The organism is Thalassospira sp. Z349TD_5 (genome assembly GCF_056173045.1).
Genome location: NZ_CM149654.1, coordinates 423187 through 480857, shown reverse-complemented (window position 1 = coordinate 480857; position 57671 = coordinate 423187). Strand labels below are relative to the sequence as shown.

Sequence of the window (57671 nt, the reverse complement as noted above, 5' to 3'; positions counted from 1 at the left end):
ACCCATTGATCAATATTGGTGCGGAATCGAAGGATCTGATCATGGCCAGTGCCCTTGTTTTCCATCTCAACGGCTATGAATGCAACGTCTTCAACGTCAATACGCGCCATTTCCGCAGGGGTCACAAGCCAATGACCGCCTTCTTCATCACGTTGCAGAACAGAAGAAAAAAGTTTCACTAACTCAATTCGGCCAATGGGCCCACCTTGATAGAACCATGTGCCATCCCGACCTATAGACATAGGGATATCGCCGCAAATCTGCGGATGCCGTCCGGTGTCGGGCTTTTGCCCGCGCAGGCGCGACCAAAGTTTTTCGGCGAGATCGGTGGTTTTTTCGTTATTGCTCATGCTGTACAGTTAACTCCGGAACCAAATGTTTTCCCGTAGTGATTATGTGAATTCTTTTGCGTTCCCTAATCTGGCCCGCGATTGCACTGCAACAGAGGAAGCAAAGTCTCCCGCCATGACAAACGCGCCACGTTTCCCCGAAGAGATGGGGTTTTCCCAAGATAGCAGTCTTGAACGCGACGCCGCGCGTTTGGACGAATGTGTCGGTCGACTGGCCGAAGCCCGCAAAATGGTTTCATCCATTATATTTGGGCAGAATGAGGCAGTAGAGCAAACACTTATCGGTATTTTATCTGGCGGCCACGTCTTGATGGTTGGTGCGCCGGGGCTTGGGAAATCGTTACTCGCCCATACATTGGGCAAAGTACTGGGCCTTTTGGACAAGCGCATTCAGTTCACCCCTGACCTGATGCCTGCAGATATCCTTGGCTCCGAAGTCCTTGAAGAAGGCACGGATGGCAAACGCGCCTTTCGCTTTATCAAGGGGCCGGTGTTTTGCCAGCTTCTTCTGGCTGATGAAATAAACCGTGCCAGCCCACGAACCCAGTCGGCCCTGCTTCAAGCCATGCAGGAACACGAAGTATCGGTGGCGGGGTATAGTCACAAACTTCCTGAACCGTTCCATGTTCTGGCAACCCAGAACCCACTGGAACAGGAAGGCACTTATCCGTTACCAGAAGCACAGCTTGACCGGTTTTTGCTTGAAGTGCGTCTGGCCTATCCCAATGCAGATGAAGAACGCAAAATCGTCACCGAAACCACCGGGCGCTATCCCACCCGGCCAAGACAGGTTCTTCAAGCCGATGACCTGGCCGAGGCACAGGATTTTGTCCGCCGCCTGCCGATGCCCGACCGCGTGCTTGATATCATCATTGCATTGTGCCGAGAATGCCGTCCGGAAAGCACATCAATGGTCGATATCCGCGATAATGTTGCATGGGGTCCGGGCACACGTGCCGCCCAATCGCTGTCACTAGCCTGCCGGGCACGGGCGATGCTGCATGGCCGGTTTGCGCCATCGCTTGAAGATGTCTCTGAACTGGCGGTTCCCATTCTGCGCCACCGGTTTGGCCTGACCTATGGTGCGCGTGCCGAAGGATATACTGCAAAAAGCCTGATCACAGATGCCCTCGCCCACCTTCAGGAGAGCTAAGAATTGGCGCTCAATGCCGTGCATGATCATGTTGCTGCTGCCCGTGCGCTGGCGGCACGACTGCCCCAACTGATTGATGAGTCCCGCCGGACAGCCATCAGTCTGCGCGGGGGATTGCATGGCAACCGCAAGGTCGGGCCGGGCAGTGATTTTTGGCAGTTCCGGCCATATGTTCCGGGCGATCCAACCAATCAGATCGACTGGCGCCGCTCCGCACGCAGTGATCATACATTTATCCGCCAAACTGAATGGCAGGCCAGTCATAATTACTGGATCTGGCCGGTGTTATCGCCATCCATGTATTGGTCATCTGCGCGCGACATTCCAAGCAAGGCCGAACGCACGCTTATCATATCGATTGCGCTGGCCGACCTTTTGATCCGAAATGGTGAAACTGTTGGCACGTTTGATGTCGAACGTACCCGGGTTACATCCGCCGAACATCTGGAAAAACTGGCACATGCCATGTTGGCCACTCCGCCAAGCATCGCCGAACAGGGCCTGAATATGCATCCCGGGCGCAAACATTCTGTTTTGGTGTTGGGCGATTTTCTGGAATTTGCCGATCACGGCACCCAGACACGAAATGCCGTCCGTCATTTGGGCCAATATCAGAATGACGGCGCACTGGTTCATATTCTGGACCCTGCCGAAATCTCGCCGCCGTTTCAGGGGCGGGTCAATTTCCTTGATTCCAATGACACCCTGATTTTCAAAAGCGAGAAATTCGAAGACATCGCCGAGGGTTTCAAAAGCCGGGCACAAAAGTGGCGGGCAGATGTCCGTGATGCTGCGCGCCAGAACGACTGGCTGTGCGACCGTCACGTCACATCGGAAAGTGCAAGCCCAACCCTGCTAGCACTGTATCAACATCTTAGCGAACGACAGAACCAAAGCGGGTCAAACGGGCGTGGGCGCCCCAACCTGAACCGCCCCATCCCGGACGGTCATAAAACGCAGGAGACGTCATGAGCCTTTCGGCCATCACATTCCTGTATCCGGCGATGCTGGCAGGCCTTATGGTCCTGCCGATTGTCTGGCTGTTGATACGCTCCGCCCCGCGTGCGCCAAAGCAAATCACGTTTCCCGCAGCCCGATTGTTGCGCGGCTTAAAAAGCCAGCGCCGGGATGTTCAGCGTGCGCCAATCTGGCAAACCATTCTGCGCTGTCTTATTCTGACCTTGCTGATTGTCGCAGCAGCCCGCCCGGTGATGAACAGAAACGAATTTGTTCAAAACAACGGCGCGATTTTGATCATTGTCGATAATGGCTGGTCGAGTGCATCCGAGTGGTCACAATACCGCTCAGCCTTGGATCAGATCATCAATAAGGCACGGTTTGATCTGCAATCGGTTTATATCGCCCGTACCGCCCCCGAGGCCGCCGGTGCAACCACGTGGAAACTGCCCGATATTGTCGGCCCACTTTCGCCGCGCGGGGCGCAAGACCTTATTGGCCGGTTACAACCGCGTCCGTGGGCAGCTGATTATTTCGCCCTGTCTGATCTGATTTCCAATCAACAGGAAATGAACACGACGATTGGCAGTGTGCTTTGGCTCAGCGACCAGATGGCAAACCCCGGCAAATCCGAACTTGCCGAGGAGCTTCTTCAAATTGCCCCGATCACGGTGATCGAACCGACGATTAATGATCGAATGGCGGTACGGTCCCTGATCCGGTCACGCACTGGCTTGATCACCACACTTTCCCATAATCGCAGCGACACGGCCCGCACGATCAATCTTCTTGCACGCGGCGAACGTGGATCGGTCCTGTTGCGCCACAATGCCGAAATTGCTGCCGATACTGAACAAACCGAACTGACCGTTCTTTTGCCAAGTGATATCGCCAATGCCATTCAAACCGTCGGCATTGAGGGACGCGAAAGTGCCGCGACGGTGTTTCAAACAGGTGCGCGTTGGCAACAACGTCGCGTGGGTGTGATCGTCAGCTCCGGGGACAGTCCGGCGGTTTTATCGGACCGGTATTTCTTCCTTGATCGGGCGCTGTCCCCCTATGCCGAAGTCATCTATCAGCCGCTTGGCAAATTGCTGGAACAGAAAGTCGATGTTCTGGTGGCAACCGGCCCGATTTCTGGATTGGGCAGCCAACATAAAAACCTTGAAAGATGGGTCAACGACGGCGGCATGCTGGTGCGGTTTGCTGGCGACAGTTCGACAGAAATCGGCAATGAGTTTTTACCCGTCACCTTGCGTTTGGGCAATCGCGACTTTGGCGGTTCCATGTCGTGGGAAAAGCCAAAACGATTGCTTGATTTCCCCGAAACCAGCCCGTTTTTTGGCATTACCATTCCACCGGAAATTACCATTACCCGGCAATTGCTGGCCGAACCAGACCCCGATATTTTGAGTAAAACCTGGGCGCGCCTGACGGATGGCACCCCCTTGATTACCAGCTCCGCGCAAAATGCCGGACGCCTTGTGCTGTTTCACGTCACCCCATGGGCCGATTGGTCGAACTTGCCGATGTCGGGACTGTTTGTTGAGCTGTGGCAAAGAATCCTGCCACTTGCCAGTCCGAGCAATCCCAACAGTGGCGAACTGCAAACCAGTTTACCGCCGCAATCGGTCCTTGACGGGTTTGGACAGGCCCATCAACCCGATGCGATGATCCTGCCCCTTCGCGCACCACTCGCCACACCGACACCACGTCATCCGCCCGGCATTTACGGCGAAAACGGTCAGGCAGTTGCCCTGAACCTTGGTCCGTTTCTGGGATCACTTGCCAATGATGTGACGTGGCCATCCGGGATTGATAAACGCAAAATCACGGATCATAACCAGATTGATCTTGCCGCCTTGTGCCTGATTGGGGCGTTGCTTTTATTGCTGGTCGATGGGCTTACCTTATTGGCCGTGCATCACGTCAGTCTGCGCCGCAACCGGCAAAGCAATGCGGTGACATCCACCGTCATCGCACTTGCAATGCTTGGCACGTCGACCATCACCGTGATGCTGACATCGACGACCGATGGTAATGCCGCAACCCTTCAGGAAGCAGCCCTGTCGCCTAGATTGGCCTATTTTGAAACCGGCGTTGCACCGGTGGACCGGCTTAGTCAGGCGGGCATGGCAGGATTAACCGAAATCCTGCGTCAACGCAGTGCGGCCGATCTTAGCAGTGTCAACGGGGTCAATCCGGAAACGGACGAACTGAGTTTTTATCCCTTGATCTACTGGCCGCTTGTCGATGGTCAGAAACCGTTTTCTGAACGGGCACGTGACCGGTTGAACAAGTACCTTGAAAACGGGGGCATGATCCTGATCGACAGCCGCGACCGCGAAGTTGAACCCGCCCGGTTGCGTCGCCTTCTGGCCGGGCTTGAAATCCCGATCCTTGACCGTGCACCGGGCGATCACATCGTATTTCGCAGTTTTTATCTGCTTGATCATGCCTATGGCCGGTTTTCGGCCCCCATTTGGCTTGATGCCCGCCCGGATCAACGTCTGGATGGTGTGGCGTCGGTGCTATTTGGGGGCAACGACTGGGCATCGGCATGGATGTTACCCGAAGGCCGCGAAGAAATGCGCGCCGAGGATATTTCACCAAGACAGCGCGAAATGGCGTTTCGATTTGGCGTTAATCTTGTGATGTATGCGCTTACCGGCAGCTACAAGGGTGATCAGGTACATTTACCCGCCATCCTTGAAAGGCTTGGCCGATGACCCAAGACTGGCAGAACCTTCAGATATCGCCTTTGCTTGATATCGGTATTTTGCAAATTCTGGCTGTGCTGTGCCTGATTGCGGTGGTGGTTTTTGCCCTATTTCGACTGCGCGGCACCATCTGGCGCGGGGTGGTGATGGTACTTGTGCTGCTTGCACTGTTGGCACCACAGTTTGCCGATCAGGACCGTGAAAAATTGAGCGACATTGTGCTGGTCCTTGTGGATCGCAGTGCAAGCCAGGAAATTGGCGACCGGTCCGAGCAAACCGACGAAACGATCAAGCAACTTCGCGACCGTTTTGCCGACAATGATACGATTGAACTGCGGTTTGAGGATGTCACAGGCCAATCTGATACCCGCATGTTTGCGGTTGTTGATCGCTTGCTTGGTGGCATTCCCCGTGAACGGCTTGGCGGGATAATGATGATCACCGATGGTCAGGTGCACGATGTGCCCGCCCGCCTTGATCTGGGCGCGCCACTGCATGTGTTGATCACTGGACATGAAGACGAACACGACAGACGATTGCAAATTCGTCAAAGTGCCGATTACGGCATTGTTGGCAAGGATGCGGAATTCATGGTCGAGGCCATTGATCATGACCTAGCCAAAGGCACACCGATTGCCGTGCGCATGTTGCTTGAAGATGGCACCGAGAAAGAAATCTACCTACCTGCCAATGAACAACACCGCATCAACATCCCGGTTCCTCATGCAGGACCGGTTTTGGCCGAACTTCGCATGGACGAGATCGAAGATGAAACCGATCAAACCAACAACCGCCTGATCCTTGAAACCACCGGGGTTCGCGACCGGTTGCGGGTACTCTTGTTATCGGGGGAACCTCATCCGGGTGAACGTGCATGGCGTAATCTTTTACGGGCTGATCCGGGGGTTGATCTTGTGCATTTCACCATCCTGCGCCCGCCCGAAAAGGGCGATGACACCCCGATCAATGAATTGGCTCTTATTCCTTTTCCCATTCGTGACCTGTTTGAAGTGCGCCTTCGCCAGTTTGATTTGATCATTTTTGATCGTTATCAAATGCGCGGTGTGCTGCCGGCTCATTATCTGGAAAAGGTTGTCGACTACGTAAAGTGGGGTGGTGCGGCGCTGGTGGTCGCCGGGCCGGAATATATCGGGGCAGACGGGCTTTCGAGTACGGTGCTAAATGACCTGATGCCCGCGGTTGCGACCGGCCGGATTATGGAACAACCGTTTGTACCGCGCGTGAACGATGCCGGCCGGTTACATCCCGTCACAGCCGCAATTGCCGGCTCGCCAAGCACCCCGCCCAAATGGGGACGTTGGTACCGGCAAATCGAAACCAGAACATCTGATCCCGATGTCATGACACTGATGACAGGTGCGGATGATATGCCGCTATTGACCTTGCAAAGGGTCGAAGAAGGCCGGGTTGCGATGCTCAGCTCCGATCAGATGTGGCTTTGGCAGCGCGGTCATGATGGTGGTGGCCCGGTGGCCGAACTGCTGCGCCGGTTATCGCATTGGTTGATGAAAGAACCGGCACTCGATGAAAACACCATATCGACCGTACGCAGTGCAGATGGCGAAAGCCTGATCCTGAATTGGCGAAAAATTGGGGCAAATCCTGAAATTGGAAGTGTGATCAACCCCGAAACCGGTGAACAGGTAAATGCCGCCTTTGAAAAACAACCCGACCAGACATGGCAGGCGGTTGTTCCCATGGCTGAACGCGGATTGATCCGGGTGAGAGGGCGAGACCTTAGTGACCGAACCCAAACGGCTTTGCATGTTGATCGCGACGTCTTGACCGCCGAATCACGCAATACAAATTCCACCCCCGAAATCCTTGCCGGATTGGTTGCGCAAAATGATGGATATATCGGGCGTATTGAAAACGGGCTTCCCGATTTCCGTCATATCCCAAGCGACCGGGTTCGGCATGGATTGAACTGGGCAGGTTTTCTTGAAACAGACAGCTATCGCACCATTGTTGGTGGCATCACCAATCTATTGCCGATCCCGTTGATTGCGCTGTTGATCGGCGCGATTTGTCTGGTTGGCTGGCGGGTAGAAAGCAAATAGGTCGAACCGCCATTTTGCCTTTGGGCCACTATGACGAACGAATGGGGCCTTTGCCTTGGGCCACTTCAGCGCAGGTTTGTTGATGGAACGAACATAATCCGCCCCGGAACTTATCCACCAGAAAATCGATAAAGACCCGAACCTTTGTCGGCAAATGGCGACGTTCGGGGTAAACCGCGTAAATGCCCCCGCCGCTATCGGCATTAAAGTCCTTTAGGATCGACACCAAACGTCCATCCAAAAGGGCTTGGGCGACAATGAATTCCGGCTCGCGCGCGATACCCAGCCCGCGAATTGCAGCGGTCGAGGTAAATTCACCGTTATTGCACGATAAAACCGGGTCAACACGCACGCTGACCTGTCCGTCCGGTCCGTTGAAATCCCAGATGTTCGGGCTGGGAAGGTTGGTGTAGGACAGTGTTTTATGCTGGGTCAGGTCTTGTGGCGTTTTCGGTTCGCCATGTTCTTGCAAATACGATGGTGCCGCGACGATGTGACTGGAAAAATCAGCCAGCTTGCGCGCGATCAGACTTGAGTCTTTCAGTCTGGTAATACGGATCGCCATATCAACACCTTCGGCGACGAGATCAACCATATGATCGGCCAGATGAATGTCAACATGCAGACCGGGATACTGTTCCATGAACTCTGTGACAAGGGCAGGCAAATACATCTGCCCGAACGTCAGGGGTGCCGATATTCTCAATGTCCCGCGCGGAGTACCGCGTAAATCGGTCAGGGCATGCTCGGCGGTTTCGATTTCTTCGACCACACGCGCGCAATGCTGATAAAATGTTGATCCGGCATCGGTCAGGCTCAACCGTCTTGTGGTTCGATTCAAAAGCCGAATGCCAAGATTGTCTTCAAGCTTGGTCACATGTTTGCTGACAGCAGATTTTGACATACCGAGCTTTCGCGCCGCTCCTGAAAAACTGCGTTCTTCAACCACACGGGCGAAAACAGTCATCGCATCAAGATTTCCGATCAACATTACTTTGCTCCTGCCTGCCGCCAAACTGTTGCCTGTTTGGAAACAAATTAATGTCACATCACCTAATTGTCTTCAACGCGGAAATGACGACAATACGGACAGGATCGCGTAAAGCAGATCCCCTAAATCCAAAACGACGACGCCGGAGGAAACAAGATGGGACTGTTGGTCGAAGGACGCTGGCAAGATCAGTGGTACGATACCAAAAGCACGGGCGGAAAATTCAAACGTCAGGATTCTGCGTTTCGCGATTGGCTATCCAAAGATACCGATGCCCGTTTCCCCGCCGAAGCAGGCCGTTACCATCTTTATGTTTCCTATGCCTGCCCGTGGGCGCATCGCGCATTGATCATGCGCGCGCTTAAGGGCCTTGAGGACATGATTTCTGTGTCTGTGGTTCACTGGCATATGGCAGAAAACGGCTGGGAGTTTTCGCGCAAAGAAGGTTTGGCTGACGATCTGGCCGACCGCGATTTCATGCATCAGGTCTATACCGATGCGAAACCGGATTATTCTGGCCGTGTTACCGTTCCGGTCCTTTGGGACAAGAAAACCAACAGCATTGTGAGCAATGAATCGTCCGAAATCATCCGCATGCTAAATAGCGCGTTTGACGATGTTGGCGCAAAGCCCGGCGACTATTACCCGGAAGATTTGCGCGGCGAAATCGACCAAGTAAATGAACGCGTGTATCACGAGATCAACAACGGCGTTTACAAATCCGGCTTCGCCACAACACAGTCTGCCTATGAAGACGCTGCCAAGACGCTTTTTAACGCACTGGACTGGATTGAAGACATTTTATCTACCCAGCCTTACCTTGCGGGCGATCGCATCACAGAGGCCGATTGGCGGCTGTTTACGACACTGGTGCGGTTTGATCCGGTCTATCACGGGCATTTCAAATGCAATCTGCGGATGCTGCGCGATTATCCAAACCTTTGGAACTATACCCGCGCGCTCTATCAACATCCCGGGATCAAAGAAACGGTCCATTTTGACCATATCAAAAACCACTATTATCAAAGCCATCCGACCATCAACCCGCACGGCGTGGTGCCAATTGGGCCGGCTCTTGATTTCGATGCGCCCCATGACCGCGACAGGTTCAAACCTTCATAACAGCCCCAAGCAGTCATGTGATGATTGTCATCAGACAAACAAAAAACCCCGCAGCAGTGCTGCGGGGTTTTTAAATCCGTAAAACGGAAAATCTTAGTTCAGGCGACCCTTGATTTCCGCGATCGCGTTATCAACCAGTTCGTCAGCCTTGGCACCAGAAACCTTGTCAGAAACAAGGGCCATGGTCGCCTTGGTTGCGATTTCGGCGACATGCGCACGAACTTCGGCAACCGCCTGGCTTTCGAGATTGGAGATACGTTCCAGAGCCTGCTGTTCACGGCGTTTAAGTGCCGCTTTGAGCTCAGCCTGGGCGCTTTCCAGCATACGGTCGGCTTCTGCCTTGGCATGCGCGCGGATCTCGTCAGCTTCCTTCAGGGCTTCGCGTTGTTTGGCCTGATAATTGGCCAGAAGCTCCTGAGCTTCTTCGCGAAGACGCTGAGCTTCGTCAATGTCGTCGGAAATCTTCTTTGCACGTTTATCAAGTGCAGCAGAGATCCCTTTGACGGCTTTGAACCCGCCAAACCCAACGACCAAAACGAACGAAAGCGTGGTCCATGTGTATGGATCGGTAAGGAAAGTAACCTCATGGGTTGCCATTATCTTACTCTCCTACAATAGCCGAAACAGCCTTGTCGGCAGTTTTGGCCTGAACCTTGACGCCGATAAGTTTGTCGGTTGCTTCGCGGGCGATTTCAGAGGCTGCTTCCGCAACACCTTTCATCGCATCCGTTTTGGCATCCACAATTGCCTTTTCGGCATCAGATGTCTTTTTAGACAGCTTCTTGACCAGTGCTTCGGTTTTTTTAGCCTGCTCTGCAGCAGCCTTTTCCGAAGCTTCACGAATATCTGCTTGCGCAGCATCACGAGCTTCTGCCAAAGCAGCCTCGTACTTCGCGATGGCGGCATCGGTTTCGTCTTTCAACGCCCGAGCCTTGCCAAGATTGTCTTCGATGTTCTTTTGACGGCGTTCAAGAACTTCACCGACTTTTGGCAGCGCAATTTTCGACATCAAGAAATACAAGATGGTGAAAATAACAAACAGCCAGAAAATCTGTTCTGAGAACGTCGCAATATCAAACTGCGGCATAGCCTACTCCCGAATTCAACGACACCGGCGAGGGCGTTCCTCGCCGGGCCGAGTATTCGCTCAAAAGGCGCCGATTATACGAAGAGAACGATCAGCGCAACGACAAGTGCGAAAAGCGCAATAGCTTCGGTAACGGCAAAACCGATCCAGCCATAAAGTTCTACATCAGCTTTGGCAGCCGGGTTACGGCCAACAGTGGCAATCAGGCTTGACCAGATGTTACCGACACCGATACCGGCACCAATCATACCAATAGCAGCCAGGCCAGCACCGATCATCTTTGCAGCATCGAGTTCCATAACTTCACCCTTTCGAATTTCTTAAAGGCAATCAGAAGAGATCACACCAAACCACACACATCAGTGCATGTGGATTGCATCATGGAGATAGATGCAGGTGAGAATTGTGAACACATAAGCCTGAAGCGCAGCAATGCCGAACTCCAGAACAGTAATCCCCGTCAGAAGAGCAAACGGAAGCACGCCAAGAATGCCAATCAGGCCGACGAACCCACCGATAACCTTCAGCATGATGTGGCCAACTGTCATATTTGCAAACAGTCGGATCGCCAAGCTGAACGGACGAGAGAAATAGGAGATGATTTCAATCGGGATCAAAATGATCGCAGTCGCAATCGGCGCGCCTTCCGGGAAGAACATCCGGAAGTAATGCGTACCATGACGCATAAAGCCGATGACCGTCACACCAATGAAAATCACCAGAGCCAGCGCGAAGTTAACCGCGATGTGGCTCGTAAAAGTAAAGCTGTGCGGGATCATGCCAAGCAGGTTCCCGAACATCACAAACATGAAAAGCGTGAAAATGAACGGGAAATACTTACGTCCCGCACTTCCAACGTTATCTTTGAGCATATTGGCGACGAATTCATACATCACCTCGGCAGCACCCTGCCAGCGTCCGGGAACCAATGCACCACGACGCATAGACATCGTCATGAAGCACGTTACCAGAACGGCTGCGATCACCATCCAAAGTGCGGAGTTGGTGAAGGAAACGTCAATACCGCCAACCGAAAGATCGGCCAATGGTTTGATTTCAAACTGCTCTAGCGGTCCAGCCACCGTAATCCTCGCTCAATATTATAAGGTTTCGAGGTTAATCCTCGTCGCCCTGCTTGCTGCGCTCCCTCATCGCACGCCCAAGTCCGACAGCACTGTCGTATCCTTTGGCAACGCGATAAGCGTTTAAACCTCCAGCCCCTGCTCCGAGAAAGACAAACAGAACAATAAGCCAAGGGGTCGTATCAAGCACCCGATCCAGCGCCCAGCCAATCAGCAAACCAACAAGAACCGCAGCGATCATTTCCGCCGAAATCCTCATGCCGATTGCCATCCCTTGGGATGGTTTACCAGTCGCCCGGTTCGGGCTGTGCTTTTCTTCGCGTTTGTGCGCGACTGCCGAAAGCTTCGTCTCAAGCTCTTCTAATGAAGCGCGATCTTTGTCATCGCTCATCGTCGTGAACCCCGCTTTAGCAGCCTTGCAAACGTCGCAAGGAAATGCGCGGGCAACATACTTAGCACCCCATGGGCTGTCAAGCTGTAAAACCCCACCCGACAGGGCACTCAATAAGTCACCTAAGCATCTGAAAAATAAAGACTTAATCGCTATAATGTGAAGGAAAACACATTTGACGTTAGGCGATAGTTGCAGACGACTATACGGCCCTATCACGGGCAACATCCGCTGCAACCGGCGGTTTTCCTTGTTTCTTACACATTTAAGCACATCGAGTGCCCAAGATCACAGTTAATCTTAATTTCAATCTATTCGGGCGTTTTCAACCAAAGTGACCGATATTTCACCCGCCAAAGGCAATTTGAAACCAGACAGTGCGATTTTACCAAGGCCGATTCACCGTCATCGCACACCGCGCCGGGGCGTCCGAAATATCCGAAAATTACAGCTTACGCACCGAAAGTGTTCTTTGCTGATCAGCCTGTTGCCATCCATTAGGAAGTGCGGCGAGCATCCAGTCGAACTTGTTAAACAAGGCCCAAACAGCGCCTAGGGTGTTTGCGGCGATCTGGTTCATGTCGATGGGTTGGCGATCCAGAATTTCATCACGCAGAACGGCAATAAGCTGTTCAATCGTTCTGGTCCCGTCAAACACAGAAAGCAGTTTTGCCAAATCAGGCCCGCCGGTCAGGTCAATTGCATTCCCGCTGCCATCTTCGATCAAAACCGGCTGCCCCGAAAGCGCGATCAGATCGTCAAAAAACGTCTCGTTCGGCCGGACAAAGAAATAAGGCGCCAAATCTGCGTCGGGTAACACGCCACCGGCACCTTGTGCATCGTCTGCCGCCCCAGATTTGGCTTTGGTCAGATAAAACGCATGCAGCGGCATCGCCCCGCTAAACCGTTCACAGAAGGCCTGCTGATCGCGTAGTGGCTTGGTCGCCAATTCGCGTAAGGTACGTTGATCGCGCACAAGGTTTTCGATGGCGTAATGCGCCTTGCCCGTGCCGCCAAAACCAAAGAACCCGGTAAAGGCCGCAACCTTCAATCCGGCCGAGGCGGCAAAGTCATACACCCCGTGAACGTCATAGGCACATTCCACGGGGTGGAGCAGCAAATCGACAATTTCCGGATCGTTTTCAAGCAACCCTTTGATAAAGCCCGGACCGCCGCCCATTTTAAGCAACATGTTGTCTTCGGGAAGGTCGGCCAAGAGTGCTCTGGTCATCGCTAATTGCGCACCCAGATCCTTTTCGGGCAAAAGTGGTGCGACCATTTTGCGCCATTCTGTAACCGCCAGACGCCCGTGTTCGCCGTAGACCATAACCCCCATCGCCCCATCTGGCTTCAGGACCATCGTCAAATCGCGCAGGCCTTCTTCGGGGTCTTCAAGGTGATGGAGCACACCCGCACAATTGATGTAATCAAATCCATCGGGTTTTGACGCGGCAAAGTCGGATATCGTCATATTGACATAGGTAACGTTTTCAAGCCCGCGTGCCTCGGCGCGCGCACGGGCAACCTTGGTACTGGCAAGCGACGGCTCAAGATAGGTCACCGTGCCCCCGGCGTCGCGCAGTTGCTCGGCAAGCCAGATCATGGCATCGCCGGTGCCGCCCCCGGCGACAAGCGCACGGAAGTTGTTATCGATCACTTTGCGCCCGGCAAAGCCATAATGATTAATCCGTGACAAGCTATCCATCGGTGGCATGAGCAAACGGTCCTTTTCCTCCTGCGGGTCACGCAGTGGATAGGGATACTGTTCATAGAGTTCACGCACTTTTTGGGACATTGCCGCCTTCACCTTCATTGAATTTCAAAGAGGTGTAACATTCCAAGCCGCCATAGGAAAGTGACCTAATCGGTGAAATCAAGTTCGGTCTGTTCTTTCTTGGAATAGACTTCTGCCTGATGCAGATCGACCGACACAAGTGATGAAACGCCGCGTTCTGCCATCGTCACCCCAAACAGCCGGTTCATCCGGGCCATGGTCATGCGATGGTGGGTGATGACCAGGAAGCGGGTATTGGCGTGTCGGCCAATCGCTTCCAACAGCTTGCAGAAACGGTTGACATTGGCGTCATCGAGCGGGGCGTTGACCTCGTCAAGCACGCAAATCGGTGCCGGGTTGGTCAGGAAGACCGCAAACAAAAGTGCGACCGCTGTCAAGGCCTGCTCACCGCCCGACAACAATGACAGATGCTGCAATTTCTTGCCCGGCGGGGATGCCATGATCTCAAGCCCGGCTTCAAGCGGATCATCGGCATCGGTCAGCATCAGATGCGCGCCACCGCCGCCAAACAGGCGAACAAACAACTGCTGGAAATGTTTGTTGACTTCGTCAAAGGCAACTTTAAGCCGCGCACGTGCTTCGCGGTTCAGCTGATTGATGCCGTTGCGTAATTTGTCAATCGCGGCGGTCAGGTCATCACGCTCAGACACCATGGTATCTTTTTGTTCTTGCATCTCGGCAAGTTCAACTTCGGCCCTGAGGTTGACCGCACCAAGATTTTCACGCTCACGCGATTGGCGTTGCAGACGGGCGTCGATATCACCCTCGCCGGGAAGTTCCTTGGTCAGGTCAATTTCACCCAGCTCAACCAATTGGTCTGGCGTCGCATTGATCCGTTCGCGAATGCGTTCGATCAAGTCGCGACGATGCTGTTCGGCCTGCTCCAAAAGGGCTTCACAGCGCACGCGCCCCTCGCGGGCTTCGGCCAGTTTCTGTTCGGCTTCTTTCAGGTTAACGTCGGCTTCGCGCTGAGCATTTTCGGCACGCTGTAATGCGTCGGCCGCGTCCTTGCGGGTCTGATCGGAAAGATCAATTCGGTCAGACAGGATCGCGCGGCGTTCTTCGATCTCTTCGGGCTTGAGTTCAAGCTCCTCGATCTCCATCCGGGCTTCTTCCTGACGTTCGCGCAGTTCTGAAACCCGTTCCCCCGCACCGGACGCCCGTTCATTCCAGGATGAAATTTCGTTTTCAACAAATTCAAGACGCTTCCGTCTGCCCGACATATCACGCAACATGCGATCAAGCTGACTTCTGGCTTCCATCTGATCGGCACGCGCATCGGCCAGATTGGCGCGTTTTTCAATCAGTTCGGCCTTGATTTCCATCAGCCCTTCGCTGCTTTCTTCGGGCAGAGCTGACAGCTCGTTGTATTCGGCGATGACTTCATCAAGGTCCAGTTTGGCGCGCTTTTCGGCTTCTTCTGCGTTTTGCAGACGGCCTTCGATTGCACTGGCATCGCGTTTGATGTTGGCGATTTCTTCGCGGGCACGCGACAGAGTGCCTTCGGCTTCACGCACCGCACGATGAGTTTCCTGTTCGGCAGCACGGGCCCTTTCGATTTCTTCTTCGAGGCGTTCGACATTTTCGTTGGCGATTTCTGAACGCTCGCTTGCCGTTTCGACGATGGCCTCGGCTTCTTCAAGTTCGCCACGCAATTCTTCAAGGCGGTTACGCTGACGCAAGCGAACAGCAGCCGGCAATTCTGCCCCCGCCAAAATACGATAGCCATCCCAGCGCCAAAGCGCGCCTTCGCGTGAGACAAGCCGCTGCCCTGCCTTCAGGTTCTTGGCCAGCCAATTGCCGGTTGCCTCGTCATCAACAATCCCGATCTGCCAAAGACGGCGGTTCAAAAGGGCCGGTGCTTCGACAAACTTGGCAAGAGCAGCGACCCCGTCGGGCAAGGCAGGATCATCCGTGGCCGGATCAATCACCGTCCAATGCATCGGTGCGTCATCGGCATCGGGCGCATCAAGGTCTTCGCCAAGCGCAGCCGCCATCGCCAGTTCAAGACCGCTTTGCACAGAAATATCTTCGATCACGGCGCGGTGTTGTTGATCGGCGTTGCCTTTAAGCAGGCTTTCAAGGGCTTCTATTTCCGCCTGAAGGCGCGACTTTTTGCTTTCAGCATCACGCAGAGCATCCCGGGCGTCGTTTTCAGCCGTTTTCAGATTGTCTTCGCGGTCGCGCAATTCGGCCAAGCGCATTTCGGCTTCTTCGGTTGCCATTTTGCGCTGCTCACACAGCTCTTCGCACTCTTCAAGATGCATGCTTGCTTCTTCAAGAGCCTCGTCAAAGTCTGCTTCGATGCGAATATCGTCAAGTTTGGCAACGGCTTCGTCGTGGCGCTCGGTCAGGCGATTGCGCCGTCCATTGAGTTCACCAAGACGTTGCTGAACCGATTTCAGGCGTGCTTCTTCGTCGGCAACCTTACTGGTCAGGGCTTCGGCCTCGGCTTCAAGCTCTTCGACAAACAGCGCCTTTTCAGCAGCCGTTTCCTTGGCCATATCAAGCTCGTCATCCTCACCACCCTGCGCATCACGCAGTTCTTCGCCCTCGGCTTTCAACTTCTCAAGCGCGCCATGTGCGTCGCTTGCCAGTTCGGCTTCGCGCGATAGATCGGCATCAATTTGCTGAATGCGCCCACGCAGCTGGCTCATCTGGGTTTCGATCTGGGCTTTATCCTTATCCAGACCTTCGCGCTCGATCAAAAGACGTTGCAGGGCGGCGGCGGCATCGGCTTCTTTTTTTCGAAGGTCGGGCAGACTTGCGGCAATATGGGCCTGAACGGTGGTGGCTTCGGTGACTGACGATGTCAGGTCACGCACGGCACTTTCACCGGCCACCAGCACTTCACGGGCGTCTTCCTGGCGTTTCTGTGCGTCCGTCCACCGGATATGAAACAACAGTGCTTCGGTCTGGCGGATACCGATGCTGAGTTTCCGATACCGTTCGGCCTGTCGTGCCTGTTTTTGCAAGGATGCAATTTGCCCATCGAGAGTCACAAGGACGTCTTCAAGACGTTCAAGGTTCTGTTCGGCATTTTTCAGTCGAAGTTCGGCTTCGTGGCGGCGCGAATGCAGGCCGGTAATCCCGGCAGCTTCTTCCAAAATCAGGCGGCGCTGGCTTGGTTTTGCACCAATCAACGCACCGATTTTACCCTGGGAGACCATGGCTGTGGAACGCGCACCGGTCGCGGCATCGGCAAACAGCAATTGGACATCGCGCGCACGCACATCCTTGCCATTTACCCGGTAATTTGATCCGCCGCCGCGTTCAATACGCCGTGTGACTTCAAGCATTTCGAAATCGTTGAACATGGCGGGGGCTTTGCGTTCGCTGTTATCAAGCGTCACGCTAACTTCGGCCACGTTGCGCGCAGGTCGCGACGATGTCCCGCCAAAAATAACGTCGGACATGTCCGAACCACGCATTTGCTTGGCCGAGGTTTCCCCCATGACCCAACGCAGCGCTTCGACAAGATTGGATTTGCCACAGCCGTTCGGGCCGACAACACCTGTCAGCCCGTCTTCAACCAGAAGATCTGTTGAATCGACGAAGGATTTGAACCCCGTCAGCCGTAACGATTTAAACTGGACCAATCATGTCCCCCGGTCCGCACCTTTTGCCCCTGTCGCCGGACACCGTCCCAGACGGTACCCGGCAGATCTTATTTTATCAGTCGATAAGGTCTTCGACTCTGTCGATAAAGAATTCAGCTTCACGTGCACCAGCAATGGTTTCACCATCAATGATAAAGCTTGGCGTAGATGAAACGCTGTATTCCTGCTCACCCCTCATGCGCGATGCAACAATCGCATCAATCATGGCTTCGTCGGCCAGACACGCATCAACCGCATCGCCGTTCATGCCGCCAAACCGCACAACCTGTTTGATGCCCTCAATCGGGTCTTCCGAACGGGCCCAGGTCATCTGCGATTTAAACAGCATGCTCAAAACACCGAAATAACGGTCATCACCGGCACACTGCGCAACGGCTGCCGCGCGAAGGGCGATACCATCAAGCGGATAATCACGGAAAATCATTTTCGCCTTGCCGGTATCAATCAGCTTTTCCTTGATTTCAGGCAGGACTTCATTGTGGAACGCAGCACAGTGCGGACAGGTCAAAGAAGCATATTCAATAATCGTCACTGGCGCATCGGCATCGCCCAGAACATGTTCTTTCCATTCTGCTGCCTGTGACGGTTGTGCGCTAACAACGCCGAGCGCCAACAAAAACGCGCCAGCAAAAAACTTAACTGCCTTTAGCAAGGAAACCTCCGTTAAAACAAAGTTTTGTGATTACAAGCCTGTTGCAGCGCGGGAGTCAACACGCGCGCCAAAACAGCTATCGCACCAACGAGTCGCCAAGCTGCCGGGAAAATGCGGCAACTCCGTGATCGTACATTCCAATAAAATGATTCGATATCTTCCGACGGGCCCAATGCCCATCGCGGGTCAAAACAGATCGCCTGTTTGGGACGGATTGTCCTGTTTGTGCAAGGTTATTTTTTGCCATCCTTGGGCCGAAGACCACCAGTTGCCCCGGCGATGTGACGCCCAAGCCGGGTCAGGACTTCGCGCAAATGCGGATCTTCGATTTTGGCGATGTTGATTTCACTGGCCTTGGCAATATTGCCTTCGGGAACCGATGTCGGCGTATGAACCGTGCGCTCAGGGCGCGATATATCGCCCTGCATCATTTTGATCCGTTCAACAGCACGATACCCGAAATAGGTATTCACCCGGTCAATGATCTGGGGCATGCGGTGCTGAAGTTCGATCGCGACCGGACCACTGACCCGAATGACCAATGTCCCGCCACCGGCATTTTCACCGCGTGGCTGGATATATTTGACCGGCATCGTGAATTTTTCCAGATCACGTCCGACGATTTCAGCCCAATGCAGGATAATTTCAGTTTGGAAAAAACCGCGCTTACGCACCAACGGACGTGTTAGGTTGCCGACAAGTGGCGCAACATTACGAAGACCATTGCGCCGTTCGGAACTGCCCATCGGGGTGATATTCTGTCTCTTTTTGACGGCGTTTTTTGCCGCCACGTCGCCCGACACCTGATCCGCTGCGGACCCTGCATTCGTATCGGTGATATCTTTTTTCTTGCTCACGCCCGCTTCTTTCGTAGGGTCAGATCAAAATTACCCGTCATTCAACCCGCAACATAACACGGGAACGCCGTGCATTTCACCAATCAGGAAATACATCGCCTCAATCGCAGCATGCTTGAATGGTATGATCGCCATCATCGCACCCTGCCGTGGCGATCAGAGCCGGGCGATTTGCCCAATCCATATCATGTATGGCTCAGCGAAATTATGCTGCAACAAACTACCGTGCAAACGGTGGGTCCGTATTTTTATGCGTTTTTGCAGCGCTGGCCGACTGTCACCGACCTAGCCCGTGCTGAACTTGATGATGTTCTGCATGGTTGGCAAGGGCTTGGCTACTATGCCCGGGCGCGCAATCTGCATAAGTGTGCCAAAGTTGTCGCAGACGAACATGATGGCATCTTCCCTGATACCGAGGAAGGCCTGTTAAAATTACCCGGTATTGGCCCCTATACCGCCTGCGCGGTTGCCGCCATTGCCTTTAACCGTCATGCGAGCCCGGTGGATGGCAATATCGAACGGGTGATTTCGCGGTTGTTTGCGCTTGAAACGCCGCTTCCCGATGTAAAGCCGGAAATTAAGGAAAAGTCATCAGCCCTGACCCCGTCAGACCGACCGGGCGATTATGCTCAGGCGCTGATGGATTTGGGCGCGACCATCTGCACCCCGCGCAATCCGGCCTGTGGCATCTGCCCATGGCAGGCCGATTGCGAAGGCCGCAAATCAGGCATCGCACCCGATCTTCCCAAAAAACGTAAAAAGGCTGCCAAACCAACGCGGGTTGGCTATGCATTCTGGATACGACGCGAAGATGACGGTCGCATTCTGGTCCGGCGTCGCCCGGAAAAAGGATTGCTCGGTGGGCTTTATGAGGTTCCGGGCAGTGACTGGCGCGCCATTGAGACACCCGACGACGTCATGCTGTCCGAAGCGCCGATAACGGCAAAATGGTCAGAACTTGAAGGTACTGTCGGGCATACCTTTACCCATTTTCACCTGAACGTCAGCGTTCTGGCCACGACCCTGCCCGCTGATCAGGCTGACCAGATGGACGGCAGTTGGACAACCATTGACGGGTTGGCCGATTTTGCCCTGCCGACCGTGATGAAAAAAATTGTCCGACATGCGCTGACGTATCGTTAGAGCCCCAGTCAAAAACGACATGTCTTTGAGGTAACCAAAACAAAGGCCCGTGATTAAAACCACGGGCCTTTGTCATTTTGTAAACTCGCACGGCGCGATCAGGCGTAGATATCGATAACCTGTCCTCGGCCCTCGGTGGGCGTTGGAGCAGCCTGTTGCGAAGTTTCTGCTTCTGCTGTTTGCTCGACACGTTGTGACGATGGGGACTGCAAGTCATTGCTGCCGGTTTCAGCAATCGGTGCTGTCGCCTGCTGAATTTGGATCGGGTTTGGTGCGTATCCTGCACCACCTACTGGTCCTGCCTGCATTTTCGCCTCCATCTATCCTTACGGATAAGTTCAAGACCTAAGACATAACAACTTTCGCCTGAAAATGCAAAAGCCGACGTGTTTTTAAACCACGTCGGCTTTTAGGCATCATAGATTTAACCGGGAATTCCCGATCAGGATCAGGCGGGGACCTGACCCATTTCCTTGCGAAGCTGGCTGCGCAGATTGTCGATCGAAACCAATCGGCCATCACATTTGTAATGCCAATAAGTCCAACCATTACAAGCTTCTGCGCCTTGTACACGGGCACCAATCTGATGGATAGAACCCGCATTATCCTTATGGCTGATGGAGCCATCAGCACGGACCATCGCGGCAACATTGCCACGGTTGTCATAAATTTTCTCGCCCGGCGACAGCAGGCCACGTTCGATCACGGCGCCGAACGGAATCCGCGGCAAAGAGCGTTTCGACTCGGTAACTTCAAGACTGTCACCATCAAGCATCTGCACCTTGGCAATCCGTTCACGGGCGGCCTCGGCATAGGTTTCTTCGCGCTCTAGCCCGATGAAGTGGCGTCCAAGACGGCGCGCCGCAGCACCCGTCGTCCCGGTGCCAAAGAACGGATCAAGCACAACATCCCCCTGACGGGTGGTTGCCAACAGAACCCGCTGCAATAAGGCTTCGGGTTTCTGTGTCGGATGGACTTTTTTACCGTTGTCGTCTTTGAGACGTTCCGAGCCCGAGCAAATCGGCATCAACCAGTCCGAGCGCATCTGCAAGCCTTCATTAAGCTGCTTCATCGCTTCGTAATTGAACGTGATTGCTTTTTGCTCTTCGCTTTTCGAACACCACAGAAGCGTCTCATGCGCGTTGCAGAACCGCTTGCCACGGAAATTCGGCATCGGGTTGGTTTTACGCCAGACAATGTCATTGAGGATCCAGTACCCAATGTCCTGAAGCGTATTACCAACGCGGTAAATGTTGTGGTACGAACCGATCACCCAAATCGCACCGGTGTCTTTAAGCACACGGCGCGCTGCTGTCAGCCAGTCGCGGGTAAACTCGTCATAGTGACGGAAACTGTCAAACTGGTCCCAGTGATCATCGACCGCATCAACCTTGGAGTTGTTCGGACGCAGAAGATCACCGCCAAGCTGAAGATTGTAGGGCGGGTCGGCGAAAATTAGATCAACGGATTTCTCTGGCAGGCTGTTCATCATTTCGATGCAGTCGCCAACCAAAACCTGATCAAGTGGTAAAGATGTCTTTTTTGTCATGATGCCTTCTAGGTTCCCCCTTGAAACTTGACCAAAGCATCAACCGAAATAGTTAATGAAAGAGTTAACCGACTCCGAAATTTTTCAAGGATTCGCATTGTGTTAGAAAGTGCGCTGACTGTTTAGACAATCTTAACCGGTCTGCTTCAAAAACCGGAAGATTTTGGATCGTGTCCCGCCGAGGCGTCTTTCACCGGTCAGACCGGTCAGACTCCGCAGAATAGCCCCCTCATTGCCGTGCAAAACACTCATTCAGAACAATGCGCATCATCTTAAAGACGCAAGGCCATAGCCTTCTGCACGCCAGACACATCCTCAAAACTGAATGTCATCCCAAATACTTAGCGTAACAGGCGAAAACTGACCATTTGGACAGAACTTGCCTTGCCTCTTTTCTGATCGCGTATACAATCTGCTCACAAACTGACCATAAAAGTTGAACTTCGCACAACGGCAATAACCTTCAGGGGGACATAATGAAGTCTGGTACATTCGGCCTTTCCCGCCGTACACTGCTTTCGGCCATGGCGGCCGCAGCAGCGGTGGTGTCATTTGGCTTTGGCGCGCCGGCACAGGCCGCTGATCCGATCAAAGTTTCGGCAATTTATACCGTTCCGGTCGAACAGCAGTGGGTCTCGCGTATCCACAAGGCGCTGAACGCAGCCCAAGAACGCGGTGACATTTCCTATGAATTTTCCGAAAACGTTGCCAATACCGATTATGAGCGCGTCATGCGCGAATATGCCGAAAATGGCTCCAACCTGATTTTGGGGGAAGTTTTTGGTGTCGAGCGTGCTGCACGTAAAGTCGCTGCACAGTATCCGGAAACTGCGTTTCTGATGGGATCAAGTTTTGGCCCGGAAGGCGAAAACTTCTCGGTCTTTGATAACTACATCCATGAGCCAAGCTATCTGGTTGGCATGGCGGCCGGTGCGGCCACCAAAACCAACAAGATCGGCATGGTCGGTGGTTTTGCCATTCCGGAAGTAAACCGCCTGATGAATGCCTTCATGGAAGGTGCCAAATCGGTCAATCCGGATGTTGAATTCATGGTGACCTTCATCAACAGCTGGTACGATCCGCCCAAGGCCAAAGAAGCATCCTTTGCCATGATCGATAAAGGTGCCGACATCATGTACGCCGAACGCTTTGGCGTTTCCGATGCCGCCAAGGAACGCAATATCCTTGCCGTTGGCAACGTGATCGACACCGCGGCGGATTACCCGTCGACCATTCTGGGCTCGGCCCTTTGGCACATGGAAGCCACCGTTGACCACGCGATTGAGGCGGTCAAAGCCGGTGAGTTCAAAGCCGAAAATTACGGCAAATTCAGCTACATGGAATACGACGGCGGCAGCGTCGTGCTTGACCCGGCACTTTTGCCCGATGGCACGGTTGCAGACGTCGAGGCCAAGAAAGCTGAAATTCTTGACGGCAAGTTCACCGTCACGGTGAATGACGAAGAACCGAAATCTTCTATGTAAGATTTCCTTAAAATGCAGGGCAGTTCGGTATAAAAGCCGATCTGCCCTTTCTTTTTTGGGCCAACAGGCCACGCACCACCTTAATCGCCCCTCAGCGTGACGCATAAAAACCAAACGGATCACCCGGATGTCATCTGCTGCGCACTCATCACATGAAACGTCCCAGAACTTGCTGCTTCAGCTTGCAGGGATTACCAAGAAATTTGGCCCGCTGATTGCCAATGATGCCATCGACCTTACGGTCCATAAGGGCGAAATCGTTGCCCTTCTTGGCGAAAATGGTGCTGGCAAAACCACCCTGATGAACATCCTGTTTGGCCATTACGTTGCCGATGAAGGCACCGTCACGGTCACCAATCGCGATGGCAATCTTGAACAGCTTGAACCCGGCGCACCGCAAGCTGCCCTTGATGCCGGGATCGGCATGGTTCATCAGCATTTCACCTTGGCGGAAAACCTGTCGGGGCTAGATAACATCGTTCTTGGAACCGAACCGATCTTCAGACTGCGGCGCGACCGGACGGCGGCACGCGCCAAGCTGGCGGATCTGATGTCGGGATCAGGCCTGAATGTCGATCTTGATCAGCCGGTGCACAAACTGACCGTCGGCGAAAAGCAGCGCGTTGAAATCCTAAAGGCGCTCTATCGCGACGCGCGCTTGCTGGTTCTCGATGAACCCACCGCAGTACTGACGCCGCAAGAAGCCGACAGCCTGTTTGTCATCTTGCGCCAACTGGCCGCAACCGGCCTTTCGGTCATCATCATTGCCCATAAACTCGCCGAAGTCCTTGCCGTGTCGCACCGTATTGCGGTTTTACGCGGCGGTAAAAAAGTCGGTGAAATGCAAACAAGCGATGCCGATCATCGCTCAATTGCCGAACTGATGGTCGGTCGCGAGGTCCCGGTCAGCCGCCGCACCGAACGCGTACCAGGTGCACCTGTGTTGCGATTGTCAGATGTGACGATTGATCGTGGCGATGCTCGACGATCCCTTCATGGTGTAAGCCTGACCGCCTGCGAAGGTGAAATTCTTGGCATTGCTGGCGTATCGGGCAATGGGCAGGCCGCACTGGCACAATTGCTTGCTGGTCTTGATAAACCCGATAGCGGCACTGTCGAGATTTTTGAAGCAATCGTTACAAAATTCGATGCCCATCAATTTGCCCAGAACGGCATTGCCCGTATCCCCGAAGACCGCCATCACGATGGCATGGTCGGATCTATGAGTGTTGCCGAGAACATCGCCATCGAAGACGTCCGGTCAAAGGATTACCAAAAATTCGGCTTCCTTGATTTCGCCGCCATTCGCAAACGCGCCGAACAGGCAATCAAGGATTACGATGTACGTTGCCCCGGCCCGGACGCACCGGCAAGATTGCTGTCGGGCGGTAATATTCAAAAACTTATTCTGGCCCGCGTTTTGGAAAAATCACCAAAACTGATTTTGGCCAATCAGCCATCACGCGGTCTTGATGTTGGTGCGCAGTCCGAAGTCCACCGTCGCCTGCTTGAAGCGCGGCAAAACGGGGCAGCGGTTATTCTGATTTCCGAAGACTTGGACGAACTTTTGACGATCTCAGACCAGATTGCCGTTATTCACGCCGGTCATGTTTCATCAGCCATTCCAACCGATGCGATTGACCGATCCGAGCTTGGGCTGATGATGGCTGGGCAAACCAAAGCCGACGCCCAACAAGCACCAACCCGCAACACCATCCATCAGGGAGAAAAGGCATGATCCGGTTCGAACCCAGATCCAATCCCGGCCCGATCCTTGTCTATGGTGTTCCGGTTTTCGCCGCCGTCTTTGCCATCCTGCTTGCCGCTATTCCACTGGCCTTGGCCGGCGCGCCGATTATTGACGCCTATGGCCTTATGATCACTGGTGCATTTGGTTCGGTCTTCTCGACTTCCGAAATGCTGACCCGCGCCACGCCCTTGATCCTGACCGGCCTTGCGGCTGCCATCGCGTTTCGCGCCAAGCTTTGGAACATCGGTGCCGAAGGTCAACTATACATGGGGGCCATGGCGGCCGTTGTGGTTGGAACCGGTGTGATTGACGGGCCAAGCTGGATCATGATCCCAGCGATCATGATTGCGGGCGCATTGGCCGGGGCCTTGATGCTGATCGGGCCAACGCTTTTGAAAACCCGCATGGGTGTTGATGAAGTCGTCACGACGCTTCTTTTGAATTTCATCGTCTTACTGTTTGTTCAAATGATGCTGGAAGGGGCTTTGAAAGACCCAATGTCGATGGGCTGGCCACAGTCCGAGCCAATCATTGATAGTGCCATTTTGCCCCCACTTCTGGAACGCATGCGCGTACATTTGGGGCTGATAATTGCGCTGGTTGCCGCAAGTGGCTTGGCAGTTTTTGTCAAACGTACCGTCTGGGGGTTTGAAATCCGTGCCGTTGGTGAAAACGCTGCGGCGGCGAAATTTTCCGGTATTTCAGTAACCAAAACCATGATCCTCGTCGCCGCCCTTTCTGGCGGCTTGGCCGGACTGGCTGGCGTTTCCGAAGTTGCCGGGACGCGTGGATATCTCGCAACCGATTTGTCACCGGGATATGGTTATGCCGGGATTGTTGTTGCCATGTTGGCGCGCCTGTCGCCCGTGGGGGTGATTATATCGGCACTTTTCGTTGCATCGGTATTTGTCGGGGCCGATTCCATGAGCCGGGCGATTGGTGTTTCAAGCTATCTGGCCGATCTGATTGTTGCGATGTCATTGCTGTGTGTTTTGATCGGCGGATTTTTGACCCGGTTTAAAGTCCGGTTCGACCGCAAAAAGACAGCCGGTTAAGGGGAAAAGACATGGAAATCATTGATATCCTTTTGGCCGCAAGTTTTTGGGAAGCCGCCATTCGCATTGCCACTCCGCTAATTTTCGGGGTGCTGGGCGCACTTGTTTGCGAACGGGCCGGTGTACTGAACCTTGGGATCGAGGGCATTTTTACCGCTGGTGCCATGGCGGGCTGGATGGCTGTTTGGCTGGGGGCTGGCCTTTGGGGCGGGGTTTTGGTTGCCGCCCTTGCCGGGGGCTTTTTCGGACTGATCCATGCGATCCTGACCGTGCCACTTGGCCTGAGCCAGCATGTGTCGGGCATTGGCGTCACCTTGCTTGCGACCAGCCTGTCGTATTTCACCTATCGCACCGCATTGCCCGATGTGTCCTCGCCACCGCGGATCATCCCGTTTCAGCCGCTTGATATCCCGATACTGTCTGACTTGCCGTTTATCGGGCAGGCTTTATTTTCACAAACCGCGATGACGATGCTGGCCCTTGTGCTGGTGTTTGTGACCAGCTGGGTTTTATATCGCACCCCACTTGGCCTCGCGATCCGGGCCGTTGGCGATAACCCCTCATCGGTTGAAGCACAGGGACTTTCGGTTTACGGATTGCGCATTGGTGCTGTTGTGGTCGGCTCGGCCTTGATGGCGCTGGGCGGGGCATTCTTGACCATGTCGGCCTTTGACGCGTTTTTCTTTGGGATGATCAACGGGCGCGGCTGGGTCTGTATTGCGCTGACCGTCTTTGCCAGCTGGCGACCGGGTAAGGCGCTTATTGGTGCGTTGCTGTTTGGCGCATTTGACGCGTTTCAGGTCCGCCTGCAAACCGAAGTAGGCGCGTATTTCCCATCGCAAGTGTTCTTGATGATGCCCTATATCCTCTCGATCATTGCTTTGATCGTGGTTGCGCGCAAAGCTGATTACCCCAAAGCACTTTTGGTCCCCTGGTTCAAAGGGCAGCGCTAATCTGACAGCAGACCTCCAACTCGAATTCGCCACCACCAACCAAGGACGACATCATGCAGCCCGATCTGATCCTAAAAAATGCCAATATTGCCAATGGTGCAACGGGCGTTGATATCGCAGTTGTCGATGGCAAAATCGCCGAGATCAGTGAAAACCTTGATGTCCCGGCGCTTGAGGTGATTGATTGCGGCGGCATGCTGGTCAGCCCGCCCTTTGTCGACAGCCATTTCCACATGGATGCGACGCTGTCGCTTGGCCTGCCGCGCATGAATGAGTCGGGTACCCTTCTTGAAGGCATCGCACTTTGGGGGGAACTTAAACCGCTTTTGACCCCCGATGCCGTCATCGAACGCGCCCTTAAATACTGTGACCTTGCGGTGTCAAAGGGCCTGCTTGCGATCCGGACCCATGTTGATGTCTGCGATGATCGGTTGTTGGCGGTTGATGCGTTGCTTGACGTCAAAAAGCAGATCGCCCCGTATCTTGACCTGCAACTGGTTGCCTTCCCGCAGGATGGCTATTTCCGAAGCCCAACGGCCAAGAAAAACGTCATCCGTGCGCTTGATAAGGGTGTCGATGTGGTGGGCGGCATTCCGCATTTCGAACGCACCATGGCCGATGGGGCCACCAGCGTCACAGAGCTTTGTGAAATGGCCGCGGACCGGGGTTTGCGGGTCGATATGCATTGCGATGAAACAGACGACCCGATGTCGCGCCATATTGAAATGCTGGCTTATGAAACCCAGCGCCTTGGCCTTCAGGGCCGTGTGGCCGGATCGCATCTGACCTCGATGCATTCGATGGATAATTACTATGTATCCAAACTGATCGCCCTGATGGCAGAGGCCGAGGTTTCCGCAATAGCCAACCCGCTGATCAACATCACCATTCAGGGGCGCCATGACACCTATCCCAAACGCCGTGGCATGACCCGTGTGCCGGAGTTGCGCAACGCTGGTCTGACCGTAGCCTTTGGCCATGATTGCGTTATGGACCCTTGGTACTCGATGGGATCGGGGGATATGCTTGAAGTCGCGTCCATGGGGCTTCATGTTGCACAAATGACATCACGCGACGATATCCGAGCCTGCTTTAACGCCGTAACCACCGAACCGGCCAAGATCATGGGGATTGAAGGATACGGTATTGAAGTTGGCAACAACGCCGACTTTGTTGTCCTGCAAGCCCGCGACACCATTGAGGCCATCCGCATTCGGGCCAATCGCCTGTTTGTCATCCGGCGTGGTAAAATCATTGCCGAAACCCCGATGGCACAAACCCGCCTGCATCTGAATGACCGCCCGGACCACGTACGTGAACATGAATATGCACCGGCCCTTTGATCCAAAGCCCGGTGATCGACATATCAAGCTGATCGGGGCATAACCGCCGACCGAATAGAAACCATTACCCTCTGAACGGACGTCTCATGTTCTACGAACCCGGAAAAACCGCCCACAATCTTCCCCACGATCCTTTTAAGGCCTGCGTGGCACCACGCCCGATTGGCTGGATTTCGACGGTGGATAAAGCCGGGCGGCCAAACCTTGCACCCTATTCATTTTTCAATGCGGTGCATGGCAATCCGCCAATGGTGATGTTTTCGTCGGGGGGATCGGTCAACAGCCTGCGCAACGCACGCGATACCAGCGAATTTGTCGCCGCCGTCGCACCAAAATCCATGCTGCGTGAAATCAATTTCTGTTCGGCACCCTTACCGCCGGGAGAAGACGAATTTGAATATGCCGGACTGGAAAAAATGCCTGCTAAATGTGTCAAACCACATTTGATCAAGGGCGTTCCAATCCATATGGAATGCGAAGTATTTCAGATCGTCGAATTGCCCAGTGCCAACCCGGAAAAGCCCTGCGCGATGGTGATTGGCACCGTGGTTGGTTTGCATATTGATGATGCGATCATTCGCGATGGCATGGTTGATATTACCCTGTTCGAACCGCTTGCCCGGCTGGGGTATCAGGAATACGCCAGCATCTCGGAAACCTTTACCGTCAAACGCGAAGATTTTTGGAAGTAACGCCTGTTACTTGATCGCCGGTTTGTTTCATGAAAGCGACGCGCAAGCGCAAACAAACTGTCACAGAAACTCTCTAATGTGAAAAGCAACACAGTTCGCTCGAACATCAAACGGGCTTGAGCTGGGCTTTTTTACGTTTCTGATGATTTTTCTGGGGGCACTTTTATGAAACATACATTTGCGGCTGGCGTTGCCGGCATCGCAGCACTGCTTCTTGCCGGAACGGCAATGGCGGGCGAAGCCAAGATTTTCGAAACCAAAAGCGCAATCAACAATCTGTCAACGGTTATGGTTGATGGCGGCAAGGCACGTGATCTGACAGTCGGTCTGGGATCGGGTGCGTATCGTCGTCCGGGCGATCCGACCAACATGTTTTATGCAGTGTCTGACCGTGGCCCGAACTTTGTTTGCGGCGATGTTGAAACCGTTCTTGGCGTTTCAGAAGACGCCGTCTGCCACGGCAACAAAGTCCGTGTCTATCCAACCCCGGATTATTCGCCGTCGATCTACACCATTTTCCTGGGTGACAATGGTACCTTTGACATCAAGGATGTCATCACCATCAAGGATCAAAACGGTACTCCACTGACCGGCCTTACCAACAAACTGACCGTTGCCAAAACCGAAAAGCCGGTTGATGCCAACGGTAATGCGCTGGAACAGTCGGTATCGTCCATTGACGCCGAAGGCATCATTCGCCTGACCGATGGTTCTTACTGGATTGGTGAAGAAAACGGCCCGTCGGTTCTGCATGTTGGCGCAGACGGCACCGTGAACAACCGTATTGTCCCAGCCGGATCTGAAAAAGATTTCGACGGTGCAGCCTATAAGGTCACCGGTGGTCTCCCGGCCATTCTGGTCAAACGCCAGACGAACCGCGGCATTGAGTCGATGGCCGTATCGCCAGATGAAACCAAGCTGTATTTCATGGTTCAGAACCCGCTGGCAAACCCGAATGCCGATGCGTACAAAGCCGCCAAGAACACCCGTCTGTTCGTCTATGACCGCGTATCTGAAAAGCTAAGCGGCGAATATATCTATCAGCTTGATGATCCGCAGACCTTCCGCAACGATCCGTCAAAAAAACAGAATGCGCCACGCATTTCTGAAGTTTTGGCACTTGGCAATGATCGCCTTCTGGTTCTTGAACGCACCGACAAAACCACCAAACTGCATGAAATCAAACTGGCCGGTGCGACCAACATTCTGGCAAGCCGCTGGGATGATATGTCAACCAAACCGACACTTGAGCAGGAAAACGATCTTTCCAAGCTTGATCTGATCGCGGTTCCCAAAACTCTTCGTTTTGACAGTGCCGATTACCCGATGGCCCCCAACAAACTTGAAGGTCTGGCAATCATGGGTGATGGCGCACTTGCAATGATCAATGACAACGATTTTGGCATCAAGGGCGACCCGACCCAGGTGATCCTGATCGACGGTCTGGTTCAGGCGGATAAATACTGATTTTCAGCCTGTCTTTTACCATACATCACTGCGGGAAAGCTGCCATGCGGCTTTCCCGCTTTTTTATTGCGTGAAATGGGCGTAAAAGCAGGCCCATGATGACAGAAAAACAGATATTCGATACGCCGGACGGCGTAGAATCCGTGATCGAGCCAATGAATGAAACGGGTTACCTTGCCCCTGTCGGGTTTGAGGACCAGTTGTTCAATGAACTTGGCGATGTCACCGAACGCCATGACCGTTTGATGTTTGCACCCGGTCCGGAACGGCGTGTGTTCTGGGCACAGAATGTCTGGCGCAACCCGGTACGGATTGCAATTCCCTCGATCAAGGGTGCGGCCAAAATCCTGAAATTCAATCAGCGCAATTGGGCGATGTTCAAGTTTGACCATTTTTCCCGCGCCAAACTGATTGAGGCAAACTTGCCCCATGTGTCGGCCAAACGTCAGATTTTTGGCGAACCGGCCCCAACGGCACCGCTTGGCTCATGGACCCTGATTGATCCTGATACCATCATCGCGTCTGCTGATTGTTCCAGCCCTTGGAAAAACGGCGAGATCGAGTTTGAAGAAGACAAAGTAACACCGCCCAACCGGGCCTATTTGAAATTGTGGGAAGCCTTTACACGCCTTGGTGTGGGACCGCAGGCTGGTGATCGCACCATGGATCTGGGCGGAAGCCCCGGCGGTTGGACGTGGGTTTTGCATGAATTTAGCACCGATGTCATTTCCATCGACAAAGCCCGCCTTGACGCCAATATCGCCAAATTGCCGCGTGTTGATTTCCGTCAGGAAAGTGCCTTTGGCCTTAACCCGGAAGAAGTTGGCTATATCGACTGGCTGTGCTCGGATGTGATCTGTTACCCGGATCGCCTGTATCAGTTGGTCAACCAGTGGATGGATGCGGCCATGGCAACCAACTTCATCTGCACCATCAAACTGCAAGGTGACACCGACTATTCCGCCATCACCCAGTTTGCCGATATCCCGGGATCAAAGGTCGTGCATCTTTATAATAACAAGCACGAACTGACCTGGCTGAAAGTCCCCGGCGTGACCGATCAGGACTAGGGCCTGAACCCAATCATCATATCAAATTGCGGCGTTCAAATCAGGACGCCGCAATTTCCTTGATCGATGGATCAATCGGATAATAATCGCCTTTATCTGCACAGAAAATCTGACCACCGGTTTTAAGGTCCTGACTGTCATCAAGGGTGCCGGGCATCAATGCCATATGATCGGATTTAACCGGGCGCCAGAAAATCCCTGAACCACATTCCTTGCAAAATCCCCGATCCGTCTTTGGCGATATCCGATACCACCGCAATCCGGCATCACGTACAAGCGTCAAAGCACTTTTATCAAAACCGGCATACGAACTGACATGCCCGTGTAATTTGCGACATAGTTGGCAATGACACATCACCGCATCTTCAAGCGGTGCCGTCACACTGTAACGCACCGCACCACAATGGCATCCACCGTAGAACACGACGTTCGTGTCATCTTTCTTAACCATCACAATGCCCCCAATCACAATTGATCCATCCGATTTAATTTATCGGGTAATCGGCATATCGCAAGGTGTTGACGTTGATCAAAACACCCGCAAATCAATTTCAGGCATGGATTTCAGACAAATATGTTTGAGATTGGCGAAAAGCAGTCCTATTCTGCGGCTTCTGATAAGGGCAGGATGAAGACGCCACCGCGCCATTCCCCGCCATCCAGTCCTGCCCAAATGTGATGGGATAACATGTCCGAAAACTCTTTCAATTATGACGTGCTCGTTATTGGCAGCGGTGCTGCGGGGCTGTCGACCGCCCTTAAGCTCGCCCCCCACGTAAAAGTCGCGGTTCTTTCCAAGGGAAAGATCGACGATGGTTCGACCAATTGGGCGCAAGGCGGCATTGCCGCAGTGCTTGATGCCGCTGACAGTATCGAAAACCACGTGCGCGACACGCTGATTGCCGGGGCTGACCTGTGCAAGCGTGAAACGGTCGAATATGTTGCGGCCAATGCACCGCGTGCCATTGCATGGCTTGATGAACTTGGCATTCAACTGACCCGTGATCCGGCAGGCGGGAATGATCAACCGTTTCATCTGACGCGTGAAGGTGGGCACAGCCACCGTCGCATTGTCCATGCTGCTGATGCCACCGGGCGGGCTGTTCAAACCACGCTTCAAGGTCAGGCCGCCAATCACCCCAACATCAAGGTTTTTGAAAACTTTCTGGCAATTGATCTTGTCACCGACCGAAAGTTTGGCGGCGAAGGCCGGCGGTGTATCGGGGCGTATGCACTTGATCTCGAAACCGGGCAGGTCAAATCATTTAATGCCCGCACCGTTGTTCTGGCAACAGGTGGCGCCAGCAAAGTCTATCGTTTCACGTCCAACCCGGATGGCTCGACCGGTGATGGCATTGCCATGGCATGGCGTGCCGGGTGCCGGGTGATGAATATGGAATTCAGCCAGTTCCACCCCACATGCCTTTATCATCCACAAGCCAAGTCATTCCTGATTACCGAAGCCGTACGGGGCGAAGGCGGCAAACTGCTATTGCCCGATGGCACGCGTTTCATGGACCGCTTTGATGAGCGCGGCGAACTGGCCCCGCGTGACATCGTTGCACGCGCAATTGACCATGAAATGAAGCGCCTTGGTGCCGATTGCGTTTATCTTGATATCACCCACAAAGGCGAAGATTTCATTCGGGAACACTTCCCGACCATCCATGAAACCTGCCTGACCTATGGCATTGATATGACCAAGCAACCGATCCCGGTTGTACCCGCAGCACATTACACATGCGGCGGGGTTTTGACCGACCTTCGCGGTCGAACCGACCTGACCGGGCTCTATGCAATTGGGGAATGTGCCGGTACTGGTTTGCATGGCGCAAACAGATTGGCATCAAATTCACTTTTAGAATGCCTGGTGTTTGGCGAAGCTGCCTCAAAAGACATTATCGAAGCCCTGCCGGTCGAAGATCATTTCAAACCAATCCCCGAGTGGGATGAAACCGGCATTACCGACTCAGACGAAGAAGTCATTGTTGCCCATAACTGGGAACAGTTGCGCAACGTGATGTGGGATTTTGTCGGCATTGTCCGCACCACCAAACGGGTTCAGCGCGCCCAGCACAGGGTTGATTTGTTGCTGTCGGAAATTGACGAATATTATGGCAATTTCCGCGTCACCAATGACTTGCTCGAACTGCGAAACCTGTCGGTTGTTGCCAAACTCATCATTCAGTCGGCCCTGTGGCGCCGCGAAAGCCGTGGCCTGCATTACACCACCGATTATCCCGAACTCGACGAAAGCGGATCACCGCGCCAAACAATTCTGGTGCCAGAAAACTTCGCCGGTCGCTGGGTCATTTCCGGTCAGTGGAAAACCTGATCCATCGGCAACATCAGCAAACAGGAACAAAAAGCATGACCGGGCAAGCCAAACTTATTGGGATCGCGCGTAAGGCAAAATCGCGCGCCCCGATGGAGACGCTCGAAAAGGTCGCATGTTCGACGGCATTGGGCGTTGATGGCGATTATCGGGGAAAATTGCGTAAACGTCAGGTCACCATCCTGTCGAACGAAGACTGGCAAACAGCCTGCGCGGTTATTGATCGAACAGATCTTCCCTGGACGACCCGGCGCGCAAACCTTCTGGTCAGCGGCATTCCCCTTCCGCGTGACATCGGAGCCAAAATTTCAATTGGCTCCGTCGTGTTTGAAATCACCGGGGAGACCGACCCGTGTCGCCGGATGGAAGACGCCGCAAAAGGCCTTGAAGAAGCCCTTCGTCCCGATTGGCGCGGCGGTGTGACGTGCCGTGTCATCAAAGATGGCACCATTAAATGTGGCGATGCTGTTCACATCACATCGATGGTCGATTGACACCTTTGGTAGATTATACTTAGGGTCTACCTTTAAATACGGGCTAATCGAACCAACCTGATTAAGGGATATCAATTGCCTAGGATAGGATGGGTCATTACGTCATGAGCCCATAACGCATCGCGGTGCAAGTTGGTTTCGAATTGCTTTAACGCACAACCGACTTGCTGATGACATGTGTTGTAACTGTCCCGTATTTTCCAAATCTCGGCTGAGAAAGCTAGGAGATCGATTAGTGAAACCAGCGCCTGTTCCTTCTGACGAAGTTGATCGTCAAAAATCACTCGAAGCAATGGGATTGCTCTCAACGCCGCGCGATCCGGAACTTGATCGCATTACGCGGCTGACAGAACGTTTGTTCGGATCCGATATTGTCGCGATATCGTTACTCGACAATGATCGGCAATTTTTTAAGTCGCGCGTCAACCTTTCGGTTTCAGAAACAGGTCGCGACATTTCATTTTGCGGCCATGCGGTGATGCATAATGCGCCACTTGTTGTCTCCAATGCGCTTGATGATGATCGGTTTCACGACAACCCGCTTGTGACAGGGGGCCCGGAGATCCGATCATACCTTGGCGTTCCGATTTCCAATCAGCAAGGATACAAACTTGGCACGCTTTGCATCATTGATGGTAAAAAGCGTGATTTTACAAAGGACGAAATCGCAACGCTTCAGGACCTTGCCCATTGGGTAGAAACCGTAATTGCGCTGCGCTATAGCGAACGCAGCCAGAAACAACTTCTCGAAGACCTGAATGCCGCGCAACGCGAAGTTCTGATTGATACGTTGACAGGTATCTGGAACCGGCGCGGGCTTGAAGAACTGCTGGGGCGTGAGATTTCATCGGCACAAATCAAAAGTGCGCCAGTTGGCATCTTCATGCTTGATATTGATCATTTCAAACGGGTCAATGACACCTATGGTCATTTGATCGGCGACAAGGTGATACAGTCGATCTCTGAAATCATGGCATCGAGCATGCGCGATCAGGACATTATCGGGCGGTTTGGCGGCGAAGAATTCGTCTGTATTCTGCCTGGGTTGCGTCTGGAACGGATGATGTATCTTGGTTACAAGCTTTGCGAAACATTCCGTGAGCAATGCAAAGTTACCAACAAAGACGGCGAGCTGGTATCGGTGACAGTAAGTGTCGGTGCGACATGGTTATCACCGCACGCGACGACGAAATACAGCTCGGATCACGTATTACAAACGGCCGACGATGCCCTGTACGAAGCAAAAGAAGGGGGGCGGGATACAGTGCGTTACATCCCGCTTGATGAACATGGTAGTCTCGACACGCTCGAAGAATAATCAACCGACCGCGTTTAGACAGGATACAACAGGCGCCTGAAGTCTGGGCAAAAACACGTCTTAATCAAAAAATGCTGACTTGATCCTGTGTCCAAAATCCCTAAAACTTGACCGTCAAAGGGGCTTTGGAACATCGGGGGATGCACAGTGAAATCCGCACAGCGGCCAGATAACGAATATGCCCGTCAGAAATCCCTTGAAAGCATGGGTATTCTGACCAGCAAAGCCGACCCGGAACTGGACCGTATCACACGTGTTGCACAGCGTATCTTCGGCTCGGAAATCGTTGCGATTTCGCTTCTCGACAATGATCGGCAGTTTTTCAAATCCAACATCAATCAACCGACAACCGAAACCCCGCGTGACATTTCATTTTGCGGTCATGTGATTAATGACGATGTCCCTTTTATTGTCGAAGATGCAACAAGCGATCAACGTTTCACCGATAATCCATTGGTCACTGGCGTTCCGCATGTTCGGGCCTATGCCGGTGTGCCTTTAACCAATCCGGATGGCTTTAAAATCGGCGCCCTGTGTATTGTTGACAGCATGGCACGCACATTCTCTGCGGAAGACATTCAAATTCTTGAAGACTTGGGGCATTGGGCCGAAACAACCATCGCCATACGCTATGGTGCGCGCAGTCCACAACAGGTACTTGATGATCTTGAACCGGCCAAACACCGTATGCTGATTGATCCATTGACCGGCATCTGGAACAAAACCGGTATTGTTGAATTTCTTCATCGTGAACTGATCAATGCCAGACTGCAAAACGCACCACTTGCCATATACCGGTTTGAAATTGATCAATTCGATAAGCTGGAACAGAACTACGGCCATGAAACAGCCGAGCATATCATTCAGGCTATTTCTGCGGCCATCACATCAAGCCTGCGTGACCGCGATGTTGTCGGGCATATTGATGGTTCTGATTTTGCCTGTCTGATGCCAACGGTCCGTGAAGAACAGACAAGCTTTCTTGGCTTCAAACTCTGTGACACCGTCCGCGAACAGTGCCGGTTCTATGATGCTGACGGCAACCCAACCCGCATTACCATCAGTGTTGGTGCAACATGGGCACCACCGGTGGCAAAGCAACATTTCACGGCAAATCAAATTCTTGGCGTTGCCCAAGAAGCCCTTGGCTCGGCAAAATCACAAGGCATTGAAAACGTTGTCTATAAGGCGCTGAATATTCCCGCCACATAGGCTAAATTTCCTTTCACCCAACCACAAACAGGCCCTTGCGGTTAACAAACGCCGTCATTTCATCCATTGACATGTTTGCAAGTTCTGCCACCCCAATATAGGGGTCACCCGAAAGCCTTAACAACTGCGCAAATGCCGGTTCAGTTTTCACGTTCTGGCGTTTAAGTGCGCGAACGTTCTTTGCGAAATCGGGTCCAAGCAGGGAAAGAATTCTGGCCTCTGCCAGCATATGGATAAATCCGTATTGGGCTGTACTCGGGCAATCGGTTGCAAAAATCTCGACTTCAAACCCGTCACAATCACCCCCGGCGCACTCAAACCTTACAACACTTGCCACCCCGACATGGTTTGTCGGCGCGCGCTGGTGACGACGATAGTGTGGGTAACTCGAAAATGTGCTGTCAACACAATCATGGAACCGCGACAGATCGACCGCATGGCACAGGATATCTATATCGGACTGTTCCGTGTTGATCGCGATTGGCAAGGTTCCCGCGATCACCGGATCAAATTCCGCCAAAAGGCCAAAAACATCCGCCTGCTGCAACGCCAAAGCCACATTCGCACCAATATCAGATGCCTGCTGTAACTTTTCCAGCCCGCGAAAGGCCGCAGGACACAAGGGATCAGGCCAATCTATTACCGTTTGGTTCATGATCAAATCCGTTCTGTTTCTTGACCCTGTGCTACGCAAGGTTGATACCTGAGACAATGGATCACGCCCCCTCTGTCCGCACGCATCTTTCACACCTTGTAACACCAGCCAACTCATCGGGATCTTCTATCAGATGATTGATATTCTTGCCGTCACCACACCGATTTTCCTGATTATTGCGGTTGGCTATTTTGCTGTTTACCGCAACATTGTTCCACAAACCATTGTGCGTGGCATGGGCGCCTTTGTTATGAACTTCGCCCTACCGTGCCTTTTAATCCGGGCTTTGGCACAACGTGACCTTTCAGAAGTAATCGAGCCGATTTATCTGCTCGCCTATGGCGGTGCATCGATCATCCTGTTTTCATCGGGGTATTTTTATGCCCTTGCGGTCGCGAAGAAAAGACAATCCAACGCAATGCTACAAGGCATGGGCATGTCGTTTTCCAACAGTGGCTTTGTCGGCTATCCAATTGTATTACAACTGTTGGGACCAGCTGCTGAAATCGGTTTGGCCTTATGCGTCATCATCGAAAACCTTGTGATGATGCCTATGGCGCTTGTGCTGGGCGACAGCAGCCAGAACGAAGACCAAAGCAAAGGCCGCGTTCTAGCTAAAGCATTCCTGAAACTTGGCAAAAATCCGATCATCATCGGCATTGTCCTGGGCCTATGTATTTCGCTTTCAGGGTGGACCATCCCAAGCCCGATTTTCAAGGCCATTGATATGCTGGCATCCGCATCCGGACCTGTTGCGCTGTTTGTCATCGGCGGCGGGCTGGTTGGGCTTAAACTAAAAGGCCTGCGTACCGATGTGGCGCGTATCGTCACCGCAAAACTGATTTTGCATCCGTTGATGGTCTTTGCACTGGTCTGGGCGTTGCCCGATATCGATCCGGTTTTGCAAATCGCCTGCGTTGCTTTTGCCTGCTCACCGATGCTCAGCATCTATCCGATATTTGGCCAACGCTATGGTCACGAAGGACTGTGCGCCGCATCGCTTATGTTTGCGACCTCACTATCCTTTATCACCATCAGCACCGCCTTGTGGTTGCTTGACCTGACACAGGTTTTCGGGCCACTGCCCTGACAGAGCGGCCAAGGTCATATCAACGCGGCGACTTGCCAAGTGGGGGGCGTTGACCGGGGAAACCATCTCGACCCGGTTTGGGGCGTCCGCCGGGACCACCCGGGGGGCCGCCATTTGGGCCACCAGCTGTTCCACCGGGCGGCATGCCGCCCGGTCCCTTGTCAAAACTCGGATCTGAAATGCCGGCCAACATGCGCGGAATAAACGGGAAGGACTCGGTTACAAAATAAGCATATGTTCCGTTTGGATATTCCGGGGTGACCGTTTCGCGGCCGTTGGCTTCATCCAAATCACCAAGGCCCGGAATAAATTCAAAATCCTCGCCATACGTGCCGTCATATTTTCCACCCGGACCACCCGGGCGCGTACCGCTTTTTACCTGCCATGAACTGCGCAATGGTGTGATAGGCGAATTCGGATCATTGGGGTCTTCATAGCCAAACATTGCATAAATCGGAAAACCATCGGCGGCAAAACCGATGCGAATGGAATGCTGATCTGGTGACCAGCTTTTGATCAATCCCTTAGGGACACCGTGATAATGATACGTGCCGTTTGGCTGCACATGGGCATTGTTCTGATCAAGCCCCAAATCCAATGTCGGTGAAATCGCCTCGTAGCGCCAACCCGATTGGCGGTCACGTTGCCAGTACTCAGCCGTAAACGGATCAAAGGGCACACCATTTACCGCGACACCAAATAAATTGCGCGGGTTGGGCATGAACCAGCCACTGCGTTCAGGATTAATCGGCAACCGAAATTCGAGTGACTGCGCCTTGATTGAATTCGGGTTGCTTCTATTGGGGAAACTTCCCATGGAATGGTCCGGGATCGCATTGGATGTGATGTAACGATACCGACTGTCTTCACGAATGCTGACTTCGTTGCTGAGCGCCCATGCCTGATGCATGGGATTTAAGACCATCCCCGCCAACGGCAACATACCCATCCCAACCAGAACATTCCGACGCATGCGGTCAACGTCATCACGATTGTCACCGGCATATTGTCCCTCATCCATCGGTTCATGGATATGGGAATGTGCGTTATGGCGATGCGCATGATGATGACCATCATGGTCTTGATGTGCTTGTAATGCGTGAAGCTGGCGACGTGTTATTTTAGACAACAGACTTCCCCCAAAGAATGTGACGTCACCCCATTATTTGGGGATGACGTCACAAGGGTCCAGTCAAAATTGTCCTTAGCCGGGAATTTCACCGGCATGGGCAAGGAGTTCCTCGGCCTCGCGGAGCTCCTGTTGCTGCGCCCACATCTCGGCATAAAGCCCCTCTTGGCTCAAAAGGTCCTGATGACGACCGCGTTCGGCCACCTGACCATCGCGAAGAACGATGATCTCATCAGCATCAATCACGGTTGAAAGACGGTGCGCAATGATCAGGGTTGTGTGCCCGCGTGACACGTCGCGCAACGCCTGCTGGATATCCTTTTCGGTTCGGGTATCAAGGGCCGAGGTGGCTTCGTCAAAAATCATGATTTTCGGACGTTTCAACAACATACGTGCAATCGACACCCGCTGTTTTTCACCCCCCGACAGTTTAAGACCACGTTCTCCGACCTTGGTTTTGAACCCTTCGGGCAGACCTTCGATAAAGCCATCGATGCTGGCAAGTTTGGTGACATCTTCGATTTCGGACTGTTCAGCCCCCGGACGCCCGTATGAGATATTATAGGCAATCGTATCGTTAAACAGAACGGTGTCCTGCGGCACGATCCCGATTTCCCGACGCAGCGAATTTTGCGTCACATCGCGGATATCCTGCCCGTCGATGGTGATCCGTCCTGCCGACACGTCATAGAATCTGAACATCAGCCGTGTCAGCGTCGATTTACCCGCCCCACTTGGCCCGACAACCGCAACTGTCTTGCCCGCTGGCACCTCAAAACTGACACCCTTTAGGATCTCGCGGTCCGGGTTATAGGAAAACTTTACATCCTCAAAACGAATGGCCGCATCGCTGCATGCCAGTTCAGCCGATCCCGCCTTGTCTTCAACTTCCTTATCGACGTCGAGCAACGAAAACATCCGTTCCATGTCAGTCAAAGACTGTTTGATCTGACGATAGACAAACCCAAGGAAGTTAAGCGGCATATAAAGCTGCAACAGGTAGGTATTAACCAGCACAAAGTCACCAACCGTCATGTTGCCGTCCTGAACGCCCTTGGCCGCCAAAAGCATGTTCAGAACCAACCCAACGGCAATGATCGCACCCTGCCCGATATTGAGTTTTGAAAGCGACACCTGAGACAAAACCGCAGCCGTTTCATAGCCGCGCAGTGCCGCGTCATAGCGCCTTGCTTCGTGGGGTTCGTTGTTGAAATATTTGACTGTCTCGTAATTGATCAGGCTGTCGATGGCCTTGGTGTTGGCCTCGTCATCACGCAAGTTCATTTCACGGCGGAACTTCATCCGCCATTCGGTGACGATCAGGGTAAAGGCGATATAAATCACGATGGTGACAAACGTGATCAGCGCAAACCAGAAATCATACAGCGCCCAAAGAATTGCCGAGACCATGAAAATCTCAAGCAGGGTCGGCAAAATATTGAACAGCATGAAGGACAACAGGAATTCAATCCCCTTGACCCCGCGTTCAATCGCGCGCGAAAGCCCGCCCATCTGTCGATCCAGATGGAACCGCAACGAAAGCCCGTGAAGATGTTCAAAGACACCAAGGGCAGATGTGCGAATGGCACGCTGTGCCACTTTGGCAAAAACCGCATCACGTAATTCGCCAAAGGCCGACACCAGAATGCGCACCATCCCGTACCCGACAATCAGGGCAACGGGGACAACAATCAATGATGTGGTATCTGTCCCACCAGACGCGGCCTGGCCGGTTTTCTGTCCTGCCCCGCCCAACGCATCGACGGCATATTTATACAGCACCGGCATATAGACATTGGCGACCTTTGCCCCGACGAGAAACAACAGGGCAATGACGACACGCGCGCGAAGCTCAAACTCTCCGCGTGGCCACAAATACGGCAAAAAGTTCTTAACAACGCCAAGCTCTGCGCGCGCAGTTGACTGGCCGGAACCCATATTTTTCAAAATCTTATCCCCAAACGGTCACCGGTGGCATTGCGGTATGCTCTGACGGTGTGCCTTTTCATTCTGTCATCAACAAATGGAACGGCACACCCGGTTTGGCAAGCTTAAGTTGACTTGACCCCGTCGGAGCAAACCGCACTGTTCTGAGGAGAACCGTCGCAGGCTCGATCACGGATAAGTATTTTGATCCCAAGATCATTGCGGATAAACGGTTTGCGGTCTATTTTGTCAATTTGTTGATAAAATCACAAAAAGAACGATCCATCATACGGATCGAAGACGCACACGCTTAAAGGAACGGAAACAGGACCATGACGGCTCTTGCCAGTATCAAAAACCAGGATATCGCAGCACTGATGCGCGATATGGGCATCAAAGCACGCAAAGCAGCGCTGGAACTTGCACAGGTCCCGTCAGAACCAAAAATCTCTGCCCTTAAAGCCGCGGCTGCCAAGCTGCGCGACAATGCAGATGCGATCCTTGCCGCCAATGCCAAGGATATGGAAGCCGGTCGCGCAAAGGGACTAACCGACGCCCTTCTGGATCGTTTGGCCCTTGATCCGGCCCGGATCGAAGGCATGGCAGCAGGTATCGAGGCCGTTGCAGAACTCCCCGACCCGATCGGTCGTGAACTGGCACGCTGGAGTCCGGAACATAACGGGCTTGATATCGCGCGCGTTTCGGTCCCGCTTGGCGTCATTGGCATCATTTATGAAAGCCGCCCGAACGTCACCGCCGACGCCAGTGCGATGTGCATCAAATCTGGCAATGCTGCGATCTTGCGCGGCGGGTCAGAAAGTTTTTATTCGTCACGCGCAATTTTTGACTGCATGGCTGAAGGCATTGCCAAAGCGGGCCTGCCCGACAATGCCATCCAGATGATCCCGACGACAGATCGCGCCGCTGTGGGCGAGATGCTGAAACTTTCCGATTATATCGATGTGATTGTACCGCGTGGGGGCAAATCCCTGATTGCGCGCATCACCGATGAAAGCCGCATTCCGCTGTTTAAACACCTCGAAGGGCTGTGCCATACCTATGTCCATGCCAGTGCCAATCCGCAAAAGGCAGTTGACATTGTCGTCAATGCCAAGATGCGTCGTGTCGGTGTATGTGGCTCAACCGAAACCATCCTGATCGACAGTTCTGTTGCCGGTCGCCTTCTGCCGCGCATTGCCGAAGCCCTTGTCGCCAAGGGGTGCGAGTTGCGCGGCGATGACATCGCGCAATCAATTGACGGCCATATCAAACCGGCAACGAACGAGGATTGGGTGACCGAATATCTTGATGCAATTGTTTCGATCAAAGTCGTCAACGGCGTTACGGATGCAGTTAATCACATCAATACGTACGGCTCTCACCACACTGATGCGATCATTGCCGAAAATGCAGCCGCCACCACGACATTCATGAACGGAGTTGATTCGGGGATTGTGATCGTCAATGCATCAACCCAGTTCGCCGATGGTGGTGAATTTGGTATGGGGGCGGAAATTGGCATTTCCACGGGTAAGCTGCATGCACGCGGCCCGGTCGGAGTCGAACAGCTAACCAGCTATAAATACATCGTGCGCGGCACAGGCCAAACGCGCCCATGATTGCTGCTGCACCAAGATCACATTTGGCCCCACCACGGGTCGGCTTGCTGGGCGGGTCGTTTAATCCCGCCCACGAAGGGCACCTGCATATCTCGCTTGAGGCATTAAAGCGCCTGCAACTTGACGCGGTATGGTGGCTTGTGTCACCGCAGAACCCGCTGAAGTCGCGCGATGGCATGGCTGACCTCGCAGATCGCTTTGATTCTGCACGAATGATGGCAAAGCATCCCCGCATTGTGGTTTCTGCAATTGAAACCGAACTCGGAACCCGTTATACGGCGGATACTCTTGCAGCCTTGCAACGTCGTTTTACCCAAACACGATTTGTTTGGCTGATGGGAGCAGACAATCTGGCCCAGTTCCATAAATGGAAATGGTGGAACAGGTTGATTTTGCATGCTCCCATTGCGGTTATCGACCGTGAAGGGTATTCTAACAAGGCATTGTCCGGGACCGCTGCGCGCCGTATGGAACGTTGGCGCATCCCGATGGACAAGGCGGGTTTGCTGGCCGATCTAAATGTTCCGGCCTGGGTATACCTGCCAATCAAGCGCCATCCGGCATCTTCGACCGCAATTCGCGCCGAAGGCAGATGGCAGGTGTAAGCAACGCGGTGAATTTTGCTGTCGGCGACATGCCGGGGCATCCCGCGGAAAATTAAGGTGGCGACCATAGGTACCGCAAAAACAACTCTGAACCCGAGCGAAATGCTTTCGCTGATCCAGAGTACTCTCGCAGAAGACAAGGCCGAAGACATTGTCACCATCGAACTGACCGACAAGACGTCGATTGCAGATCACATGATCATTGCAACCGGTTCATCGTCACGTCGTGTAGCTTCCATGGCCGAACATATTGTCGAAGCCATCAAAGCCGCTGGACAAGGCCGCGCTGCCGCCGAAGGCAAAGAACAGGGTGACTGGGTGCTGGTTGATACCGGCGACGTCATTGTTCATCTGTTCCGCTCGGAAGTACGTGCGTTCTACAACATCGAAGAGATGTGGGGCGTTGAAAATCCGGCACTCAAACAGCAGGCCGCGCGACTGTATTAACAGTCAGCACCCTTTGTTTGGGCATGTCGCTGGCCTGCGTGCAATCAGGCGGTTGCACGCAGTATCGGCTTCATACTGCGCGATGTTGTCAAGACGACACTCAAGATAACGGCCCGGTCAAAGGTCTGGATAAAACGTATGCAAATTACTCTTGCTGCTGTGGGCCGCATGAAATCCGGCCCGGAAAAAGACCTGTTTGACCATTATGCCGCGCGCCTTCGCTGGCCATTCGTTGTCCGCGAAGTCGAAGAAAAGAAAAAACTTCCCCCCAATCAGCTTAAAGACCGTGAAGCAGAACTTCTGCTGGGCCTCATCCCTGACAACGCGTTCGTTGTCGCCCTTGATGAACGCGGCAAGGAATATGGATCGATCGAGTTTTCCCAAAAACTTGAAGGCTGGATTGACCAATATGCCGGCAATATCGCATTCGTGATTGGCGGAGCAGACGGGCACGGGCCCGCCTTGAAATCGCGCGCCAATACGCTTTGGTCGCTAGGTAAGGCCACATGGCCTCATATGCTGGTACGCGCCCTGATCGCCGAACAGCTTTTCCGCGCCCACGCCATCCAGACCAACCATCCCTACCACCGCGAATAATCTACCCCGGCGGCTTAAACTTCGTTCATTACACTCGCGAAAAGAAAACTGCGGCGGGTGATGAAACAGGCACGCCTGAGCAAAGATCATAAAACAGGAATCGCACCAGAACGGCTTGGCTCCGGCGCGATTTCTCGTTTTTTAATGCAATCCGTATTGGGAACGGACAACCCCTGAATTATAGCGCTCGGTGGCCAGCAATTTCGGCTTAATCCCACCTGCATCCTGACCGAACAACGAAATCCCCTGTCCGAGAACTTCGGGAACCGTAAAAATATCAAGCTGGTCAGCAAAACCACCAAACAGGAACTGTGTCACCACAGATCCCCCACCAACGATCCAGATGTCACCATCATCAGCCCGGTTGCTCCGCAACTGATCAACCAGTTCGATGATACTGCCACCATAGGCCTCTGTATTGACGGGCCGGTCTTTTGGCAATTCACGGGATGTCAAAACGATGGTGCGACAGTCCTCATACGGCCAGTCGCCAAATTGCATGACCTGATCAAAGGTCTTCCGGCCAATAATCAAGGTCCCGACGGTGTCCAGAAAGCTATCAAAATCGAATTCGGCCGGATCATATTGATCCAGCCAGTTGACCGCACCATTGGCACGCGCGATAAAGCCATCCAGACTGACCGCAATGTAAATGCGGAACAGCTTTTTGCTCATGTGTTTATATCCAACCTTTGGTGGGGTCTTTGCCCCTTTTCCCTCAATCAAGCATAGCAGATTGCCAACCAACGATGGCAACAAAGAGGCCGGACACATCAATGCCTCCGAACATCACATCCGAAGGCATTGATTTGACACCCTATTCTTCCGAACAGCTTTTAGCACTCAACAACGTTCACATTAACCGCAAGGCCGCCCTGGCTGGTTTCCTTGTACTTACTTTGCATGTCGAGTCCCGTCTGGCGCATGGTTTCGATCACCTTATCAAGTGACACTGTGTGCTGCCCATCACCGCGCAGCGCCAGCCGGGCTGCATTGATCGCCTTAACCGCCCCCATGGTATTGCGTTCGATGCAGGGCACCTGCACAAGCCCGCCAATCGGGTCGCAGGTCAGACCAAGATTATGCTCCATACCAATTTCGGCGGCATTCTCAACTTGTTCTGGCGTTCCGCCCATGACCGCACACAAAGCCCCGGCCGCCATTGAACAGGCAACCCCGACCTCACCCTGGCAGCCAACCTCAGCAGCCGAAATCGATGCACGTTTTTTATAGATTGATCCAATCGCCGCTGCCGTCAGAAGAAACTCACGAATTTTAATCTGGCTGGCATTGGCCCCGAACCGTTCGTAATAGCGCAGCACCGCCGGAATAACCCCGGCTGCCCCGTTGGTCGGTGCGGTCACAACCCGCCCACCCGCAGCATTTTCTTCGTTCACCGCCAGCGCATAAAGATTAACCCAGTCGATCACGGTCAGCGGATCGCGAAGGCCCGCTTCGGGTTTGTCGGTCAATTCATGATAAAGCTTGCTGGCCCGGCGTTTGACTTTTAATCCACCGGGCAAGATACCATCGGTTTTGCAGCCCCGATCAATGCAGGCCATCATCGCGCCGTGCACTCGATCAAGAAATTCAATGGTTTCCTCAGCGACCCGCCAGCTTTGCTCGTTGGCCATCATGATGTCGGAAATCGACTTTCCTTCACGCTTACAGATCGCCATCAGCTCATCGGCTGATGAAAACGGGAATGGCAGGGTAATGTTATCGCCAGAATATTCCGCCCCGCGATCATCGCCAGACACAATAAACCCACCACCGACCGAAAAATATTCCTGTGCGTGGATTTTAACCCCATCACCGTCAAAGGCGGTAATGCGCATGCCGTTGGGATGTTGCGGCAGGGTCTCGGCAAAATGAAAAACCAGATTGGTATCGCGGTTAAACGCCACCGCATGCTGCCCATACAGTGAAAGCTGCTTATTGGCGTCAATCGCGGCAATGGTTGGGGGAATTTGGTCGGGATCGATGCTGCGCGGCCGCTGCCCGCAAAGCCCCATAATCACCGCCGTATCTGTCGCATGACCTTTGCCGGTCAGGGCAAGTGACCCATACAAATCGACAATCACACTGCCTGTCTTGGCCAAAAGATTGCGTGCTTCAAGCTCAAGACAAAACCGGTACCCCGCACGCATCGGGCCAACCGTATGCGAACTCGATGGTCCGATCCCAATGGTATAAAGATCAACAACAGACAGGTTTACGTCATGTGATGATCTGCCTTGCGATCCCGAAGAGGGATCGGTGGCGGGAACATTGGTCATAAAGGGCCTCCTTCACGGCTCTTGAACGCGCGAAAAGTCGCGCCGTTTGCGAACCGGTGTCTCGCCCCCTCTGTCCCTTGACCTGAGATTGTACCCCTGCTTGCAAAAACAATGTTTCTGCCAACCGGATTTCATCCTTCGGTGGAATCCGAACATCGCCCTGATATGATAGATGCGACTTTCTTTTTCTCTCTCCAGAGCCTCAATCCGCGACGGTCCATCTGCCTGAGAGTTTTTTGGGGCTATTGCTCCTTCGGCGCCGACCACCGCAATGGTCGAACTCTCCCGTCACGGTACGAGATGCCATAAATGTCACCTCTGAGGATCACCGTTGTCGGCAAGAGTATCCGCGCCATGCCCCCCTGTCAAAAAGCAGCTTTGCACCTGCAAAAAATTCACCTGTCGGGTGGCTGCTATCACAGGGGTTTCATGCTAAATTGCCGCTATCGAACATTTTCCTGATGTGATTGACGGCTGTCCCACCCAGTGCGCACAACAGGATTTCTGGCGAACCATCCTGTAAGTCACCATATTTACAGGAAATTCAGCCTTTATCTGTATCAGTATTCTTATCTGTGGGGTTTATGAACGTGACTGAGTTGAATTCCGTAAAGCGCCCGCGTCCTGTGGTGCTGTGCATTCTGGACGGCTGGGGATATCGTGAAGAAACCAAGGACAACGCTGTTGCCTTGGCCAACACGCCTGTCTGGGATGAACTTTATGCTACCTATCCAACCGGTTTTTTAAAGGCCTGTGGTCTGGATGTTGGCCTGCCCGAGGGTCAGATGGGCAATTCGGAAGTCGGTCACATGAACCTGGGGGCTGGTCGTGTTGTCATGCAGGAGTTGCCCAAAATTGACGAAGCCGTCAAAACCGGTTCCATCGCCAACACCGATGCGGTCAAAAAAGTCATCGCCAAACTGACCGACAGCAAAGGCGTTTGCCACATCGCAGGTCTCCTGTCGGACGGTGGGGTTCATTCCCATCAGGTCCATATGGCGGCCTTGGCAAAGATTATTGCGAGGGCTGGGATTCCAGTCAAAATCCATGCATATCTTGATGGGCGCGATACCGCACCTAAAAGTGCCGCCAAGTTCCTTGAGAAATTCCGCGCCCTTCTTGGCGATGCCAATGTTGAAATTGCCACGGTGACCGGTCGCTATTACGCGATGGACCGTGACAATCGCTGGGAACGTGTCAGTCAGGCCTATTTTGCAATGGTGCAGGGCAAAAATTACGCAGATGGCCACACCGCGCAAAGTGCCGAAGCTGCGATTAAGGCCGCATATGACGCCGACACCACCGATGAGTTTGTCCTGCCGACTGTGATTGGTGATTTTGACGGAATCAAGGATGGTGATGGTCTGTTGATGACCAATTTCCGTGCGGACCGCGCGCGTGAAATTCTGGCCGCCCTCTGTGCGCCGGAATTTGACGGGTTTGATCGTGGCACGCCGGTCAACTTCGCCGTTGCCGCGGGTATGGTCGAATATTCATCGGCCCATGCGGCCTATATGGATGCGATTTACCCGCCACAGGTTCTGCCAAATATCTTTGGCGAAGTCGTTTCCAAGGCGGGGCTCAAACAGCTCCGCATTGCGGAAACCGAAAAATATCCGCATGTATCGTTCTTCTTTAACGGCGGTGAAGAACAGGTATTTGAGGGCGAAGACCGCATTCTGGTGGCATCGCCTAAGGTCGCAACCTATGACCTCCAACCTGAAATGTCCGCCCCGGAAGTAACCGAAAAACTGGTTGCCGCAATCAAGGCAGAAACCTATGACGCGATTATCCTCAATTTCGCCAATCCCGATATGGTTGGCCATAGCGGCATTCTGAGCGCCGCGATGAAAGCCGCCGAAGCGGTCGACACCTGCCTTGGGCAAGTAATTGACGCGATCAAATCGGTTGGCGGGGTTGCGTTTGTGACCGCCGACCACGGCAATTGCGAAGTCATGGTCAACCCGGAAACCGGCGAACCACACACCGCCCATACGCTTAATCTGGTGCCGACCATTCTTGTTAACGGTCCAGAAGGGGTAACGCTTGAAAATGGGCGTCTTGCCGATGTCGCACCGACATTGCTGCAACTGCTTGGTGTTGCCCAACCTGATGAGATGACCGGCACGCCCTTGCTTAAGGGTCTGAAAGGACATGATGCGCTTCTTGCGAGCTAAGACAGCTTCAAAGATGTCCCTGCCTGCGCTGGCTGCTTTTGCAGTTCTGGTTGCAGGCGGGGCAGCGCCTTCTTTTGCCCAATCGCTGCAAAAGGTTGATCGTAAACTTGATCAGCTTGAAAATCAGCTTTCCGAACAGCAAAAACAGGAAGAATTCCTGTCGCGTAAATCGCGTGAGTTGTGGACCGAAGAACAAGCCCTGCAATCCGAAGCCATTTCGGTTGCACGCCGCACCCAGCGGCTTGAAACGACCCTGACCGACCTTGAAGACCAGCTCGAAACGCTTGAGGCACGTGAAAAACGTGCCAATACCAGCCTAGAAGACAAGGCCGGGCAATATGCCCGCATTCTGATGGCGCTTCAGCGGCTTTCAACCACCCCGCCCGAGGCCGTGATTGCGCTGCCAACATCGCCGCAAGATACGCTGCGGTCTGCGGTTCTGTTAAAGGCCGCCCTGCCCGGTGTTGAACAGCATGCCCGTGATTTGCGCAACGAACTGCATGACATCTCGACATTGCGCGCTGACATCCGCGACCGCCGTGAAGAAATGGCAACGGCAACCGCCGCACTACAACAAGAACGCGGATCCCTTGCCGCGTTACTTGATGAAAAACGCCGTTTACGGTCGGAAACTGAGGCAGAAGCCCGCGAAGCCGCCAAAGCCGTCAGCAAGCTTGCCGACGAGGCAAAGTCACTTGGTGACCTGTTGGCGACCTTGCGTACACGCGCCGAAGGGCTGCCGATACCACGCATGCGCCCGGACGAGCAGATCAAACAACAGCCCGAACCACAATTAGCCAAGCGCACCGAACCCGATAGTGATACGCTGGGCTCCTCGACAATTGCGAAAAATGAACCACCCAAACCACCCGCCGAAAAGGGCAATGCCTCCAGTGCGGAAAGTGCGGATGACGAAAAGTTTGCGGTTGGCAGTTCCATCACATTGGCGCGCGGCCATTTGCGCATGCCCGTCAGTGGCAAAGTCGTCACACTGTTTGGTGAAAAATCACGTGGGCCCGACGGTTTAACCGTCGCCCGGTCGAAGGGGATCGAGATCAGCACACGCGAAAATGCGCAGGTTGTCTCCCCTTTTGACGGTAAAGTTGTCTTTTCTGGTCCTTTCCGCGGTTACGGTCGCCTCTTGATTATCGAACACGGCGAAGGATACCATAGTCTTATCGCCGGTTTTGATCGGCTCGACAGTGTGGTAGGACAATATGTGTTGGCTGGCGAACCTGTTGGTATTATGGGTGAAACTGCGCCAAAACTGTATCTGGAGATGCGTCAGGACGGAGAAGCGATTAATCCGCTTCCGTGGCTGGCCTCGAAAAACGGCAAGGTAAGTGGATGAAAACCTCTCGATTGGCAGTACTCGCTCTCGCGACCGGCATGACTTTCGGCCTTGCGTCGCCTAGTTTGGCGCAGTCTTCAAGCTCCTCGGCCGAGACCTATCGCCTGTTGAACCTGTTTGGCGATGTTTTTGAACAGGTCAAAACAAAATATGTCGAAAAAGTCGATGATAAGCAGCTTATAGAAGCCGCTATCAACGGCATGCTGACATCTCTTGATCCGCATTCCTCTTATCTGAACATGGATAATTTCGAGGAAATGCAGGTCAACACGCGCGGCGAGTTCGGCGGGCTTGGCATCGAAGTCACGATGGAAGAAGGCTTTGTCAAAGTCATCTCGCCAATCTATGACACGCCTGCTGAGAAGGCCGGTCTGCAGCCGGGCGATTTCATCACCCATATTGATGGTACCGCCATCCGTGGTAAAACACTGAACGATGCCGTCGAGATGATGCGTGGCAAGGTCAATACCGACATCATTCTGACCATCATCCGCAAGGGTGAACAGGCCCCGTTCGATGTCACCCTGACCCGGGCCGTGATCAAAATCCAATCGGTCCGCGCCGAAGTCAAAGAAGAGATCGGCTATATCCGGATCACCAAGTTTAACGAACAAACCTTTAGCGGACTGCAGCGCGCCATTGGCGACATGCGCGATCAGATCGGCCCTGAAATCAAGGGACTGGTGATTGACATGCGCAACAATCCGGGCGGTTTGCTTGATCAGGCAATTTCGGTTTCCGATGCGTTTCTTGATAAGGGTGAAATTGTCTCTACCCGTCCGCGCGACACGGAAAACACCGAACGCTATAACGCCCGCACTGGCGATCTGGCCGAGGGCCTACCGATGGTTGTTCTGATCAATGACGGGTCTGCTTCGGCATCTGAAATTGTTGCCGGTGCGCTCCAGGATCATCGCCGTGCCGTGATCATGGGCACACGCAGCTTTGGCAAGGGATCGGTGCAAACCATCCTGCCGATGCCGGGCAACGTCGCCCTTCGTCTGACGACAGCGCGCTATTACACCCCGTCTGGAAAATCCATTCAGGAAGTCGGTATCGTACCTGACATCATCGTCCCGCAGGCCCGCGTCGAAAGCATCGAAAGCGATGTACGTCGCTCCGAAGCATCGCTCAGTGGCGCATTGCGCAATGAAGATGAAGGCACCTCAGATGCGGAAAAGGATGCAAATTCCCGCCGCGATGATGCCGAACAGCTTGCGATTGACGATTATCAGCTGTCGCGTGCGCTGGACATGATTAGGGGCATTTCCCTGTTTGGTCCGCGCCCGCAAGGTTAAGGACCAAAACGGCATCGTGAGAGACTGACAAGTCGTGTTCAGGAAAATCCTAAATTCTTTGCCGTTCGGTAAGAAAAAGAACGGCGATTTCGACGAGGACGTGGCCGATGATATGGCTGATGACCTCGACGATGGGATGAACGACGCCATGTCGGATGCGGATAACGCCGCATCCGACGGCGTTGACGAAGACGACCTTCTGTTCAGCGAATTGCCGATTGAAGTTCAGGTCAAGAAAATGCCAAAGCGCCCGAAATCGCGGCGCAGCTGGCTGTCTAAACTTCTGATCATCACGCTTTTCATATTCCCGTTTGGCGCAACAGCTGTTGCCATGATCCCGGTTCTTGATCCTGAAACCGGATGGCGCCTGTTCCATCTTGGCGGTCCCAAGGCCACCGTTGCAGTGCCTGGATCCGAACGTGAACTTCAGGAAGAAATTTCGCGCGGCGTTCAGGATGTTCAGGATCGTGATCGCGCAGCCCAAGACGCAACCGCGCCAGACGGCACACCTGAAAACGGACAAACTTCAGACGATATCGCCAATCAGCTCGAGGGTGTGTCTGATTTGATCGGCGCTCCCAACCAAGATGGCACTACAGGCGACAGTACGCAGCCAACCCCCGAAGAACTCGCGGCCCTGATCGCAGAAGAAGGCGCAATTGACGATCCGATTGAACCTGATCCCTTGCGCCCGGCCCCTGTGCCTGGCCTTGACGAAGAAGGAAGCTTTGGCCGAATTCCACGGATTGGGGATGATGGGACAACCCCGTTTGACGCCTATAAACGTCCCTTTGAAACCGTCGAGAATCAGCCTTATGTCGCCATCATCCTGACCGGTGTGGGTTTGAATACAGCCCGTACAGAGGCTGCCATCAATGATCTGCCACTGAACATCTCTTTGGGGATTTCACCCTATGCCCGCGACATTGCCAAGGTCGCAATGGATGCACGCGCCATGGGCCATGAAGTCTTCTTGCAAGTGCCGATGGAACCCAATGATTTCCCGCTTTCCGATCCGGGACCACGTGCGCTTCTGACCTCCTTGTCGGAGGGGGAAAACCTTGTTCGGCTTGAATGGTTGCTGGCCCGGTTCCCGGGGTACGCCGGACTTGTCAGCCATCAGGGATCAAAGTTTGGCAGCATGGATAGCGCCATCCGTCCGGTGCTTGAAATCATCACCCGGTCGGGTCTGATGTATGTCGAAGGATCCAACAGCGGCATCGCAAGCTATGGCGCGCAACTGGCCGCAAATGCCAGTTCTCCAAATGCCGTTGGCAACATCGTGATTGATGACGTTCCCAGCCGTCGCGAAATTGATGCTCGGTTAAATGAACTTGTTGAACTGGCCAAACGCAATGGTGCAGCCATCGGCTTTGCCCAATCCTACCCTGTCACCATTCAGCGGCTTAAAAACTGGGCTTTCAGATTACGTCGGCAAGGCGTTGTTCTCGCGCCTGTAAGTGCCCTTGCAAACCGTCAGGTCACCGCCCAGTCCGCCGACGAAGCCGAAGCCGCAAGGCGTCAGGCCGAACAACTGGAAAACGAAGCTGCCGCCGCGCAAGAAAATGGCGACGGATCTGCCGAACCAACCAACACCATTGAAAACTAGCTGGAAAAAGTGCCAGTCTTGTCTGGTACTTCCGTAGTCAGGAGCCATCATGGCGCGTAAGATCAAAACCACCACCCCGGCAACCGACATGGATACCCCAACACCCAACACCCCAAAGGTTCAGGCCGAAGACCTGCCCTATCGACCCTGTGTCGGCATTGCCCTTTTTAATGCCGACGGTCTGGTCTGGATGGGCAACAGGCTTGGATTTGAAGGGGCTTGGCAACTGCCCCAAGGCGGGATTGATGACGGCGAAACTGCCCTTGATGCCGCCATGCGCGAACTTAAAGAAGAAATCGGCACCGATAAGGCTCAAGTCGTTGCTGAAACGCCAGACTGGTTGACCTACGACCTGCCGGACCATTTGATCGGCAAGGCGTTCAAGGGTGCCTATCGCGGCCAAAAACAAAAATGGTTCGCCATGCGCTTTACCGGCAAAGACAAACACATCAAGATTGATGTGCCAAATCCTGAATTTGATGCGTGGCGCTGGACGGATTTTGTCACTTTGCCCGACCTGATTGTACCGTTCAAACGACCGGTTTATTTGCAAATTGCTGAGTCATTTCGTGATGTACCGCAAAGAATTCGTGAAATGAAGGGTCTATAACCCCACCATCGCGGCTTGATTGCGACGTGTTTTTCACCCAATTTCATGACATACAAAATACCAGTGGTTTAGAGGAGTTCCAACATGGGTACGGATCGGGTTATCTTTGGTGTTCTGACCATCGTGGTCGGCATTTTCGGCCTGTTTTATGCGTCGGGTTCGCATGACGGTTATTCTTATTTTGTCGGTCTGGCCCTGTTTATTGGTGCTGTCTTGTTCATGTTCCACCTGATCAAAGGCCATTATGATCAGCTTGAAGAAGCCGACCACGCGTAATCAGCATACAAACCCTTGCAACTAACAGGTTTCAATCCGGGTCGATGCGCGTTAGGGATAGTCTATGAGCAATACACATTGGGATCCCGCCCGTTACGGTTTGTTTGGCAATGAACGCCAACGACCGGCCATCGACCTGATTGCCCGCTTACCCAAAGCGGCCGACGGATTTTCACCGCGTCACATCGTTGATCTGGGCTGCGGCCCGGGCAATGTCACCGCATTGCTGGCGGCCGCCTATCCGGGCACCGCAACCGATACCGTTAAAATTGTCGGGGTTGATTCATCTGATGAAATGATCGACACCGCCCAAAAGCGCGACGAAAACATCGACTGGCAAAAGGGTGATATCGCCAGTTGGGAACCAGAAGAGAAAGTCGACCTTCTGTTTTCCAATGCCGCCCTTCATTGGGTGCCCGATCATTCAAAACTGTTTCCACGTCTTTTAAGTTTCGTGCGCCCCGGCGGGTTACTGGCCATTCAGGTCCCCAATAATTTCCTTGCTCCCAGCCATCAGTTGATCGGCGAAGCCGGTCTTGATTGGCCAAAGGAAGTGGCCAAGGCCATGCATGCCGCACGCATCATGCGCCCCGGCGATTATTTTGATGCGATAGCACCTGAATGTGACGACATTGATCTTTGGCAAACCCAATATTGCCATGTGCTGACCGGCGAGGACCCGGTGCACAACTGGGTCAGTTCAACCACACTGCGTCCGGTAATGGCGGCCCTGCCCGATGATGAAGCCCGCGCAAAATTTACCGAAAAATACAAGGCACGGCTGTCTCAGGTTTATCCCCCGCGCGATGATGGCCGCACCCTGTTTCCATTCAACCGGCTTTTCATGATTGCGCGCAAACGCCCGGCATAAATCCGACCATAACGCCAACTGCTGACAGGAACATTCATATGGCTGACTTTCGCGAACATTTCGTCAAAGCTTGCGGCTATGAAATGCATGTCAGAAGCTGGGGCGATCCGTCGAAACGCCCCCTGATCATGAGCCACGGCCTTGCCCGTCTGGCAGATGATTTCGATCATGTCGCACCTCATTTTACCGATCAGTATTATGTGCTGTGCCCAACCATGATCGGACGGGGTTTTTCAAGCTGGGCAAAGAACCCCGATCAGGAATACACCGTCCCGTTTTATGTCGCCCAGACATTTGAGATGCTTGATCACTTCAATGTTGATACGTGCGACTGGATTGGCACATCAATGGGCGGGTTGATTGGCCTTTATGCCACCGCCGAAGTCGCCGGGCGCATTGAAAAGCTGGTTCTCAATGATATCGGCCCCGAACTGGATCAAGGTGCCGTTGACCGTATTAAATCCTACGTTGGTGCTGCACCGGAATTTGAAACAATCGACGAGGTCGAAAAGATCGTTCGGATGATCTATGCCCCATTCGGGGTCAAAGATGATGCAACCTGGTCGTTTTTGGCATCGCGTTCAGTTCGGCGTCTGCCCAATGGCAATTTCATGATGCATTACGATCCCGAAGTCATGCGCGTCTTTGCCGAACATATTGATTCTTTTGATGCATGGGACGTTTTTGATGCGCTTCCCTGCCCCGTTATGCTGATCAGCGGTGAACAATCCGACCTGATACCGCGTCGCATCGTCGACAAGATGAAACAAAAAAAACCACAAATGCCGATTTTCGCAGTAGCGAACTGCGGGCATGCTCCCCATTTGAATGACAGAGCACAAATAAACGCTATCAGGGCATTTTTGACCGGCCAGTCGCAATAGGCATTCTCAAACGAATGCCGCACCATACAAAACCCGGCCCAAATAGCCTGATGCCTGACTGTTCGCGAAACGTTGAGCCAAAATAATTAACGCCGCGAACAGATACATCGTTGGTATGGGACCGACACCGATCTTGCCCAAGTTGGCCAGCGTACAGGCTTTGTCCTGAGCCTCGCGTCGAATGTTGTGCTGTTTCTTACTGCTTGGGAACAAGCCGCATGACGAACCCGCATTTGTCGATCAACTGGCTGCTTGCAGCGCCGCTGGCCACCGTATTCGGATTTGGCCCGCTGGATACTGCCTATGCGCAGTCAACGACGACATCAACCATGACAGATGCCCCTTCGTCTTCGTCATCCTACCTTGTGCCGGGTGGCAATCTCATGTCAGGCATTTTACCCCCGGCTGGCCATAACAGTTTGGGGCGCTATATCTCCGGCCGCACAACATATGGCATCCAAATCAGCCCCGATGACACCAACAACACTGATGACGCCGGACAGGTCTGGCTTGAACTTAACGGGCAGACTACCGCCACAAACGGTATGAGTGCGCAAGTTGGCCTTGGCTATGCCCCAACCCCGGATGTCGGCATTGCCGTCGGCCCCTTTGTCGATCTCAGCGGTTCAAGGGCGGATAATTTCGGTGCGTATGAAGCCGGAAGCTATGAGCATCAAACGCGCTCATCGCGTATTATGCTCTCGGATGGCAGCAGCGGCTTTGATGATGCCGGGCTTGCCGCATCCTTATCCTTCATGCCGCTTGAAGACATCTGGATCGGGCTGCACGGCAGCGTATCGCACAGCCTGACACCTTCCCAAACGCATCAAGGCATGCTTGATGGCATTGATGCCATGCTGGGCCTGACCGCACGCTACCGGATCGAGTTTTGATCCATCTTCGCCGTTGTATCTTTTGGCCGATCAACCATCAAATACCTTGTTGCGTCACCTTGCTGTCCTGTATGACTCTTGGCAGGAAACACAGGGACATATAAACGCGCATGAGCACTCCGCACCAGCCCGAACAAGTCATCCTTGGCGCACCATTTGACGCCTGCAATGCGCTTGCTTCGGCCAAGAATGCCAATCTTTATCGCGCTGCCATGCGGCTTAGCCCGGAACGCCAGCGGTTCTTTTTGGCAAGTTACGCCTCCATGCGGGTAATTGACGATATTGTCGACGACGGTTTTCTCGAACTGCCAGACACCGAACGTCAATTCGACCGTGAAAACGTCCTTGCGACCCTTGATAACTGGCAAGCACAGATTGTTGCTTCCAAGGCTGACAAGGCCAATCCGCTACCTGAAACCGGCCCCCTTGACACGGATGTCTATGATGCGTTGCGTCAAACACTGGGGCGGAGCGATCTTGCAACCGATCCATGGATCGAACTTGCCGACGCCTTGCGCCGCGATATTGCCGAAGACCCGATGGATGAATGGGACGATTTCATTTCCTATTGCGAGGGGGCGACTGCCGCACCGGCATCGATTTTCGTTTATCTGCTGTCGGCACGGTATGAT

The 57671-nt window shown here is 53.5% G+C and carries 52 protein-coding genes and 1 riboswitch (2 of these 53 only partly in view); of the genes, 33 read left to right on the top strand and 19 right to left on the bottom strand.

Going from position 1 to position 57671, the window contains the following annotated elements:
* A protein-coding gene (locus tag AC0VXT_RS02215) for a DUF1285 domain-containing protein (RefSeq protein WP_101303021.1) crosses the window boundary here: on the bottom strand, nt 1-350 show its 5' portion. Its footprint begins 229 nt before the window's first position; 350 of the gene's 579 nt are visible here — the first part of the coding sequence; the start codon lies at nt 348-350; its stop codon lies off the left edge, out of view.
* Between the two features lie 115 nt (nt 351-465).
* Here AC0VXT_RS02215 and AC0VXT_RS02210 point away from each other — a divergent pair, with 115 nt between their 5' ends.
* The 4 genes from AC0VXT_RS02210 to AC0VXT_RS02195 are packed head-to-tail and all read left to right on the top strand — an operon-like array spanning nt 466 to nt 7261.
* A complete protein-coding gene (locus AC0VXT_RS02210; protein WP_101303023.1) occupies nt 466-1503 on the top strand; it encodes an AAA family ATPase in 1038 nt (345 codons plus the stop codon).
* Nucleotides 1504-1506: 3 nt separating this feature from the next.
* Complete coding sequence (locus tag AC0VXT_RS02205) at nt 1507-2475, top strand: DUF58 domain-containing protein (RefSeq protein ID WP_276653475.1); 969 nt, start codon at nt 1507-1509, stop codon at nt 2473-2475.
* On the top strand, nt 2472-5189 hold the full coding sequence (locus tag AC0VXT_RS02200; protein WP_475547318.1) for a DUF4159 domain-containing protein: 2718 nt from the start codon (nt 2472-2474) through the stop codon (nt 5187-5189). The genes AC0VXT_RS02205 and AC0VXT_RS02200 overlap by 4 nt, the downstream gene beginning before the upstream one ends.
* Nucleotides 5186-7261, top strand: coding sequence for a hypothetical protein (locus tag AC0VXT_RS02195; RefSeq protein WP_475547317.1), 2076 nt, complete (start codon nt 5186-5188; stop codon nt 7259-7261). The genes AC0VXT_RS02200 and AC0VXT_RS02195 overlap by 4 nt, the downstream gene beginning before the upstream one ends.
* Nucleotides 7262-7289: 28 nt before the next feature.
* Here the strand turns inward: AC0VXT_RS02195 and AC0VXT_RS02190 are convergent, their stop codons facing one another.
* Nucleotides 7290-8252, bottom strand: coding sequence for a LysR family transcriptional regulator (locus AC0VXT_RS02190; protein ID WP_475547316.1), 963 nt, complete (start codon nt 8250-8252; stop codon nt 7290-7292).
* A gap of 156 nt (nt 8253-8408) precedes the next feature.
* Between AC0VXT_RS02190 and AC0VXT_RS02185 the strand changes: the two genes are divergently transcribed.
* Complete coding sequence (locus AC0VXT_RS02185; RefSeq protein WP_475547315.1) at nt 8409-9374, top strand: glutathione S-transferase family protein; 966 nt, start codon at nt 8409-8411, stop codon at nt 9372-9374.
* Nucleotides 9375-9467: 93 nt separating this feature from the next.
* On the opposite strand, the gene AC0VXT_RS02180 is transcribed toward AC0VXT_RS02185, so the two are convergent.
* From AC0VXT_RS02180 to AC0VXT_RS02140, 9 genes are all read right to left on the bottom strand, one after another.
* The gene (locus AC0VXT_RS02180) at nt 9468-9971 is read right to left on the bottom strand and encodes a F0F1 ATP synthase subunit B family protein (protein WP_022731588.1); all 504 of its coding nucleotides are present in this window, start codon (nt 9969-9971) and stop codon (nt 9468-9470) included.
* A gap of 4 nt (nt 9972-9975) precedes the next feature.
* Entirely contained in the window at nt 9976-10461 is a 486-nt protein-coding gene (locus tag AC0VXT_RS02175; protein ID WP_022731589.1) for a F0F1 ATP synthase subunit B family protein, read from the bottom strand.
* Nucleotides 10462-10535: 74 nt separating this feature from the next.
* On the bottom strand, nt 10536-10760 hold the full coding sequence (locus AC0VXT_RS02170; protein WP_022731590.1) for a F0F1 ATP synthase subunit C: 225 nt from the start codon (nt 10758-10760) through the stop codon (nt 10536-10538).
* Nucleotides 10761-10820: 60 nt separating this feature from the next.
* On the bottom strand, nt 10821-11543 hold the full coding sequence (locus AC0VXT_RS02165) for a F0F1 ATP synthase subunit A (protein WP_022731591.1): 723 nt from the start codon (nt 11541-11543) through the stop codon (nt 10821-10823).
* 34 nt (nt 11544-11577) lie between these two features.
* Complete coding sequence (locus tag AC0VXT_RS02160; protein ID WP_028791436.1) at nt 11578-11934, bottom strand: AtpZ/AtpI family protein; 357 nt, start codon at nt 11932-11934, stop codon at nt 11578-11580.
* A 445-nt stretch (nt 11935-12379) separates the two neighbouring features.
* Nucleotides 12380-13729, bottom strand: a complete 1350-nt coding sequence (locus AC0VXT_RS02155; protein ID WP_475547314.1) for a class I SAM-dependent methyltransferase — start codon at nt 13727-13729, stop codon at nt 12380-12382.
* Nucleotides 13730-13794: 65 nt separating this feature from the next.
* Nucleotides 13795-17328 carry a chromosome segregation protein SMC gene (smc, locus tag AC0VXT_RS02150; RefSeq protein ID WP_475547313.1) on the bottom strand — a complete coding sequence of 1178 codons (3534 nt, stop codon included), beginning with the start codon at nt 17326-17328 and terminating at the stop codon, nt 13795-13797.
* 76 nt (nt 17329-17404) lie between these two features.
* Nucleotides 17405-18001 (bottom strand): thioredoxin domain-containing protein, encoded by a 597-nt coding sequence (locus AC0VXT_RS02145; protein ID WP_475547312.1) that lies wholly within the window; start codon nt 17999-18001, stop codon nt 17405-17407.
* Between the two features lie 233 nt (nt 18002-18234).
* Nucleotides 18235-18858, bottom strand: a complete 624-nt coding sequence (locus AC0VXT_RS02140; RefSeq protein WP_475547311.1) for a DUF721 domain-containing protein — start codon at nt 18856-18858, stop codon at nt 18235-18237.
* Nucleotides 18859-18927: 69 nt separating this feature from the next.
* Between AC0VXT_RS02140 and mutY the strand changes: the two genes are divergently transcribed.
* Nucleotides 18928-20001, top strand: coding sequence for an A/G-specific adenine glycosylase (gene mutY / locus AC0VXT_RS02135; protein ID WP_475547310.1), 1074 nt, complete (start codon nt 18928-18930; stop codon nt 19999-20001).
* A gap of 98 nt (nt 20002-20099) precedes the next feature.
* Here the strand turns inward: mutY and AC0VXT_RS02130 are convergent, their stop codons facing one another.
* Both AC0VXT_RS02130 and AC0VXT_RS02125 read right to left on the bottom strand, forming a co-directional pair.
* Nucleotides 20100-20309, bottom strand: a complete 210-nt coding sequence (locus AC0VXT_RS02130; RefSeq protein WP_101303042.1) for a hypothetical protein — start codon at nt 20307-20309, stop codon at nt 20100-20102.
* 140 nt (nt 20310-20449) lie between these two features.
* Nucleotides 20450-21550: a site-specific DNA-methyltransferase gene (locus AC0VXT_RS02125; protein ID WP_022731599.1), complete on the bottom strand. Its 1101-nt coding sequence runs from the start codon at nt 21548-21550 to the stop codon at nt 20450-20452.
* Between the two features lie 476 nt (nt 21551-22026).
* Here AC0VXT_RS02125 and AC0VXT_RS02120 point away from each other — a divergent pair, with 476 nt between their 5' ends.
* From AC0VXT_RS02120 to AC0VXT_RS02085, 8 genes are all read left to right on the top strand, one after another.
* On the top strand, nt 22027-23034 hold the full coding sequence (locus AC0VXT_RS02120; RefSeq protein WP_475547309.1) for a BMP family protein: 1008 nt from the start codon (nt 22027-22029) through the stop codon (nt 23032-23034).
* 127 nt (nt 23035-23161) lie between these two features.
* Entirely contained in the window at nt 23162-24772 is a 1611-nt protein-coding gene (locus AC0VXT_RS02115) for an ABC transporter ATP-binding protein (protein WP_475547308.1), read from the top strand.
* On the top strand, nt 24769-25839 hold the full coding sequence (locus tag AC0VXT_RS02110; protein WP_475547307.1) for an ABC transporter permease: 1071 nt from the start codon (nt 24769-24771) through the stop codon (nt 25837-25839). The genes AC0VXT_RS02115 and AC0VXT_RS02110 overlap by 4 nt, the downstream gene beginning before the upstream one ends.
* An 11-nt stretch (nt 25840-25850) precedes the next feature.
* Complete coding sequence (locus AC0VXT_RS02105; RefSeq protein ID WP_475547306.1) at nt 25851-26792, top strand: ABC transporter permease; 942 nt, start codon at nt 25851-25853, stop codon at nt 26790-26792.
* 53 nt (nt 26793-26845) lie between these two features.
* Nucleotides 26846-28135 (top strand): amidohydrolase family protein, encoded by a 1290-nt coding sequence (locus AC0VXT_RS02100; RefSeq protein ID WP_475547305.1) that lies wholly within the window; start codon nt 26846-26848, stop codon nt 28133-28135.
* Nucleotides 28136-28221: 86 nt separating this feature from the next.
* Nucleotides 28222-28827 carry a flavin reductase family protein gene (locus AC0VXT_RS02095; protein WP_475547304.1) on the top strand — a complete coding sequence of 202 codons (606 nt, stop codon included), beginning with the start codon at nt 28222-28224 and terminating at the stop codon, nt 28825-28827.
* A gap of 165 nt (nt 28828-28992) precedes the next feature.
* On the top strand, nt 28993-30294 hold the full coding sequence (locus tag AC0VXT_RS02090) for an esterase-like activity of phytase family protein (protein ID WP_475547303.1): 1302 nt from the start codon (nt 28993-28995) through the stop codon (nt 30292-30294).
* A 95-nt stretch (nt 30295-30389) separates the two neighbouring features.
* On the top strand, nt 30390-31364 hold the full coding sequence (locus AC0VXT_RS02085; RefSeq protein ID WP_475547302.1) for an SAM-dependent methyltransferase: 975 nt from the start codon (nt 30390-30392) through the stop codon (nt 31362-31364).
* A 40-nt stretch (nt 31365-31404) separates the two neighbouring features.
* On the opposite strand, the gene AC0VXT_RS02080 is transcribed toward AC0VXT_RS02085, so the two are convergent.
* Nucleotides 31405-31815 (bottom strand): GFA family protein, encoded by a 411-nt coding sequence (locus tag AC0VXT_RS02080; protein WP_475547301.1) that lies wholly within the window; start codon nt 31813-31815, stop codon nt 31405-31407.
* Nucleotides 31816-32052: 237 nt separating this feature from the next.
* Here AC0VXT_RS02080 and nadB point away from each other — a divergent pair, with 237 nt between their 5' ends.
* The 4 genes from nadB to AC0VXT_RS02060 all read left to right on the top strand — a co-directional run bounded on the left by nadB (nt 32053) and on the right by AC0VXT_RS02060 (nt 36723).
* Complete coding sequence (gene nadB, locus AC0VXT_RS02075) at nt 32053-33699, top strand: L-aspartate oxidase (protein ID WP_022731610.1); 1647 nt, start codon at nt 32053-32055, stop codon at nt 33697-33699.
* 35 nt (nt 33700-33734) lie between these two features.
* Nucleotides 33735-34193, top strand: a complete 459-nt coding sequence (locus tag AC0VXT_RS02070; protein ID WP_475547300.1) for an MOSC domain-containing protein — start codon at nt 33735-33737, stop codon at nt 34191-34193.
* Between the two features lie 235 nt (nt 34194-34428).
* Nucleotides 34429-35511 (top strand): GGDEF domain-containing protein, encoded by a 1083-nt coding sequence (locus tag AC0VXT_RS02065; RefSeq protein WP_475547299.1) that lies wholly within the window; start codon nt 34429-34431, stop codon nt 35509-35511.
* Nucleotides 35512-35658: 147 nt separating this feature from the next.
* Nucleotides 35659-36723 (top strand): sensor domain-containing diguanylate cyclase, encoded by a 1065-nt coding sequence (locus AC0VXT_RS02060; protein WP_475547298.1) that lies wholly within the window; start codon nt 35659-35661, stop codon nt 36721-36723.
* Between the two features lie 13 nt (nt 36724-36736).
* Here the strand turns inward: AC0VXT_RS02060 and AC0VXT_RS02055 are convergent, their stop codons facing one another.
* Nucleotides 36737-37378, bottom strand: a complete 642-nt coding sequence (locus tag AC0VXT_RS02055; RefSeq protein ID WP_475547297.1) for a DUF4269 domain-containing protein — start codon at nt 37376-37378, stop codon at nt 36737-36739.
* A gap of 133 nt (nt 37379-37511) precedes the next feature.
* Between AC0VXT_RS02055 and AC0VXT_RS02050 the strand changes: the two genes are divergently transcribed.
* A complete protein-coding gene (locus AC0VXT_RS02050; protein WP_475547296.1) occupies nt 37512-38468 on the top strand; it encodes an AEC family transporter in 957 nt (318 codons plus the stop codon).
* A 19-nt stretch (nt 38469-38487) separates the two neighbouring features.
* Here AC0VXT_RS02050 and AC0VXT_RS02045 read toward each other — a convergent pair whose 3' ends face one another.
* Nucleotides 38488-39597, bottom strand: a complete 1110-nt coding sequence (locus AC0VXT_RS02045) for a YHYH protein (protein ID WP_475547295.1) — start codon at nt 39595-39597, stop codon at nt 38488-38490.
* 75 nt (nt 39598-39672) lie between these two features.
* On the bottom strand, nt 39673-41535 hold the full coding sequence (locus AC0VXT_RS02040) for an ABCB family ABC transporter ATP-binding protein/permease (protein WP_475548556.1): 1863 nt from the start codon (nt 41533-41535) through the stop codon (nt 39673-39675).
* Between the two features lie 320 nt (nt 41536-41855).
* Between AC0VXT_RS02040 and AC0VXT_RS02035 the strand changes: the two genes are divergently transcribed.
* The 4 genes from AC0VXT_RS02035 to rlmH all read left to right on the top strand — a co-directional run bounded on the left by AC0VXT_RS02035 (nt 41856) and on the right by rlmH (nt 44791).
* Complete coding sequence (locus AC0VXT_RS02035; protein WP_475547294.1) at nt 41856-43142, top strand: glutamate-5-semialdehyde dehydrogenase; 1287 nt, start codon at nt 41856-41858, stop codon at nt 43140-43142.
* Entirely contained in the window at nt 43139-43747 is a 609-nt protein-coding gene (locus AC0VXT_RS02030; RefSeq protein ID WP_475547293.1) for a nicotinate-nucleotide adenylyltransferase, read from the top strand. The genes AC0VXT_RS02035 and AC0VXT_RS02030 overlap by 4 nt, the downstream gene beginning before the upstream one ends.
* A gap of 57 nt (nt 43748-43804) precedes the next feature.
* Nucleotides 43805-44194: a ribosome silencing factor gene (gene rsfS, locus AC0VXT_RS02025; protein WP_022731620.1), complete on the top strand. Its 390-nt coding sequence runs from the start codon at nt 43805-43807 to the stop codon at nt 44192-44194.
* Between the two features lie 138 nt (nt 44195-44332).
* Nucleotides 44333-44791, top strand: a complete 459-nt coding sequence (gene rlmH / locus AC0VXT_RS02020; RefSeq protein WP_475547292.1) for a 23S rRNA (pseudouridine(1915)-N(3))-methyltransferase RlmH — start codon at nt 44333-44335, stop codon at nt 44789-44791.
* A 141-nt stretch (nt 44792-44932) separates the two neighbouring features.
* On the opposite strand, the gene AC0VXT_RS02015 is transcribed toward rlmH, so the two are convergent.
* Complete coding sequence (locus AC0VXT_RS02015; protein ID WP_475547291.1) at nt 44933-45466, bottom strand: dihydrofolate reductase family protein; 534 nt, start codon at nt 45464-45466, stop codon at nt 44933-44935.
* Between the two features lie 161 nt (nt 45467-45627).
* Nucleotides 45628-47070 carry an L-serine ammonia-lyase gene (locus tag AC0VXT_RS02010; protein ID WP_475547290.1) on the bottom strand — a complete coding sequence of 481 codons (1443 nt, stop codon included), beginning with the start codon at nt 47068-47070 and terminating at the stop codon, nt 45628-45630.
* A gap of 203 nt (nt 47071-47273) precedes the next feature.
* A riboswitch (glycine riboswitch) is annotated at nt 47274-47368 on the bottom strand.
* A 286-nt stretch (nt 47369-47654) separates the two neighbouring features.
* Between AC0VXT_RS02010 and gpmI the strand changes: the two genes are divergently transcribed.
* From gpmI to AC0VXT_RS01960, 10 genes are all read left to right on the top strand, one after another.
* Nucleotides 47655-49247, top strand: a complete 1593-nt coding sequence (gene gpmI, locus AC0VXT_RS02005) for a 2,3-bisphosphoglycerate-independent phosphoglycerate mutase (protein ID WP_475547289.1) — start codon at nt 47655-47657, stop codon at nt 49245-49247.
* Nucleotides 49248-49260: 13 nt separating this feature from the next.
* Nucleotides 49261-50598, top strand: a complete 1338-nt coding sequence (locus AC0VXT_RS02000; RefSeq protein WP_475547288.1) for a murein hydrolase activator EnvC family protein — start codon at nt 49261-49263, stop codon at nt 50596-50598.
* A complete protein-coding gene (locus AC0VXT_RS01995; protein ID WP_475547287.1) occupies nt 50595-51896 on the top strand; it encodes a S41 family peptidase in 1302 nt (433 codons plus the stop codon). Before AC0VXT_RS02000 ends, AC0VXT_RS01995 begins: the two co-directional genes overlap by 4 nt.
* 34 nt (nt 51897-51930) lie before the next feature.
* The gene (locus AC0VXT_RS01990) at nt 51931-53505 is read left to right on the top strand and encodes a divergent polysaccharide deacetylase family protein (protein WP_475547286.1); all 1575 of its coding nucleotides are present in this window, start codon (nt 51931-51933) and stop codon (nt 53503-53505) included.
* A 49-nt stretch (nt 53506-53554) separates the two neighbouring features.
* The gene (locus AC0VXT_RS01985; protein WP_475547285.1) at nt 53555-54115 is read left to right on the top strand and encodes an RNA pyrophosphohydrolase; all 561 of its coding nucleotides are present in this window, start codon (nt 53555-53557) and stop codon (nt 54113-54115) included.
* 84 nt (nt 54116-54199) lie between these two features.
* Nucleotides 54200-54391, top strand: a complete 192-nt coding sequence (locus tag AC0VXT_RS01980) for a hypothetical protein (RefSeq protein ID WP_022731629.1) — start codon at nt 54200-54202, stop codon at nt 54389-54391.
* 64 nt (nt 54392-54455) lie between these two features.
* Entirely contained in the window at nt 54456-55262 is an 807-nt protein-coding gene (locus tag AC0VXT_RS01975) for a methyltransferase domain-containing protein (protein WP_475547284.1), read from the top strand.
* Nucleotides 55263-55300: 38 nt separating this feature from the next.
* Nucleotides 55301-56146, top strand: coding sequence for an alpha/beta fold hydrolase (locus tag AC0VXT_RS01970; protein WP_101303084.1), 846 nt, complete (start codon nt 55301-55303; stop codon nt 56144-56146).
* Nucleotides 56147-56364: 218 nt separating this feature from the next.
* Complete coding sequence (locus AC0VXT_RS01965) at nt 56365-57039, top strand: hypothetical protein (protein WP_475547283.1); 675 nt, start codon at nt 56365-56367, stop codon at nt 57037-57039.
* 110 nt (nt 57040-57149) lie between these two features.
* A protein-coding gene (locus AC0VXT_RS01960; protein WP_475547282.1) for a squalene/phytoene synthase family protein crosses the window boundary here: on the top strand, nt 57150-57671 show its 5' portion. Its footprint extends 465 nt past the window's final position; 522 of the gene's 987 nt are visible here — the first part of the coding sequence; the start codon lies at nt 57150-57152; its stop codon lies off the right edge, out of view.

What these genes read in the sequence shown, in the direction of transcription:
- AC0VXT_RS02120 (WP_475547309.1), top strand. Translation starts at nt 22,027, where the DNA reads ATGAAGTCTGGTACATTCGGCCTTTCCCGCCGTACACTGCTTTCGGCC.
- AC0VXT_RS02015 (WP_475547291.1), bottom strand. Translation starts at nt 45,466, where the DNA reads ATGAGCAAAAAGCTGTTCCGCATTTACATTGCGGTCAGTCTGGATGGC.
- AC0VXT_RS02035 (WP_475547294.1), top strand. Translation starts at nt 41,856, where the DNA reads ATGACGGCTCTTGCCAGTATCAAAAACCAGGATATCGCAGCACTGATG.
- AC0VXT_RS02160 (WP_028791436.1), bottom strand. Translation starts at nt 11,934, where the DNA reads ATGAGCGATGACAAAGATCGCGCTTCATTAGAAGAGCTTGAGACGAAG.
- AC0VXT_RS01995 (WP_475547287.1), top strand. Translation starts at nt 50,595, where the DNA reads ATGAAAACCTCTCGATTGGCAGTACTCGCTCTCGCGACCGGCATGACT.
- AC0VXT_RS02100 (WP_475547305.1), top strand. Translation starts at nt 26,846, where the DNA reads ATGCAGCCCGATCTGATCCTAAAAAATGCCAATATTGCCAATGGTGCA.
- AC0VXT_RS02170 (WP_022731590.1), bottom strand. Translation starts at nt 10,760, where the DNA reads ATGGAACTCGATGCTGCAAAGATGATCGGTGCTGGCCTGGCTGCTATT.
- AC0VXT_RS02200 (WP_475547318.1), top strand. Translation starts at nt 2,472, where the DNA reads ATGAGCCTTTCGGCCATCACATTCCTGTATCCGGCGATGCTGGCAGGC.
- AC0VXT_RS02125 (WP_022731599.1), bottom strand. Translation starts at nt 21,550, where the DNA reads ATGACAAAAAAGACATCTTTACCACTTGATCAGGTTTTGGTTGGCGAC.
- AC0VXT_RS02180 (WP_022731588.1), bottom strand. Translation starts at nt 9,971, where the DNA reads ATGGCAACCCATGAGGTTACTTTCCTTACCGATCCATACACATGGACC.
- AC0VXT_RS01965 (WP_475547283.1), top strand. Translation starts at nt 56,365, where the DNA reads ATGACGAACCCGCATTTGTCGATCAACTGGCTGCTTGCAGCGCCGCTG.
- AC0VXT_RS02185 (WP_475547315.1), top strand. Translation starts at nt 8,409, where the DNA reads ATGGGACTGTTGGTCGAAGGACGCTGGCAAGATCAGTGGTACGATACC.
- AC0VXT_RS02090 (WP_475547303.1), top strand. Translation starts at nt 28,993, where the DNA reads ATGAAACATACATTTGCGGCTGGCGTTGCCGGCATCGCAGCACTGCTT.
- AC0VXT_RS02195 (WP_475547317.1), top strand. Translation starts at nt 5,186, where the DNA reads ATGACCCAAGACTGGCAGAACCTTCAGATATCGCCTTTGCTTGATATC.
- AC0VXT_RS02175 (WP_022731589.1), bottom strand. Translation starts at nt 10,461, where the DNA reads ATGCCGCAGTTTGATATTGCGACGTTCTCAGAACAGATTTTCTGGCTG.
- AC0VXT_RS02130 (WP_101303042.1), bottom strand. Translation starts at nt 20,309, where the DNA reads ATGCAGGCAGGACCAGTAGGTGGTGCAGGATACGCACCAAACCCGATC.
- AC0VXT_RS02085 (WP_475547302.1), top strand. Translation starts at nt 30,390, where the DNA reads ATGATGACAGAAAAACAGATATTCGATACGCCGGACGGCGTAGAATCC.
- gpmI (WP_475547289.1), top strand. Translation starts at nt 47,655, where the DNA reads ATGAACGTGACTGAGTTGAATTCCGTAAAGCGCCCGCGTCCTGTGGTG.
- AC0VXT_RS02000 (WP_475547288.1), top strand. Translation starts at nt 49,261, where the DNA reads ATGTCCCTGCCTGCGCTGGCTGCTTTTGCAGTTCTGGTTGCAGGCGGG.
- AC0VXT_RS02070 (WP_475547300.1), top strand. Translation starts at nt 33,735, where the DNA reads ATGACCGGGCAAGCCAAACTTATTGGGATCGCGCGTAAGGCAAAATCG.
- AC0VXT_RS02055 (WP_475547297.1), bottom strand. Translation starts at nt 37,378, where the DNA reads ATGAACCAAACGGTAATAGATTGGCCTGATCCCTTGTGTCCTGCGGCC.
- AC0VXT_RS02110 (WP_475547307.1), top strand. Translation starts at nt 24,769, where the DNA reads ATGATCCGGTTCGAACCCAGATCCAATCCCGGCCCGATCCTTGTCTAT.
- AC0VXT_RS02040 (WP_475548556.1), bottom strand. Translation starts at nt 41,535, where the DNA reads ATGGGTTCCGGCCAGTCAACTGCGCGCGCAGAGCTTGGCGTTGTTAAG.
- AC0VXT_RS02050 (WP_475547296.1), top strand. Translation starts at nt 37,512, where the DNA reads ATGATTGATATTCTTGCCGTCACCACACCGATTTTCCTGATTATTGCG.
- rlmH (WP_475547292.1), top strand. Translation starts at nt 44,333, where the DNA reads ATGCAAATTACTCTTGCTGCTGTGGGCCGCATGAAATCCGGCCCGGAA.
- AC0VXT_RS02155 (WP_475547314.1), bottom strand. Translation starts at nt 13,729, where the DNA reads ATGTCCCAAAAAGTGCGTGAACTCTATGAACAGTATCCCTATCCACTG.
- AC0VXT_RS02095 (WP_475547304.1), top strand. Translation starts at nt 28,222, where the DNA reads ATGTTCTACGAACCCGGAAAAACCGCCCACAATCTTCCCCACGATCCT.
- nadB (WP_022731610.1), top strand. Translation starts at nt 32,053, where the DNA reads ATGTCCGAAAACTCTTTCAATTATGACGTGCTCGTTATTGGCAGCGGT.
- AC0VXT_RS02030 (WP_475547293.1), top strand. Translation starts at nt 43,139, where the DNA reads ATGATTGCTGCTGCACCAAGATCACATTTGGCCCCACCACGGGTCGGC.
- AC0VXT_RS01970 (WP_101303084.1), top strand. Translation starts at nt 55,301, where the DNA reads ATGGCTGACTTTCGCGAACATTTCGTCAAAGCTTGCGGCTATGAAATG.
- AC0VXT_RS01975 (WP_475547284.1), top strand. Translation starts at nt 54,456, where the DNA reads ATGAGCAATACACATTGGGATCCCGCCCGTTACGGTTTGTTTGGCAAT.
- AC0VXT_RS02210 (WP_101303023.1), top strand. Translation starts at nt 466, where the DNA reads ATGACAAACGCGCCACGTTTCCCCGAAGAGATGGGGTTTTCCCAAGAT.
- AC0VXT_RS02190 (WP_475547316.1), bottom strand. Translation starts at nt 8,252, where the DNA reads ATGTTGATCGGAAATCTTGATGCGATGACTGTTTTCGCCCGTGTGGTT.
- AC0VXT_RS02105 (WP_475547306.1), top strand. Translation starts at nt 25,851, where the DNA reads ATGGAAATCATTGATATCCTTTTGGCCGCAAGTTTTTGGGAAGCCGCC.
- AC0VXT_RS02115 (WP_475547308.1), top strand. Translation starts at nt 23,162, where the DNA reads ATGTCATCTGCTGCGCACTCATCACATGAAACGTCCCAGAACTTGCTG.
- AC0VXT_RS02080 (WP_475547301.1), bottom strand. Translation starts at nt 31,815, where the DNA reads ATGGTTAAGAAAGATGACACGAACGTCGTGTTCTACGGTGGATGCCAT.
- AC0VXT_RS01985 (WP_475547285.1), top strand. Translation starts at nt 53,555, where the DNA reads ATGGCGCGTAAGATCAAAACCACCACCCCGGCAACCGACATGGATACC.
- AC0VXT_RS02010 (WP_475547290.1), bottom strand. Translation starts at nt 47,070, where the DNA reads ATGACCAATGTTCCCGCCACCGATCCCTCTTCGGGATCGCAAGGCAGA.
- AC0VXT_RS01980 (WP_022731629.1), top strand. Translation starts at nt 54,200, where the DNA reads ATGGGTACGGATCGGGTTATCTTTGGTGTTCTGACCATCGTGGTCGGC.